This window comes from Lentzea alba (assembly GCF_047445655.1).
GTDB lineage: Bacteria > Actinomycetota > Actinomycetes > Mycobacteriales > Pseudonocardiaceae > Lentzea > Lentzea alba_A.
Window position 1 is genome coordinate 1 of sequence record NZ_JAJAEG010000028.1, and the last position, 57,077, is coordinate 57,077.

Genomic DNA, 57,077 nt, shown 5'->3' on the forward strand with positions numbered 1-57,077 from the left:
GGCCGGTGGGAAGAACTCGATCTCCTGGTAGAAGCCGAGTTCCTGCGGCACGCTGTGCAGGCGGCCGGCTTCGACGTCCGCGCTGCGGAACGAGAACCCGAGCTGCCCGAACGCGTTGAGCACGGCGTCCTGCGAGGGCAGCGGGCCGACCAGGACCGGGTCCAGGTCGCCCTTGTCCGGCGCGCCCGCGATCACGAGCTCGGTCCGCACGCCCACAGTCATCCGCGGCAGCGGCTGGCCACCGACCGCGGTGATCGGGGTTTCCCAGGGCAGCGGCAGCTGGAACGGGATGGCGACGAGCTGTCCGGTCGGGACGCGCACGCCCTGTTGCACGACGAGCCGGGAGAACTCGGAAACGCCGCCGTATTCGTGGTCGCCGTGCTCGACCTCGACGCGGGTGACGAGGGACAGCACGACCTGGCCGATCTCGGCGTCCGCGCTGCCGCCCTGGATGCGCACCTGACCGGTGACCACCTGGCCGGGCGCGGCGTGCGGTGAGTCCAGCACGGTGTCGACGGACGGTCCGCCGACACCGAACGCGCTGAGCATGCGCTTGAACATGGGCGAGCCCAGCCTCTACCGGCACCGGCCGCCGCCAGGTCTGAGGAATCGGGTTGACCCGCCAGTACAAGTACGCCAGATGATCCGCTTCAGCTGCGTCCCACCACTCCCGATCACGCGACGTGGACAGGAACGTCAACCACGCCGCCAGATCCCGTGCGTATCCGACCTGAGTATTCGCCGCGCTAGCCACCATGCCGACGCTCTGAAAGAAGTCGTTGAGCACCAGGTTGTACTCGAATGTCGGCGACAGCAGGTACGGCGTACCAGGAACAACCTTCTCCTGCCGCAGCCACGCCTCCCAGTCGCCAGGCAGCTCAGCGACGAACGGCAAAGGTGCCGCAGGAAACGACAATTCGGTCGGAGTCAACCGCACATGCCAACGCTTCGTGATCATCGAGCGTGATCATGTGGTCATGACCGGCTATGCACAAGCAGGCAGGAGCGCCACCCGACGGCCGGTCGTGTCGAACCTGTACGTGAGCTGACCATCCATTTGGGACGGTTCGAGAAGCTGCCGATCCATGAGGCGAGAACCTATCACTGCGTTCGCACATATGTTCGTCTAGACGCGTGCGGCGTCTGCTCCACCTCACGCTCCATGGCGAGCGGGTGCGGCTCGCCCGTGAGTGCGGACAGCGCGGTTGCGACCTCGATCTCGTTGGCGCGGACGTAGGTCGTCGTTGTGGTCGCGGAGTTGTTCGCCGGCGAGTGGCCCGCGTACGCCTGGGCGACCGCCAAGCCGAACCTGCGTTCAACGAAGGTGAGCGTCGTGTGGCGCAACCAATGCGTGCTGACCAGCTGGCGCGCCGCCCACTCGTGTTCTCTCCGCACGCGTGCCCACAGGCCGTCGTAGCGGCGCTTCGTCAGTGGCCTGCCATCTCGATAGCGGAGCAGCGGGCCTTGTGGATCCACGCTGCCGCGCACGAGGCCATGGTCGATCAGGTGCGCGATGAGGGTGGGCGATGCCGGCTGCCAGCGGAAGACCCCACCCTTCTCCTGCAGAAGAATCAAGCACTGTTCTGCGTCGATGTCGCAAGGGCGAAGAGCCAGCGCGGCGCCAGTGCGACAGGCTGTCTCCAAGTGAAGGCGGACGAGGAGCGCGTCGAGCGCTGGGTCGTTCCCCGTCGTGGACGCGACTTCCGCGACCTCTTCGACCCGCACGTTCTGCAGGCCTCGACGTGTCGATGGGATCCTGCGAGGCTTTGGAACGAGCTGTGCGGGGTTGCGTGCAAGTGCGATGTGGTCATCGGCGACCGCAAACTTGTAGAGGCAGCGCAGCGCGGCGACCATGTGCTCGCCGGCACTCCGGCCGCCACGACTGTTGCGCCGCACCACAGCCCGCGACTTCGTGGATTCGACCAACGCTGCGATTTCAGTAGCCGTAGGCTCATCGAGCGTTCGAGTCCCCCAGAGCGTCACCACTCGAGCCCAATAGATTCCGTAGAGGCGCCTGGTCCCATCGCTCACCGCGGTCGCGACAACGGGCACGAACTCGGCGAAGGTTGGCACGTGCTCGCCTGGAGCGTGCTGCTCGTCGAGAAGATCCTCGGGGGTCACGCCCAGCCGTTGGAGCACTGCGCGAGCTGCAGCTAGATCAGCTGCATCTGGGCGCTGCATGATCGAGTCCGACAGCAGGTGCGTGGTACGCGTTGAGAATTTTCCCCAACGCCGCGCAGTCGTAAGCCAAGAGCGCTGCCGACGTGGGAATGGAAACGAGCAGCAGTCTGTCGCCGGCGTTCAGGGAACGCCACCTCCGGATCGGGAGCGGCAGCTTGATGAAACCTCTGGGCGAGAGCAGGTCGGTTCCGTAGTGAACTGAGCGAACAACGATGATGTCGCCGTGTAGCGCGATGTCGATCCGGCCTTCTGGCTCCCAACTCAGCGTCCGAAGGATCCGGCGGTCGGTGAACCTGCCGTGGTCGTCGATCGCGGCCATTCCGAAGTGGATCGTGCCGTCCCGCGACAGCTCGCTGAGGTTGATCGAGGGGAGCGGCTCCGTCTTCAGGCACGCTGCCGTGAGGGAGTCCGGAACGACCGCGCCGATTATTGCCTCTGCGGTCGTAGGACCTGGTCGGTATCTACGGCGCTCCCTGCCGTCCTGTGTGCCAGTTGTCGCGGTCATGAGCTTCATGCAACCGCGCGTATGTGTGGATGCCCAGCGAACTGGCTTAAGACGTGCAACGCAGGGGAGTCGTTGCGTGACCTGCCGCTATTGCTGATCATGAGCGGCGTACAGGTGCGTGAGTATGGCGCGGAACGTCGGGTCAGCGATCTTCAGCTGTTGCACCCTCTTGTCGGTCTTTGAGTGGCACGCGGCGTGCACGATCAGATCGACCGCGTTCACCCCGTAGAGGCGGGCCAACTGGGCGACCATGATCGGCGTCGGGAGAGTGACGCCACATTCGTAGTTGGACAGGGTTGCCACCGATACCTGTACCGGCGCAACGGTTGCCACGTCTGTCAGACTCCAAGTGAGGTCGTTGTGCACGTCGCGCAGCGCCTTGCCGAGAGCAACCTTGTAAGGCTGCCGGGTCGAGAACCGGCCGAAGGCAGTTTCGATGTCGAGGCCGCGTTCCTCTGTGAGTTCCCTCAGTTCGGCATCGTCGGCCAACTGCAGGGTGGTCCGCGCGCGAACGCGCATTTCCCGTGGCAGCAGGAAGTAGTCCTCTGCCGGAAATGCCTTGAGGTCAGTCCGGCGGGTCAGCATGCCGCCCTTGATGAAGCGCTGCAACTGGTTGGCGAGATCCGCGTTTGAGAGCCTGGTCAGCTCGCGGAGTCGTACTGCCGTGAGCTCAAGGCCGACGCGTTCGAGGAACGCTGTCAACACCAGTCCGCCTTTGCGGTTCCAGGACAGTCGGCGGTCCTTGGAGACCTTGTCGACCAACTTCACGATCTACCCGTGTCCTCGAGACTTGGCGCAGCCTCGTGCGAGGACTCCGCGGAACGCAACGCCTCACCGAACCAAGCAGCGTGGCGCTCCAGCTTCCGCGCCGCCGAGTCGACCAGAACGACCAGCACTTCGAACGCGCCAGCGCCGCCCAGGAGCGATGCAGCGCGCTGGATCGCAACAGCATCCCGTGCTGCGTGTGCGGACACGAAGGCGGACGCGACCTTGACGTTCTCGTGCCACGCTGCGCGATCGTCGGCGTCCACGTCCTCCGGGATGGCGAACGAGATCGGGAACGCGATGGGCGAGACGAGTTGATCCTGTGGGACGCCGTCGAGCAAAACCCTTGCCAAGATGCTCGCTGCGGAGACAGCAATCCGCGGGTCCGCGTGGGTGACGACAGACTGGAGCGTGCGTTCGACCAGTTCGGGTTCCGACTGCAGGTGGTGAGCGAGTGCGCGCAGGCCCCAGGAGGCTCCGAGTCCGCTGTCTGGGTCTTGTCGAAGTCGAGCCTCATCTTGAGCGATCTGCTCGACACCGCACGGGACGTATCCGATGTCGGCTGGTTCGCGATCACGCTCCACGGAGGGCGTCCTCGTAGGAGCGGCTCGTGAGGGGAGCGATCACTTCCTTGATCTGCGCGGATTCAGTCACGGGCTGCATGCCCTCGCGAGGCCACGGCAGGATCTGCTCCTCCTCTCGCCAGGCGAGGTCACACACCCCGCACATCGGCCAGCACCGTTCGGATTCTGGCCACTTGTCGGACTTGGTGGTGACCTCGGTGCCGCACAACGTGCTTCCCAGGTCGCCTTCGGCGAGTGAACTCGGTAGCGCGTGGCGCGCCCCGTCATGCGGTTGCCATTTGTAACTGCGAGTCATGCCCGATCACTTCCCGCGGACGTAAGCGCGATCTGCGCGCGATGTCGGTAGTGATCCACCCAAATTGCCGCGCCGCTCAGAATCCAGCCCACGAATCTGCCGCCGATCTAGCAGGGATCTATCACCTAGCGCTTCTACCTGCACAAACGCGGGGATGCCCCGATTGGGTGAAGCTGGACATCTTTGGACTGGTCCGCTGTTTTGCGCACCCTCCAAGCTAGGCTCGTGGTGAACTATGCGGCGCATTCACATCAGGGGGATCGATGGCCACGCCGAGGGAGGCGTTCGCGAAGCGCCGCAAGGTTGTGGGTTTCTCACAGGAGCGGCTTGCTCTGCACCTTGGCGTCACCACCGGAACTGTCGGGCGATGGGAACGGGGCGAGGCGACTCCTGAACCGCCAACGCAGCGACGGCTCGTGCGAGCGCTCGAACTCACAAGTCTCCGTGAGTTGCTGGAGCTTCTCCATCCGCAGAAGTCGTTGCTCACAGCGGCGGACGAACGTGCCGAGATGCGGTCGATCGGCAGTCGATCAGGCCAGCCGCGACGTGATCCTCGTGGGTCCATCCAGATCGGACACAGCCTTGATCGGGTGCACGGAGTCATCCCGCTTGTGCGGCGGGCACTCGATGCATTCGATCTTCCTGACGACGGGCCCACTCGTACGCTCGTTGAGATCAGCGCAGACGTGGCTCGGGTCAACGAGCACCGTCTTGAAGCCAGGTACGGCGCTCTTGCCGACGCCCTGCCGGACCTCCTCGCAGAGCTGGCGCGTGCAGGGCAGCTCGCTATGGAAGGCCTGCAGCAGCAACAGGTCGCGTTGCTTCGTGCTCTCGCACTTCGCGCTGCGGACGGGATAGCGTTCAAGTTCGGATACCTTGATCTCTCAGCCCGCCTCATCGATCTCATGCGGCAGTCCGCGGCTCAGGCGAACGACCCGCTGCTCGTGGCAGCCGCCGAGTACGTCCGCACAGAGACGTTCTTCGCCAGCGGTGACCTGAGCACCGCTGCTCGAGCACTCGTCAAGGCTGCCAGTGAGTCGTCTTTGTCCAATCTGGACGATGAACACGTTGCTGCCGCCTATGGATCCCTTCACATGCGAGCCGCCGTGGTGGCCGGTCGGATCGGTGATCCTCGTGCGGCCCGAGACCATCTGAGTGAGGCCAACGAGGCGGCCAAGAGGGTTCCGGAAGGCGTCTACCGCGGCACTGCCTTTGGCCCGCAGTCGATTCGCATCCACGAACTTGCGGTGGCTACTGAGCTGCGCGACCCGGTGGGCATCGAGCGGGCAGCCACGTGGCATCCGTCGGGGGAGTTGCCCGCGGAGCGCCGTTCGCACTACTACATCGAGCTGAGTAACGCGCAGCACGAGCTGGGCCACCATGAAGAGGCCTATGTCTGCATCGAGATGGCGCGCGACGCAGCTCCTCAACACACGCGAGAACATCCTCAGGTCAAGGGCACGCTCGCTTCGCTGCTCCAGCACCGTCCTGGAAACAGCAGGGTGGTTGAGCTCGCAGCTTGGGCTGGAGCACGGGCGATCTGACGGGTCTAGTCAGCGAGCAGCGCAGGAAGCTCGTCGAGTGAGTCGATGACCCAGTCGGCATCCCGTTCCACCAACGGATCGTTGGCCCAGAGGTATCCCCAAGGACCGCGGCGGATCAGCGCCGTGCGCAGTCCCACCGCCTTCGCGGCCACGACGTCGTTGTCCCGATGATCTCCCACGTACACGATCTCCTCCGCGGGCGCAGCAGCAGCTTCAACAACGCGATCGAAGAAGGCATTCGATGGCTTGGCAACGCCCCATTCCCCGGACGTCGAGACGAAGTCTGCCGGCAGGGCAAGAGCGCGCAGCAGTTCGCCTGCACGGGTGGTCTGGTTCCCGGCAACCCCAACCTTGAGTCCAAGGCCGCGCAGCGCAGCGAGGCTTGACCTGACATCGGGGTAGAGGTCCCGCTCGTCGATCTGTTCGCCCAGCCCGGCGTCTTCGCGCAACTGCCGTTCGTGCGCGACGTCAAAGCCTGGCCGGAAGTACTCGAAGGTCTCCGCGTTGTCTCTTCCAGAGACGGTTACCGCGCCAAGAACGGTCGAGAACGTGTGCCGCGGCACGCCGATCCAGTCGGCCCATGCGCCCCACTCGCGCGAATCGTCCAACAGCGTTTCCCCGACGTCGAAGACGACAGCAGTGACCATGCACTTACTCATACGCCATCGGGATGAGCTGAGCGAGCGCTCCGCCCAGTTGCGCGTCTACGCGACCGCGCCTGTGCGGGCCGCGAAGGCCTCCAAGCCTGGCAGAGCGCGCGCTGTCGGATGCCGCAGCAGGCTGATGGTGATCTGCTGGATCGGCTTGCGGTATCTGACTTCGTCAGGGGAGGCCTGTTCGGCAGCCAGCAGTGCGCGGAGGGATTGCTCGGGTTTGTTCCACTCGTGGAAGGCGTGGGCGATGTCGGACCAGTAGCGAGCGCGCCGTTCGGCCACCGGGATAGCGGCCGGGTTGATCCGCCTTGCGGCTTCGATCGCGGCGCCGTAGTCGCCGAGGGCGCGGGCGACGCTGATCCGGTACAGACCAACGCCGGTGGGGCCGAAGGCGGTGAACCGGTGGTTGCCGTCTGAGCCGAGCCTGGCGGCTGCCTCGACTGCTTCTGCCGCCAGAGCGAGGGCGGTGTCGCGGTCACCGTCGACGGCTGCGGTGTAGGCAGCGGTGGACAGCAGAGATCCATACACCGACAGGTGCTCTGGGCCGCGGTGCAGATCAGGCTGCAAGGTCTCGATGGAGTCGGAGATCAGGCTCTGTGCGGCGTCGGCGTGCCCGGTACGACGTAGCACGATCGCCCATGCGCGGTGTGCGGTGGCTTGGGTGAGGATGTCGTCCGTGTCGTGGGCCGTTTGCACCGCGCGGTCTGCTGTGATCAGTGCGGACTGCGTGCGGTTGAGTTTGACCATGAGCTCGGAGGCGAGCGTGTAGAGGTCGGCCATCAGACTGTTGGCGTCGGCGGGATTCTCGGCTTCCGCGCGGGTGGCCGTCGCGGTCGACAAGACGGCGGGCAGCCTGGAGGCGGATTCGGTGTAGTGGCCGAGCTGGAACACCGAGCGCACTTCGGCTACTTGTCTCCGCAGTTCGGCGACCTCCACAGGGATGGCGCCCGTTGAGGGTGGAGCGAGCAGCGCGCGCTCAAGCGCGTCCACCGGGTCGTTCTTGGCCCAGGACGGAGTTCCGGCACCGAGTACCGCGGTGCCGGCCAGACTGGTCAGTCCCGCGAGCAGCGTGCGACGACGCATGGGGTCGGTCTCCTCGTCCGGCGCCAGGATGACGTTGACCCTAGCGACGGGACGCGGCGCGTGCACGGACCGTGATCGTGTGTCGGTGAGACCGAGCAGGTGCGGCGGGATCTTCAGCGCCTTGGCCAGGCACCGCAGGACCTGAACGTCACGCAGTGGCTGCTTGCCACGCTCCATCCGCGACAGCGTGGAAATGGAGTAGCCGCACTTCTCCGCGAGATCGGCCAGCGTGAGCGGGGTGGCGCGACGGACGGCACGCACTATCGCGCCGAGATCACCGGAATCGACAGCGACTCGGACCTCCTGGGAGTCCCAGATCGCGCGAGTCGGATCCATCGCCTGCACTCCTCACTCAGAGCAGGGTGTTTCAGCGTATCCAAACGATCACGGTGCGTGCCAGCTGATTTGCACACCCTGCAAACGGTCGGCCGGGTCCAGCAACTTCGCTGGTCAGCGAGGTGGAGTAGGCCGTGTTCTGGGTGCTGCCGCGGCAGCCCACCGTCCTGCCGCAGGAAGAGGGACGACGATGAGCACCCCAAAAACGTCGGAGCCGAACTTCTCTGCCGTTGGTCGAGAGATGACTGCTTGCGAGCTCGACCGCGCTGGCCTGCTGCACGCGGACAGCAACGTCGTGATCAGCCGATACGCGATGTTCATTCCGGTTGATGAGCTGGGCACGCCGCGTCCGGTCGTGGTCCGCTCTGGTGCGGTGATCGAGCCGTTCGCCGTGGTTCACGGCGGCACGACCATCGGCGAGCAGTCTCGCGTTGAGGAGCACACTGTCATCGGAAAGCCCGAACTCGGCTACGCCGTCGGGAAGATCCGTCCTGGTGTCGGTGGCGGCACAGTGATCGGTGCGGGAGGGACGGTTCGCTCGGGCGCGGTTGTCTATGCCGAGGTCGGAATCGGCGTGAACACACTGGTCGGGCACCACGCGCTGCTCCGCACAGCGGTGCAGGTCGGCGCGGAGACGCAACTCGGTCACCACCTCACCGTGGAACGCGAGACACGCATCGGCCGCGACGTGCGCTGCTCACCTGGCTCGCACATCACCAGTTCGACCGTGCTAGCTGATCGGGTGTTCCTGGGCGCCGGCGTCCGCACGATCAACGACAGGACGCTGACCTGGCGTGATCCGGACCGTGAGCCCACACTCGCTGCACCGAGGTTTGACACCGGGGCCAAGGTCGGCAGCGGCTGCGTCGTGCTGGCAGGTGTGGTGATCGGTGAGCGCGCACTGGTCGGGGCCGGCTCCTTGGTCACTCACGATGTCCCACCGGGAGTGCTGGCCTACGGCCATCCGGCCCGCGTGCAGGGAGAGGTCCGGTGAAACCGGCCATGCCTGACGGTGCACCCGCAGCGACCGAGGCGATCAAGACCTGGCTGCAGCCGCTGCAGCCTGTCCTCGACCCCGGTGGCAGGATCGACTGGACCCGGCTCACGAGTGTCGCGGAGAGGTTGGACCGAGCCCTGAGGCGCTATCCGGTGGGGCCGGACCTCCCTGCGGGCACGGAGAGGAGCGGCCGTCTGCGGATGATTCGGCAGGACCTCGCCCGGCACGTCGACACGACCGGGGAACCGGACGTGTTTCAGGTGCTGACGCAGTTCATGTGCGGCTACTGCGATATCGACCTGCGTGACACCACTGGACTCGGCCACGGCAGGCTCATCGCCCGCCACGGCAGTCCGCAGACCAAGCGCCGGTGGATCCCGCGGCTGCTGGCGGGCGACCTGGCCGGGATCGCGGTCACCGAGCCCCATGGCGGATCCCGTCCGGCGGAAGCCAGGACCTGCGCCGTCGCCGGATCGGACGGAACGTGGACGGTGACTGGCCGGAAGACCTGGATCAGCCGCCTGACCGAAGCCGCGGTGTTCCTGCTGTTCTTCCGAGCCCCGGATGGCCAGCTCGTCGCCGCCGCAGTCGACGCGAGCGAACCGGGCATGGTCCGTCAGCCGATTCCGCCGACCGGGCTGGCCGGCTGGACGTGGGGCGTCCTGGACCTCGACGCGGTGAAGGTGCAGCCAGAGGAGGTTCTGCACGGGCAAGGGATGGGGCTGCTGCGCGAGCACTTCGCCGAGTATCGACCGCTGGTCACCGCCACCGCGCTCGGAGGCGCGGCCGCAGTCTTCGACACAGTGACCGCCCGGCTTTCCGAGCGGAAAACCATCGGCGACGTGCACCGACTGCGTGACTCAGCGCTGATCACTCTCGGCCGCACGCACGTCCAGCTCGCGACCGCGCTATTGGGCGCCGTCATGGCCTCCCAGCTGGCTGAAGGCGGACACGTTGACGCGGAACTGTGGGGTGCCGCGACGAAAGCTCATGGCATCGACACCGCCAACTCCGCCACCGCGGAACTCGCGCTGTTGCTTGGCGCGTCCGGGTTCCGCGCCGACTGCCAGACCGCCAAAACCCGCCGGGACCTGAGTGGGCTGCTCTTCGCCGACGGCATCCACGACAGCCTCTACCGGACAGCGGGCAAGCAGCACACGGCCACTAAGGACACCGCTGGTGGCATCACCGCTGTTCCGGCGCCACGGGACCAACTGAACTCGGTCGCGCTGACCGGCTAACCAGAGTGGTACGGCAGTAAACCGGGCTACGCGACGCGCTGTCCCTGTTCGCACAACGCGGTGGCGCCTTGCTCGGCAGCCTGCAAGGCGACTGCCAGACGGTCAGCCAGCAGCGGCTTCACCTTGCTCCGGGCTTCGTCCAAGCTTCGGAAGCTCGCGGAGAGGATCTCGCCATCCGTGAACACCATGCCGACCAGATCGGTTTCGTCGAGCACACCGCCGTCGAAGACGAACACCACACCCTCAGGACGGGAGTCCTGTGGTCGCACGTAGTCCACCACGAGCAGTCGGCCTAGCGGCCGTTCCCACCCCAACTCCTCGGCGAGCTCACGAGTCGCTGTCGCCCACGGCGACTCGTCCGCATCCACTGCGCCGCCCGGAATCTCCCAGTTCGGCTTGTAGGACGGCTCGAGCAACAGCACCCTGCCCACCCTGTCGCGAAACAGCACTCCGGCGGCCATGCGCTTGCGAGCCAAGCTAGCCACGTACTGCTCGACAGGCAGCACCTTGTCCGCAGACTCCGATGTGGTCACCCGCGGCACCCTAGCCAGTTCTCCCCCTGCGCATTGAATCGGGGCGACTACCCGATCGTGGAAGCTTCGGCCATCAGAGCGTCTTTGCAGGTAAAGGCCTACGGATGTGGGAACTCCGCTAGATCGATGCGAGATTCGCGGGCTGGTGCGAATCGGTGCAGGCGAGGTTGGCTGTGGCTGTCTGACAGGACAGACCTTCAGCTACAGCAAGGAAAAGGCGCGCGCGATGCCGAAACGATTTTCCACTGTACGAGGCCGTGAGCTCGGCAATGGGCTTCGAACGGCCATCGCACGTACAGACTTCAGCTCCTCGCTTGCGCTCGCGGAGCGGCTCGACTGGGACCCGGCCAAGCTTTCGGGGCTGCTCAACGGCAAGGGGGGCACCAGTGCTGTCGAGCTGGGCCTGTTGCTGGGTATCTGCGGGGTGGAGCCCGCTGAATGTGATCACCTCCTGTCGCTGCTCCCGCTGGCACATGTCAAGAGCTGGTTGCAAGTGCACGGAACTTGTCCGCCGGTTCACCACCGCACCCTCGTGGAGAACATCGCCGCGGCCAAGACGTTGGTCAGCTGGCGAGGGCTTGCGTTGCCGGAAATGCTGCAGACACCTGCGTACATGCGTGCGGCGATGTAAGCTTCGCCCAACATTCCCCGGGATGAAGTGGAAGCGCGTGTCGGGGCGCGGCTGAAGATGCAGGAACAGCTCCGCCGCAGCCAACTGACCTGCACGTTCTACCTCCACGAACTAGCGCTCTCCTTGCCTGTTGGTGGACCTGACGTGCGCCGGGAGCAACTTCATCACCTGTTGCGCAGGGCGGTCCGTTCGAACATCGTCATCCGGATCATGCCGACGAAGATCGGTGCGCACGTCGGCATGGACATGCCGTTCACCCGCTTGACCTTCGCGAAGTACGAACCCGTTGTGTGCGTGGAGTGCGAGAACTCCACTGCATTCATCGAGGACGAGGTCTCGCTAGATGGCTACGCAACGACCGTACGTGCGCTGAGCGAGTCCAGTTTGGATTCGGAGGAGTCGAGGGCCCTGATCGCTCGCCTCGGGGAGGCGCCGTGGCCACTCGAAGAGGCAGTCTGACGTCAGTTCAGAAGGTTTCGACGAGCTTCCTCAGTGGTGCGGCGAGGTCCGGGTGGTCGCCCTTGTCGATTCGGTGCAGCAGCCGGGCAGCGACGTAGAGCAGGGCGAGCTGTCCAGCGTCGGTGTCGAGCACGTGGGCGAAGGTGCTCCACACTCGATCAGCGGTCTCTGGCACGAGAAGGCTGTAGCAGAACAGTGTGGCCGCGTCTGTCCCAACTGGACCGCGGCCCCATGACTCCCAGTCCAGCAAGCTGAAGTCTGGTCCCATCAGGTTCGCCCAGTGCAGGTCGCCGTGCACGGTTTCCCATTGGCGGACGACGGGGTTCACCGAGTTCCCGAAGTGCTGCTGGATCCTGCCGGTGACCAGAGCCTGATCGGCATTGATGCGGTCGGTAGGTGTCGCCGCGACCGCCTGGATCGTTCTGCGGAGTTGCGTCCACCACTCATCGGGAAGGTCGTCGGCGTGGTTCAACGTGTCGGTGGGGGAGCAGGGTGAACCTGGAGCCAAGGTCATCAACTCGGCACGCTGCTGCCGCCATTCCTCCCACTCGTAGACGTCGAGAACCTGCGGCTTGGACAGCGTGGCGAACACATTGGCGGCGAGGTTGCCGGTCCAGAAGTCGCCGCCGGTCCACTGTTTGTCCTCGGACGCCACTCGAAGCCAGAGCTGCCGGTCAGCTGCTTGCACGCGTGCGCTGATCGACCTATCGAACCAGCCGAGCCGAGCTTGTCCTACAACGGTGAGCCCGAAGTGGTCTGCTGCGTGGCTGAGGTTTTCGTGCATCCACTGCCGGAACTGCGCGTCGGCCTCGCTGAGGTCGATGTTCCGTGCTCGGACGCTGCTGCCGAGCGCCGGCGGATGGTCAAGCTGTTTGGACACGGGATCCTCTCGCCTTGGTTGCGACTTCCTTCGTATCGCTTGGAAAGACTCCAAGGGAGGGCTCGCAAGGTGGATTCCCCCAACGGGGTCTGCGTCGCGCGACTGGACGGGGAACCCGTTGAGGAGTCACCAACCACTAAACGTCACCCACAGTGCGTGCCGGCGCCAAGCGAACCGCCGTCCAAACCTGTATCTACAGTTGCTTCAGTGTTGACTAAGTTCAATCCCGACTGGGTGTTGGCTCGTACGGCACAGTTGCGGCACACGCCATCGCAGAGAACTGAGTCACCGTGGCTAGTTGCGGTCTGCCTATAGCAAGGCGAAGCGGGGTAAGACTTTTGCTCACTGGAAGAGTTGGGTTCTGAACTTTGCCAATTTTCCGGCGATTGGAACCGGTCGCGGGACGGGTGGGTTCGAGTCATGTGCACGCTAATGCTCGGAATGGTTGACGCTTCGGTACTTCGGAATATCCTCAGGAATGAAGTATCAATGAACCCGCTGGGTGTGCGGCTTGGCTGGGTGAAGGAAATTCCGTTGGATGGAAGAAGGCGTGCCCGCTATGGGTGATGAGGGTGTGTCGGGTCCTGTGACCTGCAGTATCCCGTTGATGGTTGTGCGACCACGGTCCGCGCTGCCGATCTGCTGGGCGTCGTAGCTCGGGCGTTATTCGATTCAGGGTCGCCATGTCCAATGGAACCTGCTCGAAGGGGGGAATGATGGTTGTTGTCGGTCGAGAGTTGTCGGCGTGTAACGCTTTGGGCGGCTCTGCGAGCGCGCTACGTGATCCAGCGTCTGGTTGCGTCGGTGCCGAGTCATGGGCCGGTGCGGCACGGCAGAATCCGCTGTCGGGTTTCGCGGGGTCGAAACCGTTCGCGGCAGGATCGTTTCGCCCACAGCGGTGTGCTCCGCCAGCAGGTACCGAAACCAACCCGGCCGCCAGCGGCTCCTCGACACCGGCGAGTTCCATTGCGCCCCCAAGGAAATCGCCGATGCCACTCGTCGGGACGGCCTGCACGCCGAGCGAACCCGAGGGCGTCCAGGTCCTCGAGAACGAGCTCGCGCTGGTCGCCCGGCGAGCGTGGCGGAGACTGCAGGCCGCCGATGTCGACGCGGCAGTCGATGCGGGCATGCTCGCGGCCGCCATCAAAGCCGTAGACGGCGTTCGTCGCCCTGCATTCGGCGAAGCGGCACACGCCGCGGCAGCCGATGTGGCAGCCGCTGCCGCTGTGATCCAACGTCAGGGCTTGCCGCCAGGTGCGGCTGCCCCGGTTGACTGGAACGGATTTGGCTTGGTGATTCCGGTGTTGGCCGGATCGCCAGGCGCCGGCGCGTCGGTGTTCACCGCCTTGATGGCCGATGCGCTGCAGCTCGCACATCGGAACGTGCTTCTGATCGATCCGGCTGACCCGCCGCGGTCGGGATTGGCCATCGCCGCGCGCTCGGACGGCCCGTGGTTGACCAAGCCGCACCCACAAGTCCACATTCGCTTCTCCTGGCGTGCGCATGCGCTGGTGGCACGCCTGGAATCGGCTCTGCCGGTCATTGCTCCGGGCATGGTGCCGCCACCGCGGTTCTGGCTTCCGCAGGGCCCGCGCCCGGAGATCACCGTCGTCGACCTCGGTCACGATCCTTGGCGGGTGGCGGCGCACCCGCTGCTCGGCGCTGGGGCGTGGTTGCGTCGAGGCACTCCCGCGCCGTTGCCGGTGCTGGTGGTGCGACCGAGTCGTCCTTCGCTGTTGCACGCCGAGCAGGTGCTTGCTCGCCTCGAGCGTTGGGTGGTCACCGGCGCGGTGAGCCCGCCTGTCCAACTGGTCGTGATGGGCGCCAAACGCTGGCCCGCGGGTGTCGCTGGAGCTGCGGGTCGTCGGGTGTGTGCGTTGCTCGAAAGCGCGGTGTTCGTGCCGCATGACCCCGAACTCGCCGCGTCGGGTGTTACCGGGGCGGTCACACCTCTTCGGTTGCGGCAGGCGATCACGCCGTTGCTCAGCCGATGGGGACTTCTCCCGCAGGCCGCTCGTGGGTGGCAGGGCATGAAGGGACGGCCATGATCACGTACGTCACGGTGGTGTTGGCCGACATCCCGAACCCGACACCGGTCGCCCCGCCTGGCAGCGAGGTGATCGTCGAGGTTGTCGGCAATGCGAAGTGGGGCGCCGGTATGGCTCTGGTGCTGGGGTTCTTCGCCGGCCTGATCGTGTGGGCGGGCGGTCGCTGGGTGGATCACCACCGAGCTGGCCGGATCGGCCTGGTGATGATGTTGTGCGCCATCGCCGGTGGGCTGCTCTACGGGATCGGTTGGCAGATCATCGACCACTTCGCGAGCGTCAAGTGATGGCCGCGAAGCCGCCGGGCACAGGCCGCCGCGCACGAGCTGGGCTCAGGTTGGGCAGCATCGCCATTGTCGCAGTCGTGCTGCTGGGTGCCGTTGCGGCGGTCGTGGTCGCGCACCACGCCACGGACCCGCACAGCGCATCTACGAGCTCTCCGACATCGACTTCGGAGACCGTGACGAGAAATGGCACTGCGGCCCAGGACGAGAACGTGCTGGCGGCAGCACCCATGTTGCAGCTGCCTGCCCAGGCGGCGCAGCCGCAGGCCATGACGACAGGTTCTGCCGGACCCGCTATTGCTGTCGCAGCGCCGACGATCACCAACGGCCGTTGGATACCCGGCGGCTTTCCCGAGACGCCGGAAGGTGCGCTCGGACAGCTGAAGGCGCTCAACGAGACAGCGCTGGCCTCCGCCGACCCGCAGGTTTACGCCCTTGGTTATCGCGAGCTCTCCGAACCCGGTGCGCCGGACCCCGGCTCGACAGGGCTGACGTCATTGCTGCGTTCCATGCGGGCGCGTGCGCAACTGCCCGCGGCAGGCTCGGTCACTGGTCTGACCGCGAGCTACCTCGTCACCCATGGCCAGGTGAAAGGCGCGGTCACGGCCAGCCACTACGTGGTGGTGTGCGTGCTGGGGCAATTCTCGGTCGGGTTCAACGGCGAAGCCGTGGCGGCGGGAGTTGGCGACTGCCAGGCAATGCGCTGGTCCGGCACCGGGTGGCGCATCGCTGCCGGCGCGCTGGCAGCGGCGGCTCCCTGCGCGTGGCCCGGTAGCGCGGACATGGTGAAGGCCGGCTATCGGGAGCTGAGTTAGAGATGTGGCCCTTCGACGACATCGGCAACGCGCTCGGCGGACCGGTCCGGGACATGATCGTCACCGGGTTCGAGGCCGCGATGCTGGCTCTGTGGCGGGCATCCCTGTTCGTCCTGCAGGCGGCGTTCGGCCTGGCGGACAAGTTCTCGGTGTTCACGGTGGACGCGCGTAGCGGACCGGTTTCGATCTTGTGGCCGATGATGCTGTGGATCAGCGGTGTCCTCGCGCTCGGTTTGTTCTTCTGGCAACTGACCGCCACGACGTTGCGGGGCGGCCGGGGTTTTCTACGGCTGGTGGGAGGACCCGTGCAGTACGGCGTTGCGCTCGCCCTGACCGTTGGAATCGTCGCGGCGTTCTTGGCCGGGGTCGACGGGCTCACCTCCGGGATCCTGAAGTACGGACTGCGGGCGGAGAACTTCACCGACGCACTCAACGCGACCGGGTTCCTCGACGCGGCCGGCGACGGAGTGAACGCCACCGTGCTCGGCATCGCAGCTTTGATCGGAGTGATCCCGGCCGGAATCGGCTACGTGCTGGAGATGCTGTTCCGCGAAGCGGCTGTTTACGTCATGGTCGCGACCGTGCCGGTCTCGGCGGCTGGGCTGCTGTCCGGCATCACCGCCTCGTGGTTCTGGCGGACGTGCCGGTGGCTGATGGTGTGCGTCGCGATGAAGGCCGTGCTGGCGATGACCCTGGTGCTGGGAATCGCGATCTCCGGTGGATCGCAGGGGCTGTCCGGACTGCTCGCGGGCGTTGGAGTGCTGATCATCTCGTTGTGCTGCCCGTTCGTCCTGTTCCGGCTATTCGCCTTCGTGGACCCCAACAGCGATGCCGGCGCTGCGTTCCGCGATGCCCTGTCCGGAGCAGGTGTCGACTCCTACGGCGAGAACAATCCGGCAGCTCTGGCAGCGTCCGGTGCACGCGGCGGAGGGGGCGGTGGCGGTTCCCAGGAAGACGCGAACACCGGCCGGTTCGACGAAGCCGCCGCTGAGTACGCCGAGCAGGAGATGGACGAGACTGGCGTCGGACAGTCGTCAAGCAGCCACTCTGCCTCGCAGAACTCTAACCAGGACAACAAGAGCGCCACGTCCGGTGACGACTCGAGCGGCGCCGGATCGGACGAGCCGAATCCCGACGATGACGACCACGAGTCCGTGCCACCTGCCGCCAATACCGGATCGGTCGTCTCGTCGAGCCCCAACACCGGCCCTTCGGGTCACTACGGAGCCGAAGGCGAAGGCGGCGGCGAAGCTGCTGCAGGAGCTGAGGAAGCGGCGGTGATCGTATGACCACGCCCCGAATCTACAGAGGACTTGACCGTCGTGAGCACGCCGGTTGGATCATGGGTCTGACCCCACTGCAGGCACTTGTCTGCATCGCTCTGGGGGCGCCGGTGTTGTGGGCGATCAGCGCTGGTCGGTTTGCAGACGCGGGGATTCTCTTGTTGGTCTGCGGAACGATCGCCGCGCTCGTGGTGGTTCCGGTGCGTGGCCGTCCCGCGATGCGTTGGCTGGTGCACCTTGTGCTCTTCGAGGTCGGCATCATCACCGGCTGGTCGCGCTGGCAGTCGAAGGCCGCCGCCGGTATGCCAGTCGACCCGAATGAGCCTGACCTGCCAGGTGCGCTCCAGCGCGTGAGCTTTCCGGACGGCCCGCAGTTTCGGGACGTCGGTCGTGTCTGTTTGATACACGACACTGTTGAGGGCCGGTGGGGTGCGGCCGCCAGGCTGACCCACTCCGGTGTCGGAATGTTGTCCGATGAGCAGTGTGAGCGGCTGGCAAATCGGCTTGGCACCCTGCTGCTGTCGCTGGGCCACCGCGATGTCGTAGATCGGTTGAGCCTGCTGGTCCGCACCGTGCCGGACGACGGAACTGAGTACGAGGTGTGGCGCGGCGATCATGAGATCCGCGACGCGCCTGCGTTGGCCCGTCAGGCCAACGCCGAGTTGGACCACATCATCGGCAACGTCTCGGTCAGGCACGAGCTGTTCGTCGTGGTGTCCGGCTCGGAGGACAAGCTCCGCAAGCCGGCCGCTGCTGCCGGCGGCGGTGTCGCCGGTCGCGCGCAGGCGCTCTATCGGGTACTGGACGGTCTGGAGGACCCGCTCAAGGCGCTCGGAGCTCGCACTGTCCAATGGCTGGACGGGCCGGGCATGGCCGAAGCCCTTCGTACCGGGTTCAACCCAGCCGCACGGGCATTGCTGGCCGCGGCAAACGAACGTGGCACCCGCGGTCGGGGGTTGGAGAAGGCGGCGGCCGGGCCGACCGCCACACCTGTTCCATCCGCACGTTCCTACACCCACGACGGCTTCACCACCGTCGCCTACACCGCGTTGATGCCTGAAGCGGGCACCGTGTTCGGCAGCCTCGGTCCGTTGCTCGCTGTTCGTTCGGCAGGGGAGCGGCGAACCTTGGCCATTCACTATGAGGTTCTTGATGCGCGCCGTGCGCAGCGGGCCGTTCGCGGCAACAGGTTTCGCACGAACGTGATGACAGATATGAAGCGGCGCAAGGGTTTCAACGCCTCCGCCATGGAGGAGCGCGATGCTCGCGGTGCCCTCGTGCAGGAGCGTGCTGTCGCTGCTGGTCACTCGGTTGTGCGGTTTGCCCTGGCGGCGTCAGTCACCGTGCCGAGCAGCTGGAACGTCGAGGACCACGCTGCGCGATTGGAGAACGACGCGAGCGGTCGATTCCGGTTGCTCAGGTTGGAACTGGCGCAGGACTCCGCATTCGTCGCAGCCGTGCTCCCGGTCGGGATCGGGTTGCCGCGGCAGCGAGGAGGTCTGTTGTGAGCCGTAGACGTGCTGGTGAGCGCAGCGTGGCTCAGCTGCTCGGTACTTTCGGTGCGCTGCCGGATACGACACGTGCGCCACAGCAGCCGAGGACAGCCCGAGATCGGGTGAACCGGCCGATCGCACCGCGGCGAGGTCGGGCGCGCCCAGGTGAAGGTTGGTCGCCTGTCGAGGCGCCACTTGCGGTCTACCAGGCTGCCACCAGCGAAATCGGTGGCTTGTTCCCTCTGCTGGCCGCCGCGGGTGTGCCTGCGGTGGGGGCGCGGATGGGATACGACACGTTGTCGGGTGGTGCGTTCTACGTCCACCCCGTCGAATGGGTCCTACGTGGACTGTCGACCAACCCGAACCTCATCATGTTCGGTGAACCCGGTCGCGGTAAGTCGAGCACGATCGCGGCGTTCCTGCTGCGGATGATGATGTTCGGGTTCCGCAGCTTGATCGCCGGAGACGTCAAGGGGGAGTACAGCCCGCTGGTCCGTGCAATGGGCAACACGCCGATCGCGCTCGGTCGAGGGAGCCCTGCTCGACTCAACGCGCTGGACCTTGGGCCACTGCGCAGCCGTTGGAACAGTTGGTCGGTTTCCCGTCAACGCGAAGAACTAGCCGGTGTCCTCGGCCGCTGGGTCAAGCTGTTGGTGGCGCTGGCCGATGCGCAGGGCTACGAGCCCACCGTGACCGACGAGGCTGTGCTTTCAGCGGTCCTGCGGGGACTGGTGGGTATCGGGGACGGCTACACCGAGCTGCGGCCCATCACCATCCCCGACGTGCAGCGGGTGCTGGCAGACCCGGACAACGTGCTGTGTGAGACCACCCGGTTCGCTGACCGCCGTCAGTTCCTCGACGCGCTCCGGCCGATGACTGACGCGCTGGGCAATCTCATCTCCGGCCCGCTGGCCGGCCTGTTCGATGAGGAAACCAACATCCGGCTCGACTGGGACGCGCCAGTGCAGTCGATGGACCTGTCGTTGTTGCGCTCCCGTGGCGACCAAGCGATCGCAGTCGCGCTGACCTGCCTCGGGTCGTGGTCGAGCATGGCGACGGATCTGCAGGCCGACGGCGACATCCGCATCGTGGTGCGCGACGAGATGTGGAGGCAGATGCGGCTCGGGCTGCGCGCCGTGCAGGCTGCCGACTCAGAACTGCGGCTGTCCCGTATCGAGAAGAGCATCCAGGTCCTGATCGCACACAAGCCGAGTGACCTCATGTCGGTCGGCGCGGCAGGCTCGCAGGAAGTCGCCATAGCCCGAGACCTAATCGCCCTGTGCTCGACTCGCGTGCTGCTAGGTCAGTCCACACGAGTCGCCGATGAGCTCGCCGAAGCCTTGGGGCTGTCGGAACGCGAGCAAGAGGTCATCACGGGTTGGGCGATGGATCGCCAGGGCCGCGCGCTGTGGAAGGTGGAGAACGCGCCCGGTTACAAGGTCCAGACGGTGTTGTCGGGCGCGGAGCGGCTGGTCTTCGACACAAACGCACAGCTGCGTCAGGCCGGGTAGGTCACCTTGGCAGCGCCCCGAGCGTGTTCAGCACCGGTGCTCGGCGGGTTCGTTGCTGCCGTCTATGTAGTAGTCGTGATCCCGGCGCTCCTTGTGGGCGCCGTCCTGCTCTCGATGACCAGCGTGTTCGCTGCGGCCGCCTCGTGCTCACCATCCGGCCTGTCCGCCGGGTACGGGCCTGGCGGCGTAACCCAGCAGGTTGGTGACCACCCGTTCACCGCGGAGCAGTTGACCAACGCGCAGATCATCGTGGCCGTCGCCGTCGGCAGAAAGCTGCCCAAGCGCGCGGCCGTGCTGGCCTTGGCCACCGCTATGGTCGAGTCCGAACTGCGCAACGTCGCTTACGGCGACCGCGACAGCCTCGGATTGTTCCAACAGCGCCCCAGCATGGGCTGGGGCAGCCCGTCGCAGCTGCTCGACCCGGTTTACGCGGCCGGCAAGTTTTACGACGCGTTGCTCGCGGTGCCAGGCTGGCATACCAAACCCCCCGGTGAGGCTGAGCAGGCTGTGCAGCGCTCCGAATTCCCAGAGCGATACGGACCTCGCGAACCGGCGGCTGCCGCGCTCACCGCGAAGTACTGGAGCGGTCCGGACAACCCCGTGCCCTCGTCGGGCGCTGATGTTGTGCTGCTTGTCGAACTCGCTTTCGGCGGTTGCCCGGACAAGGGTGCTGGCGAACTCGGCGAGGTCGACCCCAAGAAGCTCCCGGCTGACTTCGCTCTACCGACTCAGCAGCAGCAACGAGCCGCCGTGACCTACGTGCTAGCCAAGCTTGGCCGCCCATACGTATGGGGCGCCACTGGCCCAGACTCCTTCGACTGCTCGGGGCTGATGATGGCGGCCTGGGCACATGCCGGTGTCAAGATCTCCCGAACCACCTACACCCAGATGTACGACGGTGTCGCAGTTGGCTCCCTTGCCAAAGTGCAGCCCGGCGACATGTTGTTCATCCCCGGCTCTGACGGCACCGCGGCGCGCCCCGGACATGTCGGCATGTACATCGGCCACGGGTACGTGGTCGATGCCTACGACACCGACCACGGCGTAATCCTGACCAACCTCAAGTCCTGGGAATCCAAGATCGTTGCCATCCGCAGGGTCGTCGGCGGGCAAGTCGGCGAGGACCCGCGATCATGAAGACCGCAGTGTCGCCTACCGGTGACCGTGACCTGGCGTTGATTGGCCTGATCGCGGCCGTGTTCAGCGCACTTGCTGCTGTCGCCAGCACCACCCTGATGCTCGGCGTCGCGCTGAGCACGGTGTTGCTTGGCGGGCCCTGGAAGCTACCTGGCTTCGACACGTGGTTCACCGCGGCGCTCGGCGTCGTCGCGCAGCCAGGACAACCTGCGGTCGGCCTTGGCGAGCCGTGGGCCAGCGCTCTTTCTTCGCACACCGGTTTGTACTGGACCGTCACGATCATGCTGCTGGTCGTCCTCAGCGGACTGATGCTGGCCGCGGCGTTGTCCGCCTGGCGGCGGTTCGGCCCCACTGCAGCAGGGCACGCGAAACGCGAGGATGTCAGGGAAGAACTGTCGTTGGCTGCAGGCCGTCGCACCGCTGCATGGACTCGGCCGAGCCTCTCTCGTGCGCAGGTACGGCAGGCACCGCTGGAGGAAGTAGCGGTGCCGTTGCATCTCACGCAGTGGCGTGAGCCGATGTGCACACCGCTCGAGAATCCCACCGGCACTCTTGCCCCGACCCAGTCCGGCAAGAGCCGTCAGGACCTGGTGCACAAGGTGATCGCGGCGCCCGGTGCGTTGCTGTGCTCGACTACGAAGCCCTATTTGTTGGAGTTCACCGCTCTGCTCCGGGTCGGCCGCCGTCCTGCTGCGCCGGTGAAGTTGATCGACCTGACCGGCACGGTGGCGTGGCCGGCTCGAGTGCACTGGTGGCCAATGCAAGGATGCGACGACACCACTGTGGCGTACCGCCGTTCGCACACGATGGTCGAGGCCGCCTCTGTCGGCCTGGCCGGGGTGGGTGGCAACGACAAGGTTTTCCGCGACCGAGCGAAAGTGGTGCTGCAGGCCTACTTCCTGGCCGCTGCGACCCACGGTCGCGGCGTCGACGACTTGGTGCGGTGGGCGATCAGCAAGCCTGTTGACCAGGAACCGGTCCGGCTGCTTCAGCAGGCTGGCCTGCACGAGTACGCCCGGAACCTGCGTTCGGAGATCGGCTTGGTCGCCGAGACATCCGATGCGGTGTGGCTGAGCGTGCGGCGGGTGATCGAGCCGTTCATGGACCCGCAGATCCGAGAGCTGTGCACTCCTGCTCCTGGCCAGGACTTCGATGTGCGGGAGTTCCTGGCACAGCAAGGCTCGTTGTACCTGATCGCCGGCCAGCACCAGTCCGCGCAGGCCGCGCCGATTCTCACTGCGCTGGTCGAGCATTGGCTGACGACGGCACAGGAAATGGCGCTGCACTCTCCGAACCGCCGCCTCGACCCACCAGCCTCCGCGATCCTCGACGAGATCACGAACGCGACTCCCGTACCGCAGATCCCGGATATCATCTCCGACTCCGCCGGCCGTGGCGTGCTCATCCACTGGGGCGCTCAAACCGTGGCAGCACTGGAAGATGCGTTCGGTACCCAGCGAACCCGTCAGCTGTTGGACAACACCACGACCTTGTCGGTCTGGGGCGGGATCAAGGACCGGACCACCTTGGAGTGGGTTTCCTTGCTGACGGGGCATCACGATCGTCGTCGGTACCAGCAGCAAAGCGACGGCCTTCTTGGCCATGCCCGCACCTCGGTCGGGCTGGAGACGGTGCCCACCTACCGACCAGGCGACGTTCGTCGCGTGCGCCGCGGTCGCGTCCTGGTGATCCACCGCCACCTTGCCCCGATCCTGGCCCGTACCGTCGATGTGCGGAAACGACCCGATTGGAAGATGATCTGCAGCCACGTTCAGGCTGTGCGCGACGGGCAGGTCGAGCTCGGTTCGGACGGGCTCGCTGTCGGAGCAGGGCCGAGGACCGGCCAGTTCGGCGGATTCGCGGCATGAGCGGCGAGGCAGAGCGGTCGGGTGCCGATGTGGGAGACCGGGATGCTCAGATCTCGGCGCTGACTGATCTCGTCGAGGCGCTGACGCGGAAGCTGCGGCGCCTCGAAGACAGGGTCAACCAGTTGGTTGCGCGACCCGGACCGGAGTCCAGTGCGGACGAGGATGCTGCGGCCGAGCCAGCCCCGTGGGTGTGGTTCAGCCCGCCTGCAGCTGCCGAGAGCGACCCTGCTGGAGACGGAGATCCGCGGAACACCGTCGACAACTTCGTGGCTTGGTACAACGTCACGTTCGTTGGCGTTGACGGGAGTCGTGCTCGGCCGATTCCTCAGTGCTGGAGCCAGCATCCCGGACTGGCGATGGAGGTGGCGACGCTTGCTTACAGCTGGCGTGCGGCCAACGTCGGCCCGAATGCCACCGAACGCGATGCGCAGCACTGGCTGCACCAGTGGCGCCCCGGCTTCGCTGACCGACTCGCCCGTGAGTGGGGGAGTCCGGACTGCCTTGATGGGGACCACCGCGACGACGGACGTGCCCGCGCCGATCGGCACGAGATCGCCGAGCAGCACGCTTGAGAGCTGCTTCGGGTCTTGACGCCGCGGAGCGTGAACCACTTGGCTGTGCCAGCGAGTTTCGGCACCGCTTCTCTGCAGATTGCAGCACTGAGGCCGTCATCACGAGCTTGATCAACTTCGTAGAATTCTGACGCCACAACATCTTCGTGACCGAAGTTTGGCGTCGCTCGCCAACCGTTGACCGCGTCACTCCGCCCCTCGATCCGCATTCAGGATGTCCACTACGTCGTCGACGTACACCAGAGCGAGTGCGGCGTGCTCTGCAAGAACGCGAGCCGTCTTGCGAGCCAGAGGCAACACGGAGCGCTGTCCATCCGTCTCGATGTCCGCTTCGACAGCCACGGACAGACTGACCGTGCCACCCGCCGCCAGGTGGCGGACGAGTTCATCGTGGAGCCGCTGACTCGTTCGCTGCGTCGGCCCAGGATTGCGGTAGTTGCCGACGCGGCGCCGAAGGTTGTTGGTCTCACCGACATAGATCCGAGGCCTCCCCGCCGAGTTCGCGAAGGTCAAACGATAGATCGCGGCGACACGAGGCAAGCGCGGGAACACCAGCTTGTCGTCGGACAGTCCAACCTCGCCGCCGACACGCCATACACAACGCACGCGCACGTCCAGAGCGGGAGCGTCGTCGTCGATGGGCAGCTCAATCGCTGTAACGTCCGGCTGGCTCTCACCTGCTGCTGCCATCGGAGCGTCATGTCGAACGAACCGCACGTGACGGCGTTCCAGGGAGACGAGGTCGACCCGCCAACCGGCGTGGTGCCACGCCGCCTGCTGGGATCGCACACCGTTGGCCCACCACGTCCGGTGGTCGTATGCCGAGGCCGGCAGACCACCGACAAGGTCAGCAATCTCGGCAAACGACAGCTCAACACCCCGCAGACCGTCGCTTGCCGCGGCAGCAAGGCGTCCCGTCAGGGGTGCATACTTGCCCGCCAATCGTGCTCCCATCACAGCGATCACAGCCTGGATGGTTGGCAGTGTCCCCGGCAGGACCGAGAAATGTGCGCAGGCACGCCATCACCTGGGGGCTGGGGGCCACCTGGACCTGAGCCATCGACGACGGCCGAGCGGTAGGGACCGAGGAGGCTAATCGAGTGGTGTCAACATTCGCGGACACGCCGCAGTCAGTGATCATGGCAACGACATGCTTGGCGGAGAAGTGCTTTCCGATTTCGTCGACGGAACCAACCAGTTCAGTGATCTCGCTCGTCCCGCTGCCGGCGAATGGTTTCGCCGGCAGCGCGGGCTGCGTCGTGCAAGACGTCTCGAGTTGGTGTGTCGACGGCCAGATGATCGGCGATCGTGTCGGTGACCCGACCAAGGGTGTCTTCCAAGGCGCTGTTCGCGAGGTGGTCGGCGACGCCGATGCAGACTCTGACCAGCCATGCGACGAGTAGGTCCGGTTCGTGTGCATGAACGTTCTCGAGGATGGGCAGGCAGTCGGCGAGTGCGCTGTTGTAGTCGGACCAGAAGCCACCGCGCTGCACATAAGTAGCCGCCGCACCGAGAGACCAGTTCTCGTCGCGAGCAAGGCCAAGCAGCTCCTCGGCGGTCAGGGTCAGATCGACGACGTGGGCGCGGGCCAACGTCTGCACGTCGACGCGCAGCGAGTCCTCGGCCAGGTTCGCCTCGATCAGCACGTGCAGCAGGGCGAGGGTGCTGAACGCGGGTATTTCACGCTCTACAGCCAGTTCGCGAACAACGACATCATCGCTCCACAACGGTTTGCCCGTCTGAGCAGCCGTTTCGAGCGAGCTGACCCAAACTTCTCGATCGCCGAAACCACCCCGGTCGGGGAAGACCTCGCGAGCAGGAGTGTCCACAGCGACAAGATCACGAGCTGCACGGTCGACATCGGCAATCCGAGCGATGAACTCGCTGGCTTGCTGCCCGGAATGCTCGGTTACCGTCAAAGCGCTCTGGTCGGGATCGAATCCTATCCAGCTCACGCTGTCGGGATCGCGGCGAAGTTCGGCACCGGTTGCCTGGATGTCGTGTAGCACGTTGCGCGGCACGACGAGTTCGGCGAACGCAGCTCGCAGTGAGGGCCATCGGTCAGTGAGCAACGTGGCAGTGGTCAACGCGCTGGTCTCCACCACGACCGACTGGTTGAGGGAGTTCGTTGCGGCGGCGATTTCCCAATCGAAGCGGTCGGGATCCAGGGTCATCGCGACTATTGGACCGCAGGCGCGTTGGATCAGCGCTTGGGTATACCGCTGGCCGCGGGATGCGACCACCAATCCGAGGGGCAGCCGTGCCTGCCTAACGAGGTTCAGCAACAGCCGATCCTGCTCAGCACGCGGCGCCAATTGGGCCCGCATCATCTCGGCGAAGCTCAGTCCGTCGATGTTGATCGTCCGGATCGGACCGTCGGGATGACGGGTTGTGTAGTCGAGGAGGGTTTCCTGAAATCTCTGCTGGCCAGCTTCGTCAAGATCGGGCAAGATCGGGCGCCCGTCTGGGGCGTGCCGACCACCCGCGTGCATCAACGTGGCAAGGATCTGCGCACAGACCTCGGAATCGTCAGGCCAGCGGGTCAGGCTCTCCAGCGCCGTGGCGATGTCGGCTTCGGTGAACCCGAACTGCGCATGCAGGCCCATCCACGCACCCAGCGCGCCGCGATGGATGATGGGCGGATTGAGTTGCTGCAAGCGTGCCCATGCATCGTCGAGACGACCTTGGTTGATGGTTGCGCCGATCAGCACCCACTGAAGATCGGCCTCTTGTGGATGCTCGCCAAGCGCCGCTCGACTCTGCGTTTCGACGTTCATCCAGTCCCCGCGCATCGAGTAGAACCCGATCAACCCGCGACGCAGCGCCAGCCGTCGCTCAGCCGGGAGATCGGGGCGAGACAGGAGCTGGACAGCCGACTCCGCAGCGGCGTCAGGCTTGTGGCTTCGCAGCAGCAGGTTCAACCGCATCGCGTCCAGCGCGACGTCGCCGAAGCGAGCGACTCCCCGAGCACATTCCTGCAGCGCCTGATCGTATTGGCCGTCGTTCTCCAACACCTCGACCAATAGCTCCACCGCAGCGGCCGACGTAGCGACGTGACGGCGCAACTGCATGACTGCGGTTTGAACGTTGCCGCGGCCGGCTTCGCAGCGGGCGCCCAGGAGATCGGCTGTGACCGGATCGATGATTCCGGATTCGCGCGCCTGATCGAGTTCGGGAAACGGCCAGGCACCCAAGGTCGCCATCAGGTAGATGCCGCGCAAGCGCAAGTCGTGCTGCTCGATGGTCGGTAGTGCCTCTCGCCACAATTCGATCTGGTCGTCGCGTGGAAGATCAGGGTCGGCGGTCAGCGCGCGTAGACCTGCGGCGATCGGCTTTCCCTCAACTCGGTCAACGAACTCGGTCGCCTTGTCTCGTTGGCCCAGGGTGAGGGCCGCGATGGTGCCCAGGTAGGCGACATTTCCTTCGCTTGCTTCGTGTTCGCTCGCATGTCCCTGGGGCGAGGGCGTGGCTAGGTTGATCATGGTTGCGTATGCGCCGACAAGGTAGTGCTTGCGCAGCAGCACCGTGAGCGCCTGCTCGCTGGGGCCCGACCAGCGGCGTCGCTGCTGCCATGCGGTCGTGGCCAGCTCCTCGGCGCGGCGCAGATCCTCCGCCGGCACAGCGGCAGAGCCATCTGTCACGCGCCACAAAAGCGCCTCCGCCATCCGCAATTGCAGACCGCTGTTGTCCGGACCTGCGGCCAGTGCCTGCTCGGCGTAGGACACCACTCCGCTGATGTCACGGCGGTGTCCTGCATCCTCGCCGAGAATCTGCAGGCACATCTCTTCGCTGGCCAGGTCGTGTGGTGACGCAGCCCGGAGGGCTTCCGGAACCGGGATCTGGCTGGTTTCGCTCAAGCGCCTAACGTGCCAACGGACGGCATCGAGGAGCAGAGGTGATCCACCAGCGGTCTCAGCTTTCCTCAGCAGGTCAGCTGCCCTGGTCATGTCTCCGGTACCGGCGGTGAAAACCGCGGCGAGGGCGTATAGCCGCCCTGCGATTGCTTCGACCTGCCCGGCGGCCAGTGTGAACGCCTGAGCTGCCAGGTCGGGGTGGCCGTGTTCCACCGAGTACGCGCCCAGGATCGCTTCGAACTGCCCACCGCCCCGCACCAACCAGCTTGGCTGGCTGGCCAGGATTGTCTCGACCGCCAATCGCGGTTCACAACGCCCGCGCGCCAACGCGACGGCGAGCCGCAGCGCTCCGCGCGCCTCGCTAGCCGCAACGCGACGAATGGCGTCCGCCACCGACGGCGGCAAGTGCGGCATCGTCTCGTCCAGCGGGTCTTCCGTCGCGCCAACTGCTGCAAAGGCAATGGCGGCGATAGCGTCTTTGGAGTCTGGGGTGATCGTCTGATCGCGTGGGATGACGATCGTCCAGTCGTTCGGCGTGTAGTTGATTCGTTCCGCAGTGACGTGCTGCCAGTACAAGGTTTCTGTGTCCGGATCACAGAAAATGATCAGGACGGGGAGGGTATGTCCCAACCAGTAGCGCAGGTGACGTTCGTTCCCCTTCGCGCGATACCGCCACCCCTCGGAAGTCGGCTCGAAGTAGGATCGCCCGGTCTTGATCTGCAGGGCCACAGGGCGCCCCGACGGCACGCCGTCCGTCTTGGGTTCCACGTGTGCGTCGATGCCGTAGTCACGGATGGGCTGGTCGCGAAATACCCATCCCCACTTGGTGAAGGCAATAAGGGTAAGGCCAAGTCCAAGCTGTTCGGTGTCGGCGCTGTCCGTCATGCCAACCCACACTGGTGTCGATGACGCTTGGTGACGTTGCTGCTCACGGCTTCCGTCCAACACGTCGAGCCCGCGCTCGGTCGGCAGATGAGCTCCGGTTCAGCGCGCCGCGTGCTCCAGGCGCAGGCTGCTTGTCGCATTGCACTGCCGTCCAACTTCTGAGACTTCCAAGGCATCGGTCGTAGCAGGCTACGTGACCACTCCGGCGCTACTGGGTAACGCGCCCGGCATGCCGGGTCTGTTTCGGCCTTGGCGTCGTCCATGATGTCGCGGGTGGTTCAGGTTCATGGGCGTGATGCGGTCGATGCAGGGCGCCGTGCAGGATGCGCAGCGCCCATGGGAGTTCACCCGTGTCGCCGAGCGTGGGGCCGTCATGGTCGTTAGCCTGGCTCAGCTGGGATGATCGAGTGTGTGGGGCGGGTATGAATGCTGCGCGGGATGCCGAGGTCGCATCGTCGTATGCCTCGGTGGGCGCGTTGTTCGGCGTTGACTTGATCAGTTACGAACTGTTGCCCGGGTTCACTGGCGACGGCGTGTACAAGGTCAGCGACGGCCACGCCGACTACGTGTTGAAGGAAGTGGTCGATGAACCAGGGCTAGCGTTTCAGCTGGCCTGGCTGCGCGACCTCGCCAGCAACCCTGACATTCGCACGCCAACTCCGCTGGGCCGCGCCGAGGGTGGCGTGGTGCCTGTGTCCCTGGGGGATCGGAAATGGATCCTGTCGAAGTGGGTTGCAGGCCGTATCAGTGCCTTGGAGACCGACCAGCTCATGGCGGCTTACGGGCGTGTTCTGTCGGCATTGCACCGTACTGAGCTATCGGACTCGACCACGCGCGTGACGACGGCGGCGCGCCGCTATGACTCCGTCTACTTCGACAAGGCTGCGGGCACACTGACTGAAGCGCTAGGAGATGCACTGGCGCGCGCGGACTTGGAGTTGTTGTGGCGGGCGATGTTGGTCAGTGAGGAAGTGCTCGAAAGCCTGGAGAAGATCCAAGGCGAGATCGGAGCGGTGCACGCCGGTATCCATGAAGACCACCTCATGGTCGACGAACAGGGCGGGTCGGTCGGGGTAGTGGACTTCGCGCGCTGCGGCCTTGGTGTCCGCGCGCTTGACGTGGCGATGGTCGCTCACTATCTGCCCGATGAACGGCACGACGAGCTCAGGTCGCAGTACGCCGCCCGGGGTGGCACCGCCGCAGGACTGGACGGATACGAATGGCCCAGCCTGCTCCTGCTCACCGCGGTCGACAACCTCGCGACGCTCAGTCTGTCGCGCCACACGCGCGAACAACTTCTTTCCGGCCTTCCTGACCTTCTGGACTGCGCGCAGCGCCCTGTCGTGACGAGAGTGCGTGGCTAGCCGAAACCGTTCGCCTTCGCGCCTTGTGCGCTCGTGGAACGCACTTGCGGACGCGCCCAGCTCGGAGACGGCGTGTGCAGGGGAGCAGCGCTCGCCTCAATAGTCCATCCCAGAGCTGAGATCGTGTCGCTCGTCGACCTCTTCTACATCGTCGTAGCGGTGTAGCTCCTCAGCGGTGTGCGCGGGATGTGCGTCATCTCGACTGGCCGCGAGCGCCTCGGCGTCCTCGCGGAGATCTTCAGCTCGCTCGATCACGTCGTCGCGCAGAGCCGCGATCCGGCGTTTGTTCGACGAGAACTGATCTTCAGGTGTGGTCACGACGGGCCTCCACTGTTCGTTGAGTTTGTTCCAGGCTCGGCTACGGGAGTCGTCCCTGCGGGGCTGTGGCCCAAGCGGGACGTCTGGGTTGTTGGTCGTGATGCGGTATGCCTCGCGGTATGCCGCAGCGCTTGCGGCCAACTCGTCCCACCGGGATGCGGCGGTCGAGTCGATGGGACGCGGACCGAGACCGCTAGACCAACGCGGCTGCGACTCAGCGACGTCCTGGCGCAGCTGGGCTGCGCGCTCGGTGATCGCCCGTGCGAGCTGGTCGAGGTGCTTTGCCAGCTCGGGACGGTCGGTGAGCGCAGCTGGATCCGCGGCGTCGAGCCAGGGGAGTGGGCCGCGGGGCCGCTCCTGTTCGCCTGGCGCGGCGGCACGTTGGATGCGCTGTTCGACCCGTCGGTAGAGCACGGCGGCCGGATCACGTGCGCCATCGAGGCCGGAGAGGCTGTCGCTGTCAGGGACTGCCTGCTCGATGGTCCGACCCCAGCTGTGCGCCAGGTGTAGGAGCCAGCGCAGCGCAGGTTCGGCGTCTTGCCCGAGCGCGGAGGGGGCGCGAGCGGCGAGGACGTGAGTGATCTGGGTTTCGAGGTGCTGTTCGTCGGCGGCTCGTGCACTCCGTTCGTAGCGGCGCACGAGGTCGTGCAGGTCCTCGAAGGGGTGTGAAGAGGCGATTTCGTCAGCGGCGATCGCGGCTAGCAGGTCGTCCGGGTCGATCGCGTCACGCAACCTGTCCAAGGTGCTGGTGCGGTTGGTCTTGGTGCTGTCGGGGTGTGAGGTGTCGCTTGTGGACGGCGGCGTCCACCGGACGATCAGGTCTTGCCACGCACGTGCGCGTGGACCGTCGCCTTCGGGCTCTGCGCCTAGTGGGCGAAGGGGTTCGTTGGTAGTGACGTTGTAGGTGTTCCGGTAGGCCGCGCCCAGCCCCGCCAGCTCGTCCCACAGTTCGGCAGCAGCGGGATCATGGTGGGGGCGCGGTCCCAATCCGGCGGCCCATGCCGGCTCGTCAGTGATGACCAGCGTTCGCAACTCCTCGACACGTGCGCCCATCACCTGGTTCAGGTCCCGCAGAAAGTCGAGCAGCTCTGGGGTTTCGCGGAGTTGCTGGTGGTTCGGATGTGCGAGCCATGGCAGCACAGAGCGCCATCCGCCGCCCTCACGGCGCTGTTCAAGGAGTGCGGCCTGCAGGGAATCGGCCGCGAACTGATGGTCGGGCAAGGGGTCAGCTGTTGGGCGTGCGGCAAGCCAACGGGCGGCTTCGGCCATGGCCGTGTCAGCGTCGAGGCCCTCGGAGGCTGCTGCGGCTGCAAGGTGCCACACCGGTTCCCATGTGGTGTCCTCGACTGCGGCGGTAGGCGCGTGCTGCTCGATGACGGCGCGCCAACGGTTCGTGGCGGCCAAGGTCGGCGCGGAGACGCGCGCGGGCGGGTCGCTGTCCAGCAGTCGTTGCTTTACACGCCACTGGAGCACAGCAGCTGGATCCTCGACGTCCTCGGTGTCGAGCGGGCCCGCCGAGAGAGCGGACGCGAGCAATGGTCCGGACTGCCAGCCGAGGGCTTCGGCTGTGCGGAGGGTTTGTCGCAGCGCCGGGATGGCCGGACGGTCGAACAGCTCGGGAACCTGGTCGGTGAGCACCGCCTCAACCTGTTCGTCGACGCCCAGCAGCGCGACGTAGTCGTGACGGCCGACCAACGTGCTCAACGACTCGGCCGCCGCTAGGGCGTTGCGCAGCTCTTCGTTGGCGGCAGTCTCGGCCGATGAACGGGTGAGGGCGGCCTCGAGCACGCCGCGTGCGGTCCGTTCGAGTGGCGTCTCCTGGTGCGAGTCGATGGTGTGCTGGTGGGTTTCGACGTAGATGCGGTTGTCGTTCACGGCGCGAGTGGCGAGGGTGTAGAGCTGTTCACGAGAGATGCCGTGGGTGGCGATCGCATGCGCGGAACCGCGGCTTGTCATTCCCTGGACGCGGTTGATCGTGGCCGCGTAGCCCAGCTCGACCTCCTCGGTGACGTAGCTGGAGGGCACCACCACGGTGCCGCGGCTGACCTGGTGCCGCAGTTTCAGCGCACCGTCGCGACGTACCTTGACGACGTCCCACGTGTCGCCGTTCTTGATGAAGTCCTTGCCGCCGAACAACGTCCGGAGCCGGTCGTTGCGACGGGTGACTACCCAGTCGCCGGCGCTGGCGTGGGTACCGTCGTGAAGTTGTGCAGCCCGACCCTTGCCGCTCACATCTCCGCGGAGCATGCGCAGCGCTCGGGCTTCAAGGTTGAGCGCGGTGACGTCGTCGTTGGTCGGGACGATCAGCAGAGACTGGTGGCCGGCGTCGAGGTCGTTGCGCCAGGCACGGTGGGCGGCGTCTCGGATCGTTTCGCGGCTGCCGTCAGAGATCCAGCCCTGGTCGAAGTAGTAGTCGAGGCCCGCGGGATCAGCGTCATGGAGTGCGAGCGATGCGGCCCGCTGGCCGGGATCGCGGAATCTCACGACCTCCTTGAGCCGCACGGCGCCGTGGACGTGTGCGAACCAGCGGACCGCGCCACCGGCTTCCACTGCTGCGAGCTGCTTGTCGTCGCCGACCAGCCTGACATCGGCTCCGCGGCGCAAAGCGAAGGCGACGACGTCATGCAATGTGTGCGTGCCCGCCATCGAGACCTCATCGATGATCAGCACGTCGCCGCGGCGGAACGGGAAGGCTTTCTCTGCAACGCCTATCTTCTGAGCGAAGGTGACCTGGTGCAGGGTGTGTGGGCGGGCGTCGATCGCGTCGGCGAGCACGTGCGCGGCCCGTGCGCTCGGCCCGAACGCGTACACCCGGCCACCTTCCGCGCGCACGGCGTTGGCGTAGACCCGCATCGCAGTGGTCTTGCCGGCTCCGGCTGGGGCGTACAGCAATTGCACTCGGCGTCCGGATTTCGCGAACGAGGTGACGGCGGCTCGCTGGCCGCGGTTGAGCGAACCTCCTCCGGAAATCGCGTTGGCAACAGTCTCTGGAAGAAGACGACGGCCGTCGGTGAGGGCACCCCAGGTGGCTAGGGCGGACTCCTCGCGCAAGGTTCGGCCGGTCGTGAACCGCTGGCTATTGTGCTCGACGAAGACCGACTCGCCGGAACGTCGCCGCAGAGCGTTCGGTTCGGCTACCAGCGAAGGTGCCTCCAGCGACACCAGGTCCGGCGATTGCAGCACCGTGCGCACGACATCGGCGATCAACTGGTCGCGGCCTCTGTCCGCGACACGCAGGTGCGCGGTCTGGCGATGTGCTTCGGCTTCGATGTTCCAGGTGTTGAAGTGACCACGCTGGTCGGAGACAACTGTGAGCGTTGCCTTGGCGAGCTCGTGCAGGTTGAAGTCCGCGATGTTGTCGGCGTGGCCGCCGAACACTCGTTGCCCCAGCGCATCGATCACCTGCTCGGGGACCATTTTCTCGGCCTGGAGACGCCAGCGGTGGAGGTGTTCGGCCAGTGACCGCGGCGCCTGCTTGCTGCTTCGGGTGCCGTACTGGGCACGCTTGGAGATCTCGAGAACCTCTTTGGGAGAAGGCTCTCGGCCGTGCTGCCGACGGAATTCGACGATTCGACGGGCGCGGTCCTGCTCGACCTGGGCCGCGCGCTGCGAGAAACCGGTCAACAGGGCGGCGGGCACTCCGTCCAGCTCCCACGTCGGCCGCTTCGCGTCGATGCCACCGGAGGGCCGTTCGGTCCACGAGGCACCGTGTTCGCGGCAGAGGTCGCGAACACGGCTGTTGTAGTACTCCGACAACGTGACCGCAGCGGCGAGGACGGTGCGTCCGTCCAATGAGGTCCAGCGTCCATCCGGGCCCTGCACCTTCGTGCTGATGAGCACATGGGTGTGCAGATGCGGGTCGGCCGCGCGTGAGTCCCAGTGCTCGAAGATTGCTGCGGTGATCCCCTTCACGTCGTGCTGCGTGTAGCCACCAGCACCCTTGCGGGTGTACGCGACGGTGTTCTCGAAGTAGGCAAGGGTTTCGCGCACCGCCTGGCGATGAAGACTCACGAGGAGCTCGCGGGTGCGCTCGTCGGCGAGCGCCCAGGCGACGCTGACGGATTTCGAAGGCGCGCAAACGAGCTCTACGCCGCTGACGGCCGACTTCATGGCCTTCTTCTGCGCGGCGAGCCACTTGGTCAGCTCGTCCTCTGAAGGCAGCTGGCCTTCGTGTTCCTCGGCGTAAGCCTGTGACAGGACGAGGCGACGAAGGTCCGCGCGTGTGGCGTCATCGATCGGAGCGCCTGGCGGCAGGTTGTTGTCGAGGTTGTGCCGCTTGTAGGCCTCGATGACTTTGCCGCGCAACCGATCCGCACCGTCGTACTGAGGGAACCGGTAGCCGAGTTTGGTGGCGGACAAGGCTTCCGCCTCGGTGTGACCGAGGGCGATCATCTCCGCCTGGATGCGGTCTGCGTCCGGGTGGCGGCCTTCGCCGAACAGCGCGTTCATCTGTGCGGCCGTGACTTCGCCGTGCATGTTCAGAACGGCTGCGCCACGCCCGAACCATTCGCCAGGTGGGTAGCCGTGCGCCAAGTAGTAGTCCGACAGTGACTCGCCGGCCTCCAGACCGCGGTCCGCACAAGCCACCGAGCCGGTGAGGTACTGGTGCCCACCGGGCGAGAGCTTGCGCACGCCGATCACAACCACCAGCTCAAACTCGGTCGTGAAAGGACGTCCAGCACGCGCGCCAATAGCGTGCAAAACTCGGTGGTTTATCGATTCAGAACCGTGGAGCACTCACAGTGCAAGAGGTGCTGTGTGCCGGCGGGCTGAGGGACGGAGGTTGGGGAGCGGCGGGCGGCGGGTGAGGGCGGCTCGGAGGGGAGGGCGGGCAGGCCTGGACGGGGGCAAGAAGAGAGGCTGGGCTGCTGAGGCACGGGGGAGGTGCACACGCGAAAGCCCCCGGCGGAAACCGGGGGCTTCGGGAACGCGCTCGTGCGTTGGGACCTCTACGCGGCGGCCAGTTCGTCCAGCTCGGCGGCCAGCTCTCGGCACGCGGCGCACTGGCCGTCGTCGGCGACAGGTGCGTTGGTGTCGTTAGGTTCGCGCTGGACTCCGCACGTCACACAGTCGCTGAGTTCGGCGGTATCCTGCCGTGCTTCGGCGGGCGGTTCGGCTGAAAGGTAAGCGCGTGCGTAGTCCGTGATGATCTCGCGCACGGCATCCGTAGGGGCGTGGCGCCAGTCGGAGCGCAGCAGTGCCCGCGCGACAACGTCGCCGTGCTTCGTCCAGACGAACGAGCAACGGGCCGTCACAAGGTCTGCAAGGCTGTGGCCAACCACCAACTCCGGGAGACCTGCGCAACCCACCACACGGCATTCGCCACACAGCATGTCGTCACCATGTCCGGCTTGGACGCGCGCTGCGTTCAGGTCATAGCGTCCTCGGCAGATCCCGCACGCGAGGCACGCGAACGGCACCTCATTGGCGTACAACGCCGCGCGGTCGTAGTCGAACCCTGAGGCGTAGACCTGCTCGGCGGCCGCACGGTCATGGCGGTCCGGCACCTGATCCCCGTCCGCAACTCCGGCGCTGTCGACGCGGTAGCGAGCGAACCCGGCGGCGTCGGCCTGTTCCTGACGGGAACGAGCTTTGCGGCGCAGCTCGTTCCGCTGCTCGGTCTTCAGATCGCGCGGCGCTTCGTGCTTGTTGGTGCTGTTCCAATGCGGCGCGCGCTGGGAGCTCCGTTCAACGGTCCGGCGCGTTTCACCCGGCTCGGGCAAGCATGCCGCGACGATCGCACGGTCTTCCTGGCTCGGGGCGGTCTCCAACAGGTGGTTGATGAACGCAAGGGCGGTGTGCGGGCGCTCGTCCAGCTCGTTGGCGATGCGCGCGATCACCCACAGCGTCCGCGTGGGCGCGACCTTGAGCAACTTCCGCCCGAGCTTGCGGGCTGCGCGGATGTTGCCTGACCTGACCAGCTCGGCAAGCTCGGAAATGGTCTCTGGAACAGAAATAGCTGCAGACATGGATTACCCCACTACTGATTTTGTGCTTCACCGGGTCTGGCGTTCCCGGCGCTTCTTTCTTGCAATTCTGATCCTAGTGACCGAATAGGGTGCTTCGCAAGAAATTGAAGTAGCACGATGGGGTGTATCTGCATATTCACTGGCGCGCGATTTGCAAGATATCCGCTGGTCAATGCCTTGGGTGCGGCAGTTCAATTGTTGAAATGCCGCCCATTCCTCCCCGCTCCCCCTGTCCCTGCCGGTCCTTGTGGTGTGACGGCCGGGTCAAGGTGGGTCCCGAAAAAGATTTTGACGGAGCCTGCGGAGGCAAAATGTTTTTGGGGTGCCTTGATGCGGCTGGCACGGCATAAGATGATTGAGGGCAGGGGGGCTCAGGTGACCACTCAGCGCAGGCAGGTTGAGGCGCAGCTGGGCGGCTTGGAGAGTTCGGAGTCGCGTCAAGGCGGCCTGGCGCGAGGCGGTCGTGTCGCCTGCGGCGGCTCGCCTTTGCACATTCGGCGGTCACAGACCGCTAGACTCTGCGATGCCGGTTTGGGTCTTACTGAGTCCTGTGCGCCGGCAACTTGTCGTCGCAGTTTCTGGCGAGATCCGCGTTGTGCGGTGAGCCCCTCGTGGGCTTATGCGACGACACACGAAGGCGTGCTGGTCCATCGGGCCGGCACGCCTTCGCTGTTCGATGGCTCGGTCTGTCGCCGTGTTCCCGTGGGCGTCGGCGAAACAACCGATCTGGGCAGGTTTTCGTTGACGTTCTTCTCACCGTGTCGTTCGCTTGGAACTAGGGACGGATCGGGAGGGAGAAGGGCATGGCTGCATCTGGAGCCGGAGGCAGGCGTCGGGCACGCCGGTCGACCATGGTCAGCAGGCGACTGGCTGCAGCGCGCGAGCGGCACGTAGAGCAGCTTGCACAGCAGCGCGAGAACGAGCGGAATGTCGACTCTGCTCTCGAGGTGTACTTCTTGGCCGACGAGAAGATCGCTGAGGCGGAGCAGGAGTGTGAACGACGTACGGCTCCTCATGAGCTGGCGATCGCACGACTTCACGAACGGCGCGATGTCGTGGTTGAGCAGCACCGGGCCGAGCAGGGCCGCGCAGCGCTGGCCGCCGCCGAGGCAGACCGAACAGTCGAGCAGATCGCCACACTGTTCGGAGTGGACGAGAAGACGGCTCGGCGACTGATCGCGGCAGGCAGGGACGAGCGGAAGTCCACCGTCGAAGCCAGCGAGCCTCCTGTCCTGACAGACCTGGCACCCGACCCGGCTGACCCGGCCGTAGCGGCGACGCTCGCCTAGCGCGCTCGTTCGCTGGCCCTCCGTCGGGGGGAGTGGCTGGAACGACGACGGAACCACTGAATCCAGAGGACGACCGTGGTCACCCAGCCGATGGCCATCAGGCCGACCGCGATGGGGGCGAGATCTCCGAGTTCTCCGACGGCGACCGCCAGCGGTAGGAGCACCGCTCCGGCCGCAGCACCCCACAGAATGCGCCGGGTCGCGACAGCCGGCAGGAACCAAGCACGCGTCAGCCGTGCGATGCCCATGGTGAGCACCGCGCCGATCACGATCAGGAACGGCAGCCCAGTCGTCCAAGGGCTACCTGGTGCGAACACCTTGCCGGTCAGTACGGCGATCAAACCGGAGGCCGCGGCTCCGACGTAGGCGCCGACTCCGCCAGCGCCGATGAGACGCATGAACACGACCAGCGCGGTGACCCTCATGCGATTTGAGGGTAGAGCACGTCGGCGGTGCGGTCCGCGGAACCGGTGATGGAGAGGACGAGCGGTCGTGCTGACTTCGTGTGCTGAGGCGGGTTCTCTTCCTCGGCCTTGTCCCACGATCGGGTGAGAAGTCGACCTGGAACATGTTGGCGTGCCGAGCCTCCGATCGCTTGTCTGCTTCTGCACGACAGACCTCTTTCGTCGGGGCGCACCTCCAAGCTCGTCCACAGTGGAGGAGCCCATCCTCGACCTCTGTGGTGGATAGCCGGACAACCCTGGCCAGGCGTGGCGATGCGGGGTCTCGCGCACGCCTGGCCGAGGGCGAGCGGGCAGCTGTGCTGTGGGGTGGCAGCACGCGCCTCAGCTCGGCCGGAGAGCATTGAGGTTCATCGGATGCAGGACCGAGCGGCCGACCTTGGCCGGACGCAACCCGCTTGGGGCGCGGCGGATGCGTCCGGCCAAGGGGGATCGGGCTGCAACGTCCTAGGTGGATGGACGCGCGCCACTGATCGGCCGGAGAGAACTGGTGAAGGACGGCGAGGTGGCGGTGGCGGGCGCCCTCATCGGCCACCGCAGCCGGAGCGGGCCCGGACGCTGTGCATCCGGGCCCGCTCGGTGTAGAGGTCAGAACGCGGGCTCGCCGACGAAGCCATGAGCGCTGGCGTGCGGTGCCTCGTTCCACGGGTCCTGAGCCGGCACGGGGGCGTGCTGAACGGGCCGGCCGCCATCTCCACGGCTGACCTTGTTGACCTTCGCGGTCGCGTAGCGCAGCGAGGGGCCGATTTCGTCGACCTCCAGCTCCACCACCGTGCGCTTCTCGCCTTCCTTCGTCTCGAAGGAACGCTGGCGCAGGCGCCCGGTGACGAGCACTCGCGAACCGCGGGTGAGCGACTCGGCCACGTTCTCGGCGACCTGCCGCCACACGTTGCACCGCAGGAACAGCGCTTCGCCGTCCTTCCACTCGCCCGACTGCTTGTCGAACGTGCGGGGCGTAGACGCGACCGTGAAGGACGCCACCGCGGCACCGCTCTGGATGAAGTGGAACTCCGGGTCCGCGGTGAGGTTGCCGACGACGGTGATGGTGGTCTCTCCAGCCATGACGAGAACTCCTTGTCAGATTCGGTGATCGGATCCCGACCTCCCCGGTTCTCGAATCCGCCCACCCGCTGGCAATACTTCGAGTGGGTTCGCCCGAGGGGGCTGTCGATCTGCGTCTCGGAGCTCAGGTCGTGGAAGGCCCCGCAGGGGGCGGCGGGGGTTCCGGCCCGTGCTTTTCGGGCCGGGTTCATCGGCGCGGACCTGGAACGAGCTGATAGCGTCGGCGCAGATCGACAGGTCCCTCGGGTGGACCTTGCTCACCCTCGCTCCTCAACTTGCCCCGTGCTTTTGGTCGGCCGTGTGCCGGGCAGTGGATTCCTGTGTGCGTCAGTTCAGGTGTCGCTCGGGCGTGAGGCAGTCTGCGAGGTGGCGGGACAGCCAGCGTCGCGAGGCATGAGGCTCGCCCGCTTCATCGAGCAGCCCGGCCATGACGTTGATCTCGATGCAGGAGAAGACGTCGGCTAGTGCCGCGGCGAGCGTTGGGTTGCTGAAGACCTGTGACCACACCTGGAGTGGGTCGTAGAGCAGCATCGGAGAGCTGGTCACGACGTGATCCTCATTCTGCGGTTGAAGCCGACTCCGATCGTGGGAGGAGGCGGAGGTTCGGTTGGGAGCGTTGCGGATCAGCGGCCGAGCTCGTCCAAGTAGTAGGACTGGCTATCGGCAGCAAGCTCGGCGTGGTCGATGCCCAGGGCATCGGCCAGGTGCAACAGGTCTGCGCAGAGATCGGTCACCACGACGGTGAGCTCCTCGTTGTCGAACTGGCCGGAGCACGCGGCGTGGGCGATCACGCCGGCCGCCGCGAACACCGCACGGTCGCTGTTCAGGATCGGGAGAAGCGCCCGGAGATCGCCGAGGGTGGTCACCGCAGAGAGCAACGAACGATCCGGGGACTCGCCGCGTGAATAGTCCTGCGTCGGGGGATTGACGCCGGTTTCGGGAGTGGAGTTGGAAGGCTCGGACATGCTGCTCTCCCTGGCCATGAGGCTCGTTTCCGGAGGCGATCACGTGCGGCGCAGGACCAACCGGCATGGGTCGTCGGGTGTGGTGACATGGCTGAGCACGTGGAAGACCAACGGCGGACCGCTACGACCGACTTCGATCGCGAGCTCGTCGACCGTGAGGCCGGTGTCGTGCAGGGTGTCGTTGCGAGCGTCGGCGAGCCACCGTTGTGTGAGGCGATCGCCCGGCCGCAGCAAGTTCAGGACGGTCGACCAAGACAGGTCCGACTGGAACAGCCGGGCTCGACACACCGTGGTGACGGCTGCATGCTCGTTCCACTCGACGTCGAAGGGCCGCTCTAGCTGGAACCCGACGATCTCGACGCCGCACGCGATGGTGCGGTTGTCTAGCTCCTCGCAGGTCTTGGTGGCTCGTGCGACTGCAGTGCCGGCTCGGGCATCGAACAGGAAGGTGACCGCGTCGGATGACATGAGCGCAGAGATGTCCTCGGCGGTGAGCGCTGCAGCTTTGGGAAACTCCATCGGACAGATCCCTTCTGACGGGTCGTCGCGAGAACTGACGTGAACTGCCACCAGGCAAGGTGGAGAACGAGTGCTGGGAGCTGGCGACCGAAAACGTGCGGTGCATCAGTTCTCGAACAACGCGCTGTAGGCGTCGAATGCCGTTGACACGTCGTTGATGGCGTTCTTGATCTTGCTACTGCGGTGGGTCGACTGGGTCAGCCTCTCGACGGCCTGCCGCAGCGCGGCGAAGGTGGCCGTGTGTTGTTCGGCAACCACATAGCGAAGGGAGTCCGCGCTGCGGATCTGCGCGCAATGCAGATGCAGAACATCGCGTTGTGCCGCTAGAGCTTCCTCGTCTTGGACGACATGCACTGCAGGCGCACCTTCGTTGAAGACGTGGGCGCAGTCATAGCAGGTGTCGATACTGAGCGCGGGTTCGATCGCTGTGATCAGCAGGCCGCCTGGCAGACGCGCTCCCACGTGAATCTCTTTGGTCACGACGTACGCGTTCGTGCTGCCTGGTCGTACGACGGCAACTCGTACAGCTAGAGATTCTGACTTGACTGGTGTCATCAGGGAGACCTCAGCGATGATCTGGCCGTCAAGGCCGTACTTGCTGCCGACCTCCTCGAAACAGCTGCGGCAGACCACGCCGGTGCTGCACTCGGCACCTTTGCCAGTGGCTCGGCAACAAGGTGTGAGAGGTACGAGGTACTCCGTGTGGTCGTCGCGGAGCATCGGCGTCGGCCGGTCGCAGAGCGGCACCAGCAGATCTCCGTCCGAGTCGATGCCCCGCACGCGGGCGGCGAGAAACGACGGGACGAGATGGCGGAAGCCGTTGGTGAAGGTGAGTTCGACGGTCGCAGGATCCAACGTGTACACGGGTTGGTCCTTTCCGTGCGTGGTAGCGAGAAGGCCCCGAGCCGCCGGGATGGCAACTCGGGGCCTGACAGGGGTGACATGGACTGCTAGGCCGCCTCGTCGAGGCCGGCGGTGTCGTCGACGAGGTGCGGCCACTTCTCGTTGTCCAGCTCGGGGTTGAGGACCAACTGCTCCACGTGGGAGCCGCGATAGCCGAGCGTCTTCAGCGCTTCGAAGTAGAAGCGGACGTCCTCGATCTGCTGGCGCCAGGTGGTGTTGGCGCCTCTGACGGTGTAGCCGTGGTTGAAGTACTCCTCGCAAGCACCGAGGAGCTGGGCGAGTTGGATGATCGTGATCTGGTCCTCGCCGACGGTCTGCTTGCGCAGCTCCTTCACGATCGGATGCTCGGCGTTGCTGGTCCCGGTCGGGTCCGCGAGACCGAGGAGTTCGCACGCGTAGCGGTGCGACGGCGAAGCCTCCTTCATGACTTGGGTCGCCTGCACGGTCGCGCGCGTGAGCAGATGCCGAACCTTGGGAGCCAGATCGAACTTGGGAGCCCGCTTGCCCTGATCCTTCGACGTCCTCACACCGACGCCCTTGACTGCCCGCGCGGCTGCTGGCTTAGATGCGGCTTTGCCGTTGTGGCTTGTGGCGACCTTGCCGCTCCGCCACGGCTTGAAGTACTCCTTGAGCCAATCCCTCCGGACTGGCTCAGCGGCCTCCCAGAGGTCGTTGTTGCACTTCGCACGCTTGACCTCCAAGGCTTTCCACGATGCGCTGCGACTCGGCTCCTCTGGTAGAGCGCGGTCCAGAACGTGGCCGTGGGAGATGTAGTCGGTGCAGACGAAGCGGATGTCGGCCTCATTTCCGTCCAGTTCGTCGTCGACGTAGGCGGCGTGGCCGGGGCAGTTCTCGTGCTCCTCGCTGGTGAACGCGTGGTCGCTGTCGGCGTCGTGGAAGAGGCGCTCCAGCTCGACAACGTTGTCACCTTCGCGGTCGACGAGTAGCACGCCCGCGTCGCGCAGCTTCTCCTTTGCGGAGGAGATCACGACCGATGCGATGGTGCGATGTCCGTGGGAGGCGAAGTCGACGCAGTACTCGGTCGCCCGCACGTCGAGCTGGTAGGTGACCCAGAGGTGGACCGCACGGCCAGGGCACTCAGCGTGCTGGGCGGGGTCGATCGGCGCTGCGTCAGCTGCAGCGCAAAGCTTCTCGAGTTCCTCGATGGTGTCGGGGAGCTGGTCGTCCTCGTCGAGGATCGCGTAGCCCTTGTCGGTGAACTCGCGGATGGCTTCGTCGCGGACGGCCTGTTCGTTCGCCTTGCGCTCCCTCGCGTTGCGCGCCTGCTTGAGTTCCCAGGCGAAGGTGCCAGGCCTGGAGCGCAGGACCTCGACGAGCAGCGCGTGCAGCGCTTCGTCGTCCTCGAACTCGGCGAGCTCGGACAGAATGAGCAGGTCGACCTCCGGCAGCTCGGCGACGGCCGCACGGGTCCGCGTAGTGGCAGCCACAGCCAGACCGGCCTCCACCTGATCGGGCTCCCGCGGCAGGACCTTGGCGATCGCGCCGGCGTCCATGCCGAGTCCTTCGAGCTTCAGGTAGAGAGCGACCTCCTCGTCCTGGGTGTAGCTCTGGCGGTTCATGTTCTCGATGGCCTGGGCGACTGTCAGGTCCAGCGGAGTGGTGCCGGGAGCGTGGACCAGGACGTCGATGAGCAGATCGGGCTTCTTGTCCTCCTTCACGGCTACTGCGGCGGCATGGCGGTGGTGGCCGACGAGCACGGTGAGGCCTTCCGGCTCGTCAGCGACGGTGATCATCGAGATTCGCGTGTCCAGTCCGAACTGTTCGACGGCGGACACCAGGTCAGATCGCTCCTCGCGCACATCCCGCGTCCGACGGGAGTTCTGGTTCGTGCGCAGTGTCCGCGGATCGACGCCGTGCATGACGTACGGATAGCGGCGAGCCTGATCGGCGGCGGTCAGGGTGACGACCTGTTCGGGGCTCGTGTTGCTCTTGATGCGGAGCTTCCTCATGGCGACGGCCTCTCTTCAGAGTTGACGGCATGGCAAAGCCCCGGCGCGAATGTGTGATGCGCCGGGGCGAAGGTGGATTTCTGGAGCGGAAGCGACGGGCTTGCTCAGTGCGAGAAGATGCGCCGCTCGGAGTCGCGAATAGCGGTGATGACTGTTTCTCGCCAGGTCAGAGCCCAGCGGGGGCAGTTGTTGCAGATACCGGCGTGCTGGCAGCCAGGCAGCCGCAATCGGGTGCGCCGAGCCTGATCACTCCACGCCATGCTGTCCGCGGATGCGAAGTGGTGTGCGTTGGCACGGAGTGCAGTGGTCTTCAACCCGAAGCCGTGCAGCCGATAGCCGCGGCGGGCGAACCGCTCGGCGATCACGCCGATGGGCTGGACTGAACCGCGGCGACAGATCGACCCGAGTCCTACTCGTCGCTGCACGGCGAGGTTGATCCCGGCTTTGCGGTACATGGCGTCGTGCTGCTCGTACTCCTCCAGAGTCCAGCCTTGTAGCACAGGCATCCAGGGCACCGCGGGGAACTCGAGCGCCAGGTACAGATAGGACTCCAGCGTGCATTCCTGGTGATCGAGGGTCGTCGTGCCCGCACAGTCGAGAACTTCGGGTTCGGCCGGTCTGTCGAGCGGAGCCACGAAGTCCGGGATCCCGATCTCGTCCATCAATCGGTAGACCATGCCGCCGTACTGGTCCTCGTCCCACCGCCACGTGCCGTGGTCCCGGATCTCGGTGTAGGCGCCGCTGTCGATGATGTAAGGCACGCCGGCGACGGGCACCCCGCGGCCGCCAGGAACATAGGAGGCCAGCGTGTGCGCGGATACGCACAGAGGTACCGGGCTGTAGGCCAGCCACCATGGACGGTGCGTCCCGAGGTAGAAAGTCGTCCGGCGTGCTGGATCTCGCGCGATCCGGGACCGCGTCCAAGGCGCCGGAGTGAGATCCCGCATCGCTGGCCACTGGGCGCGAGGCCGTGGCGGACGCGTGATCACCGAGCACCGTCCGTTCTACAGCGGCGGCTTCGGGGTGTCGCCAGACCTGCAATCGCCGAACCAGGCGTGGCGGCACATTCCGAGGAGATCGGCGTGTCGTCGGCGCCAGTCGGGCATCCAGAGGCGCAGTCGTTGCCGCCACTGCGGACCATGAGCGCGCCCGGTGGGCTGAGTGGCGTGGGCCAGCTCGTGGACGAACACGTACTCGACAAGCGGCATCGGGAGGGCGAACGCCGTCCAGTGCATCGTTACGAGGTGCTTGTCCGGGCCTTCGTAGATGCCCCAGCGCTTTCGGCCGAGGTTGCGCACGGCGTAGGAGAGTCCAGATATCCCACCGTCTACTTCGTACGGACGGCCTTGCTGTTGCATCCAGGCGAGGCCGCCATCGCGATAGAGCCCCGCGATCGCACGACGAGCGACGTCGGGACGTTGAGGCTTCGCATAGAGGATGCCGTCCTTGGCGATTGCGGGAAGCTTGCCGATGTCGCCGGGTGGTGTCGTGACGAGGCGGAGCAGGTAGCGGTGACCGAGAAGGTCGAAGGGTTCGCCGTCGACGAGTGCTTTGGCGGGATACCTGGGAGCGCAGAGCTCGAAGCGTTCGCGCTGCTGATTGATCCAGGAGCGACGATCACTGACGAACTTCACCACTCGCTCGATGGTGGCCGCGGTCGGTACCAGGACGGCGACAGCACCATTTGACCTGATCTTGATCGTGATCAGGCGGCTCTGCGGACAGAGCACCACTGTCGTGCGCCACTCGCTGGGTAGTCCGAGCGAGCCCAGTGCAGCGAGAAGGTGGCCGGCGTTGGTCATTGCAGACCGTCCTCGTAGGCGATGTGTTCGACAGACGTGGCGAGAGTCGCCGCGCCGGTTCGAAGCAGCTCGTGGACGCCTTGGGAGCTGGCGGAATAGATCGACCCAGGTACGCCGTAGGAGCGTCGGCCGAGCTCGTTGGCGACGCCCACCACCGCGAACGATCCGCTTCTCCTTCCCGCTTCTACGACAACCGTCGCGCCGGTCAGCGCCGCAAGCAGACGGCAACGCGCGTGGAATCGGTGACGTGCCGGCGTAGCCCCGAACGGATACTCGCTGACCAGCAACCCGCCATCGTCGATCACTGCTCGGTACAGGCTGGTGTGCGGGCGTGGATGAGCCAGGCCGACTCCGTTGGCGAGCACGACAACCGCCCGGCCTCCAGCCGCAAGGGCTCCGCGGATCGCCGCGCTGCCGATTCCGTAGGAACCGCAGCTGACGACGGTCACGGCTTCACGTGCGAATCCGTTGCCGAACTCTTCGGCGACGGACTGACCGTAGGCCGACGCAGCGCGTGAGCCGGTCACCGTCACGGCTCGCTTCGTGATGTCGGCCAACGATCCATTTCCCTTGAGCCACAACGCGAGCGGCGCTCCGCAGGCTGTGAGCCCGCTGAAGCGGCCGAACGGCCAGCCGTCGTGTTCCGGCGTGAGAAGACGCGCCTCGCCGCGCTCGATGGCGTCCAGGTCGTCGTCGATCTCGATGTCGGACCGACGGATCTCGCCGAGAACTGCCGCTGGTGCAGTTCCCTCCCGGATCTGAACGACAGCTTCCACCGGACCGTGAACAGCGACGTATTGCTGCAGTGCCGGTGCTGGAGGTTCTGAGACGCGCAACAAGTAGAGACGAGCGCGAAGCTCTGCATCTGAGGACATGATCGGCTCCTTGTCAGCGGCCTGATCGCGAGGGTGAAGCGACAGAAACTTCCTAGAGGGGAAGAAGATCCGGCAGTTGACCGTGTGACACGCATTGGGCGACAAGGCGTCCGATGACCGCCTCCCAGTCGTTGCGCTGGTCGCCGTGACGAACCTCGACGACAACGGTGCGCGCACGCTCCTTGCGAAGAGCAGGGCACGCGGCTGCCGAGAAGGCAAAGCACCGCTTGTGCATCGCGCCGCCCTCAGCAACGACACCTTCGAAAACCGCAACCCACGCTCGTGATCGCCGGTCCAACGACTCACCGCAGACCTGACAAAGCCAGTGCCGCAGCGCCTCGCGGACACGTGCCCCGTTGAGTGCTGCCCAGGCGACTCGGTCACCGATGACCGGTGTGACCCAGGGGACCTTGCGGCCTTCCATCTCTGGGCGGGGCCAGCCCGCGTCAGGTTGGAGGTGTTGGATGACGACATCGCCTGCGCTGTCTCCGTTGAAGGGGCAGGTGCCGCGAACGCAGTAGACGTACCGGAGGTCCTCCTCCGGACGAAGCTGCAGGTCGCCGCCGCATTCAGGGCATGACGGAAACACTGGGATGGCAGCCCACTGTTGTGTACACATTGGACCTTCCTTCGGGCTTCACGTGAGAGAGACATCAGGGCTGGGTCGTCATCCCCACTTGCTGTGCTCGCGCGTCCACTTGGCTTCGACCTTGGGCGCGAGCTCCTCACGCAGGTCGTCTTCGGTGCGGCCGTGCTTTGCCGACAGCGCGGCGAGGATGAGTCGTGCGTCTTCCTGGTGCTCGGCGATGCTGGCGCGGTGGAAGACCACGTTCTGCCGCGTCAAGTACCTGGCGTAGCTCAGCAAGTCGGCGTACGAGCGTCGGGCGGTGAACTCGGTCTCGATCAGTCCACAGTGCTTGGTGCGCAAAGGAGTTCCATCAGGGGAGGAGATTGCCTTCGCAGCTTTTGCACGTGCCCGTTGCTCTCGCCCGGCGCTCTGTGCGAGCTGCTCAGAGGTCTTGATTCGACTAGGTTGATTTCGGACCTCGACCGGTGCGCTCGGGTAGCACTCGGTGCAGGCGGCCTTGCCGGCCAGATCGACGATCTCCACCTCGTCGCGTCCGGACAGATGCGTGAGCCACGCGAACTTCGTGGTGGGGAAGCAGGTTCGACAGGCGGCGGTGCGATGCACGTGCCCGCCGGTGTTGAGCACGAGCCAGGCGCGCGTCCAACCACCGCGCCGTGTGAACTCCTGCTCAAAGGGCATTGCCGCGGCTTCGCACGCGTCGGCAGCAGAACACGCCTGCTCGATCTGGACTACCAATTCGTCCGCCAGATCGACTTCGCCGCGTTCGATGCGATCTCGACGACGCTTCCTGAGCGCCACGAGGATCTGCTCCGCCTTGGTGAGTTCCACGTTCAGGCGGGCGAGTTCGGCATCGATCTCGTTCGGAGAAGCCTTCGCCAGGTTGTTGATGGGCATGGTTGTTCGCCTCGACCTTCGTGAGGGGTGCGGAACCGCCAGCTCGAGCTGGAGGCGCCTGGAACGGGAAGCGTCAGCGGTATTCGCCGGTGACCTGGACCAGATGGGCCATGTCGACCACGGGGCCGGCCCAGTAGCGGACGTGAGCGGGCTCATCGCCGATTCCCCAGGCGTAGAGCCTGAAGTCGGGATCGCTCGGGCTCGCCCACTCGGAGGTGTTGCCGAGACCGCCGGGTGTCCGCACCCCGTACTCGTCGCATCGGTCGACCTCGATCTCGAACCAAGGGCCGGCGCGGAGATGCTCGAACACTCGGCTGTAGGGCGCGTCGAACGGAGTGATGTGGGCCTGCTGGCATGCAGCCACCCACTCGGCCAACGCTGACGCGGACAAGGAGCGAGAAGAGGTGATCACCGCATGTACGGCGTCGACGTCTGGCAGGCGGCCATGATCGCTGCTGTCCGCGTAGGCGATCGTCGTCGGACTGGTGAACCACAACGTGATCCATTGGGGTCCGCGGTGCCAGCCGCGGGTGAAGCCTCGGACGCCGTCGCCGATCTCTGAGATCGGGATCGGTGGCAGCGCTCCCTGGAGGCCCTGATCAGGTCGAGGCGTCCAGTTGTGGGACCGGAGATCGTCGTCGACGGTCCGGTACAGCATGTCGGTGGTCCAGGCGCCGGTGTAGCCGTGCGCGGCTCTGCTCAGCGTCTGTGCCAACCCGTTCATGCGACCTGTGACGTTGCGCAGACGTTGCAGGGGAACGGGTTCCGAGCTCAAGGCGTTGTCAGCCAGGTCGGCAACCTGGCATCGAAGTTCCGCCGAGAGCGCGGCCAACTCCAGGAGGCTGGCGGCTTGCGCTCGGTTGACCATCTCGAACGAGTCGGCGCGAGCCCGTTCCCTCGCGAGTTCTGCACGCGCCGACTCGGCGGCTTGTCGGTCCTGCGACATAGTGCTGCTCCTCCCTTTCGCTCCATCGGTGCCGCGAGGTTCAAATTTCCTGGTGGGGTGTGAGGTTCGAGCGCTACGCGGCGGACAGATAGCCAGTGCCTGGAAAAACGGCCAGCTCGGGTAGGTGGATTTCCCTGAAGGCTTTCCATGCCTCTTCGGAATTGGCGCGGGCTCGATTTCGCGCCTTGTCGAGCGGGTTGAGACCGCGCTGCAGCTCGGTTTCCTGATTCAGTCGTTGCCGGACGAGCCAGGTAACGGCCTGGACCTGATGCGCTGCGACAAGGCGGCCAGAACTGGCGGTCGTCAGGTCCGCAGCAGACCGGTACTGATCGACGACGTGGTCGTAGTGCCGACGGCTGATCGAACCGTCGCGGCGCTTGGCCCCCTTGAGGGGTGCCGAGCCGTACTCCTCGGTGGTGACCGGGTGTCCGATCGCGACGGAGATGGCGTGCCGGTCCACCACGACGTGCGGATCTTCCGGATCCTTGTCGCCGCCGTGCTCGATGAGGTGGGCGAAGTCGCGGATCTTCGGACCGGTGAGGAGGTCCTCGTATCGCTCACCGGCCAGCAGTCGGTCGGCAGCACGCTTCTGCTGGGCAGACGCGAACGCTCCAGAGCCGGGACCGCCGATCCCCTTCCGCTCCCGGAGCACGCGTGCTGCGGTGAGGATGTTTTCGATCCAGCCCTGCTGAGGTGAATAGATGGCCAACATGCCTGCACCAAGATGGGCATTGCCGTGTGCAATGGTTACGGCAACATGATTGGCGTCCCGGTACCAATGCATGCCCCGCTCGATTTCCTCGGACGATGCGAGCTCGTAGTGCTGCACAATGTTTTCGGGACTAACTGGGTGCGTCTGGAACCACGGATGGTCGCAAGCGGGAGTCATGTTGTCAGTTCCTCGTGTTCGATTCATGAAAACTGACGGGCCTGGTTGAGTGCGCACGACAAAGGCCGGCCGCGCTCCGTCAGGAACGCGGCCGGCCTTATGTAGACGTGCCGATGCGTCGAACTAGTCGATGTGGACGAGGCGTCGGCAGTGTTTGGCGGCGTGGATGACGCCGGACTCGTCCCGTCCGGTCGGGCGCCACCGTTCGAACCGGACGGTGCGCTGCCTCTTCGTGGTGCACTGGCACCACTCGTCGGAGTGGATCACGTCGCTGCGATCGCCGATGAGCATGAAGCGCCTGCCAGGCTTGCCAAACAGGAACAGATCGTCGCTGAACGGCACGGCGAAGTAGTAGACGTCCGGATCAGGCAGCTCGCGGGTCAGTTGTTCAGCCCTGCGAATCCTGGTCTCGTTCTCGAGCGCGGTCAGAGGCGAGCGACCGAGCAGTGGCGTCCAGTCGACACCGTCGAACATCTGCCAGTACGCGGACTCGTCATCGAGACCGTATGCCGGATGGTTGGACAGCTTGGCTGCCAGTCGTTCGCGAGCGTCCTGGCGCAGGACGATTCGTCGGCAGACGAGTGGGTCGCCTCGTTCAGGCCCCCAGAGCGCCGCGCGGCGAGGGAGGTAGCTCCGGACGGGAAGTTGGTTGCCTCGGAGGGCATTGGCCACGATGCCGGCGGTCTCGGCCTCGTAGATGATCTCTTCGAGAAGGACGTGCAGGACGTCGGCGAACATGGGTTCGTTGTCTTGTTGGCATTGCTGCAGAAACTGCTTGAGCTCGCGGTCTCCGAACGACGTGTCGTCGTGGGCGGTGAACTCGGTGTCGTCGCCGCAACCTCTGTTGGTGATGCGACCGACCACGCCGAGCTCCGGGTGTACGAGTTCGGCGCTGAAGGCGACGCCGCGGTCGTGTTCCGCCGTGGCCAGTCCGCTGATCGAGAACGAGTAGGGCGCGCGGATGCCGGTGTGCACCCAGTGCACTTCCAGGTCCGGTTCCGGCACGTTAACCATGACGAAGCTCCTTGTGGCGGAAGAAGATCTGGTTCAACTCCCGCCACGCACGCGCTCATTCACCGCACAGCGCGGTGTTGTCCCGCGTGCGGCGGGCGCACACGAAATGCACTGGCGCGCCGAGAAGGGCAAGCCCCTCTTTTGGGCTTGAGCTTCTCGGTGGGACGGTGCATCGTGTGGGTCGCCCGCCGCACGCGGGACAACACCGGGAATCTGCCTCAACCGCCCCGTAGACCTGCTACCAGTGCCACTGATGCCGAAGCCGGGTCTGATGGACTGGAAGCCAACTTAAGTACTCACTCGACCGCGTGATTTGGCGACCTCGTCGCGAGCGCTTTGGAGAAGCTCCAAGCGCGGATCCGGTAGTGGAGTTAGCCTGCCTGAGCAGGCCAATCTTCGACCGGGGGACGGAGCGATGGCGGCCGACTGGTTGTTGGTCGAGACCTTCGGGGGTTCTCGGTGCGAGCCGACGGTGCTCGCTGTTGGAAGCAACCCGAAGAACATGGTTCCGCTTCGTTCCGTGCTCGGCCGAGGGCCGTTCCTCGCCGACGTACTCGGCGTCACTGCTCGCATAGTTGAAGGGCGCCAGTCAGTTGAGGCCCGGACGACCACGGGCAAACGCCGCGTGATCGGGCACCCGTTGCTCGCCTACGGCGGCCTGGTCCACGGGGTGTACCTGTGGGTGGGGCCGTTGGACGAGGATCCGCCGCCCCGCGATCCTGCTGGTGCCTGGCACATCAACCTCACGTTGCACGTCAGCAGCAGGTCTGACGACCTGCTGCGGTTGTACGGGACTAGATCGGACAGGTGGCGAAACGAGCACGACCTGGCCGAGCTGTTCGCCTACCAGCGGCTCACGACGAACGCCGACGAGGCCAAGGCGCTGGCGCTCATCGTCAGGGCGACTGCGGGTGCGGAGCACCTGGCCACGTGGACCGTGAACCGGGACGACGGTGTTCGGCGTGCAGTGCACTTCGCGTGCCGTTGCATTGAGGTGAAAACTCCTGGCGGCAGGGTTGAGCTGATCGTCCGGGGAATCACCCATGACATCGGACCTGCGGAAAGCGTGCCGACCGCGCCGCCTCCCACGCCGGTTCTGCTCGCTCAGCAGATCGTCGCGGCGGAGGCAACGCCCGGACGATGGCGGGCGATCGCAGACCTGCGCACCATGAGGCTGTTGAAGTGGCTCGACAACCCCATGCCCGGACTCGCGTGGACGCTCGACTCACCACACCACCCCGCGATTCACCGCGAGGACCTGCGCAGCGCGGTCGGCTTGTCGAAGGAACTGGCGTCGAGCGGGCGGGCGGGCGGCGTTCTGCGGTTCCGCAGGGAGGACGGAGAGTGGATGAAAGTAGCGGTATCCGCTGCGCTCATCGCTCTGGATCAACACACCACCGCTGCGCTCGTCACCCTGACTCTCTCCGATCATGGGAAGGTCGACTGAGTTGTTCGCCGCGGGGAAGGTGCTGGATCGTGAGCTGCTTCGAGGGCAAGGTCGCGGTGATCACCGGCGCTGCGGCAGGGATCGGCCGAGCTCTGGCCGTCGAGCTCGCGCGACGTGGGGCTCGGCTCTCGCTGCTTGATCACGACGCTGATGGTCTTGAGGAAGTCACTCACCGCTGTGAAGCGATCGGCGCACAGGTGCTGGCCCAGGTGGTCGACGTGACGGACTGGAGCGATGTGCAGGCAGCTGCGGCCGCGACAACCTCAGCGCTGGGTGGCGTCGACTCGGTGTTCGCGGCCGCCGGGATCATTCACCGCGGCCGTCTGCTCGACTCCGACGTCGCGGACATCGAGCGCGTCATGTCGGTGAACTGGCGGGGGCTGATGTACACGGTCAAGGCACATCTTCCAGCCGTTGTCAGCTCGCGGGCTGGCCGGATCGTGACGTTCTCAAGCGCCTTCGGCCTACTGGCGACACCGAGGTACAGCGCGTACAACTCGTCGAAGTTCGCCGTCCGCGGGTTCAGCGAGTCGCTGCGCCAGGAGCTCACATCCACCCAGGTGTCGGTGACGTGTGTCTTCCCTGGGGGAGTGCGGACCTCGATCGTCCGCAACGGCCTCTTCGCGGCTGGCGAGCACCGTGACGCGGTGATCCGGGGCTTCGAGAAGCGCGTTGCCCGCACCGATCCCGAAGAAGCTGCGGCGATCGTCCTAAAAGGAGCTGAACGCCGTCGGGCGCGGGTGTTTGTGGGGAACGACGCCAGGCTGGTCGCGATCCTCGCCCGCCTTGCCGGCGGCCACTACCAGGACGCGGTGCCCGCGGTAGGACGGTTCCTCGGGCGAGTGCGGCGTCAGCTCCGCCGGCCATGACCCACATCGGTGACATCGTTTGACGTGATCGGGACCACTGCTTACGCTGGACCAATCGGACTATTCCGATTGGGTTGGCTTTGTCGCTATCGGGCTGATCCCTGAAACGCAGTCGTGAGGCAGCTTTGCGCTGGCCTCGAACGCGATCGGGGATCGACATGTCTCGGCGAACTTCAGCTTCCAGCAACCACCTTCTGGCACCTCGCGGCGCACTCTCGCGCTCGTCGGCGTGGATCCCGTCTGTCGGAAGTCCATCTGTGCACGGGCCTGTGATGGCCATGTTGCTGTCGTACTGGTACCTGGGCGTGGTCACGGGGCCGCCGCTGGTGGTCTCCCGCTTCTCGATCGCGTCAACATCCGTTAACTCAAGGCACGTCGGACGGTTGAACCGACGTGTCGCGATGAAGTCATGCCAAAGGGGAGGACAGAAATGAACGCAGAGCTGGAGAAGTCGCCGCAGGTCAGCGCTCCTGAGCGGTTCGCGTGCATTCTGAGGCAGTTCACCGAGGGGCAGCCATCGAAGAGGCTGTCTGACCTGAGCGCCGGCGCCGGATTGCCGATCAGCACCACACACCGGTTGCTGAAAGGCTTGGTCGACAACAAGGTGCTGGTGCGTGACGAGGACGGGCGTTATCAGGTGGGACCGCTGATGCGCGCGATCGCCGATCAGCTCGAACACGCGGATGTGGCGAGCTGACGGCACAGACCTCGTCGGCGGACCATCAGCTCGTCGACGCACTTGAGGCGCACGGTCGTATGCGGATCTCGCCGGCCGTGCGCTTCGCCGTCGCCAGGCTCTTCGTGCCACGCTCGACGGAAGGCTCGCGCTCATGGTGAGCGCGAGCCTTCCTGGGATCGGTTGATGCGCACCGACTGGACGCTAGGTGCGCATCAACATATCGACTATGCGATGCAGGTGGGCTGGTACCAGTCGACGAATTGCAGGGAGACCCAGCCTCGGACGCCAGTGCGGAGGTTCGTGGTCAGCATCCAGGCGTCGTCCTTGTAGTCATCTGGCCATTTCGGCCAGCTGTAGTGGTCGAAGCGCATGGACTGACCAAGGATTGGCAGGCCGCCCGGCGTCGCTCGGATGTTGACCCAGTCGCCCGTCGAGAACGGGTAGCCCGTGCAGTCCTTTGTGGAGGCGGTGGGCTGTGGCATGGGCTCGTTGGTCGCGGCTTGGGCGTTGACGACGCCGATGCCGACCATGGTTGCCACAATGGCAAGCACGCTCGTGAATCGGCTGATGGACATGCGAATCATAGTTGGCCTCTCCTGATTTCAATCAGTGGAAGCGTGCGCGCCTAGGCTTTATGGCCGGATTGCGCCTTCGCTCTGTGAACTAAGAGAAGCTCGCTTGCGGGTTGGCGTCAACGAATGGTGCGATTATTGGTTAATGCTGGTCCTGGCGGGTTCTTTGCGCGACAGATTGCAGGTTCGGAAACCCTTGCCGGCAATCTGTGCGGTCTGTGATTGGCTATGTCAGCGCGAGGAACGGTCGATCATGCAGCACTCCTGAGTTCATGGTGCATGGCCTCGTACAGGGCGGCGGTGCGGTCGAAGGCGGACTGAATCTCCAGTGGCTCGACGTGCAATGCTCGCGAGAGGCGGCGGGTGATCGTCCTGGGTATCTGGCCCGTGTGGAGATACCGGTCGATGGTGTCGGTGGCGAGGCCCAGGAACGCGGACAGCAGTGGCGGGCTTTCGTCGGCGGTGCCAAGGCGGCCCGTGCGCTCCCAGAACTGCAGACGACCGAGGTTGGTGGCGCTGCGCACGGCCAACTCGGCGGTGGTGAGTGCGTGGTTCATGCGCAGATCGGCAAGCGAGGGATCGCCGCTGGGTGGGTAGAGCAGGTCTGAAGGTCGGACCTGCAGAACCTGTGCGGAGGCGCGCAGGTTCCGTGCGGACGGTGTGCTCACGCCGGTTTCCCACCGCACAACGGTTTGCTGCGACAGGTTGGTCTGACGGCCGAGGCTCTGGCGGCTCATCCGTGCCTTGCGCACGGCGTGGAACGCCTCGGGGTTGAACCGAGGGCATTCGTCGATAGCTCTCCTAGACATTGCTTGCGCCCCTTCGGTTTCAGGCCGTGCGGCTTGGCGAGGAGGTGAGCGGGGACCTGGGAGGCGGGGGCTGGCTGGATCGACGCACGGAGGCGGCGCTGGCTTGCGCTAGTGCTTCCAGCAGTGCGTCGGAGATGCCTGGCGCGGCGGCGAAGACTGGGTTGCCCAGTTGTGCGCCTGGTCCTGTGCGGCCTGGCCAATGGACGGTCGCGCCTGCTTCGTGCGCGATGAGAAGGCCGGCGGCGGAAGCCCTCAGGCCTACGTCGTGCTCGACGTAGGCCGTCAGCCATCCTGCGGCGACATGGCAGAGCTCCAGCGCGGGAGCGCCGCCGCATCGCAGGTCGGCCACCTGAGGCAGAAGCCTCGCCATCAGTTCGGCTTGATCCGCGCGGATCGCCGCAGCCGCGGAGAATCCGGTGCTGATCAGCGCATCTTCCAAGAGCTGCGTCGATCCAACGCGGATCTCGAGCCAGTCGGTGGAGATAGCAGGGTCGCGCAGTTGAGCGCCCTGTCCCAGGCCTGCCAACCAGAGCCGACGGCTGTGCGGTTCGGCAACCGCGCCCGCCAGGACGACGTCGTCGAGCGCGGCTGCGACGGAGACCGCGTAGCTGGGCAGTCCGCTGACGTAGTTGTCGACACCGTTGAGCGGGTCGATGATCCACGTGATTTGGCCGGACGCGGCTGGCTTCTCGTCGAGTACTGCGTCTCCGGGGCGATGCAGCGCGATCAGGTCGCGAGTGAGGTGTTCCGAAGACATGCTGGCTGGCACGAGCAGGCCGCTCGCGGTGTGGCGGGCGCCTCGGTACGGCCCGCCGGCAGTGCGCAGGCGGTCGGCCCAGATCTCTCGGGCTGCATGCGCGGCAAGGTGTCCAGCGAATGCGGTAAGCCGCTCGACGCGTGTGAACACGATTAAGTCCCCCTTTGGTGCGGACCGGCGAGCGAATGCGCCAAGGCATGGACTCGCACAGGTTTTCGTCATGCACGTGGGGGGAGGAGAGGTGACCTCAGGCTACACCAATAGTGCCGCCGAATTGCAATTCTTTCAGTCAATAGAATTTGGCTTACCGTCGACTGGAAATCGAGTTTCCGGGCGTCGGAAGAATTGCTGCTGACTGGACATGGCGCGTAGGTCGAGCAGGTCTGTGCCTCTGGCGTGGGAGCTGTCTGTCTTTGCACGTCTTGGCCGCCAGATCGACGACAGATCCATGCGTTCGTGTGAACATCGATAGGTGCAGCAGATGGAAAGTGGGGCCTGAGCCACGTCGCGCTAGGCCGCCCCCAGGCAGGTGGGATTTCGAGACTGTTGGGTGGCAGTGGTCTGAAGTTCTGCTGTGTGGAAATTTGGATTCGTTTGGGCGTAGGAGTTTGAATGTTGCACCGACGCAGGCTTACCCCTGATCTCTTGGGTGGTCGCAAATGGGACCTTGCGCGCATCCTGGCTCTGACGGTCGCGGCTGGGGTCTTTCTGACTGCGTGCACGTGTGTTGAGAGGGCCCGTCCAGGGCGAGGTCTGTCTCCTCCTGCCCGAACAGCGTTGGCCACCACCGCTTCAACCCGAGTCATGAAGGTAGAGACCTTCGCCGCCGCGGTCGTCGGGCAGATGACAGGCGGCGACAACAAGGGCACAGGCCTCGTGAACGGCGAAGATGTGCTCCTCGAGAGCATCAAGCGACCTCAGGGCGGAGGGATCCGTGGGATCGACGCGACGAGCGGTGTCGAGCGAATCCAGCTGACAGACCAGCCTCGCCGCACGATGTCGGGGGTCGCTGTCAGCGTGCGCCCAGGACGACCGGGGATCGTGTGGCAGCTGACCCTGAAGGACAAGGTCGCGATCGCCAGAGACCAGTCCACTTTGGCCGAACAGCGTCAGGTGCCCTACCGCGGCGAGGGCTGGGGGTTGTGCGACGACGGAACCCAGTTGGTGCAAAGCGAAGGGACGATGCGGCTCGTGTTGCGAGACGCAGACACCTTCGCCGAGAAGGGGGTGATCGAGGTGGCCGGCGGGTGGTGGTCGAGCAGGCGCCTTGGCGAACTGGAGTGCGTGCGCGACGGTGAAAGGCGTCAAGTGTGGGCGAACCTCGCGGATACCAGCTGGCTGCTGCGAGTTGACCTTGAAGCGGGTGCGGTCACGGCGGTTGCTGACCTTGCTCCAGCTATGGCGGGATCAACAGCCGCGGACCGAAACGTGGTCAGTGGTATCGCGTCGGTTCCCGGTGTGCCCAACGAATTGTGGCTGTCGGGCAGCGGTTGGCCTCGGCCGGTGAAGATCCGGCTGGCGGCAAGGCCTTAGTCTGGCACAGCCGGCGAGCTGAAAGCCTCGTTCAGCGGATGTAGGCACGCTGCGCCTGTCTCGGTGATGAAGCCGTAGTGCTGTTCCTCGTCCTCGGTCATCGCGATGATGTCCATCGGTGGAACGGAAATCTCCCACCAGCCCATCT

53 protein-coding genes (1 of these 53 running past the window's edge) are annotated in these 57,077 nt (G+C 65.5%); 21 read left to right on the forward strand and 32 right to left on the reverse strand.

The genetic code is table 11. The annotated features are described in order from the left end of the window. The 6 genes from LFM09_RS36625 to LFM09_RS36650 form a co-directional block, all read right to left on the reverse strand. Positions 1 to 561, reverse strand: a 561-nt coding sequence (locus LFM09_RS36625) for a sporulation protein (protein ID WP_414101194.1), incomplete at its 3' end; no start/stop codon positions are given. A gap of 540 nt (positions 562 to 1,101) precedes the next feature. Then, positions 1,102 to 1,854, reverse strand: a complete 753-nt coding sequence (locus LFM09_RS36630) for a tyrosine-type recombinase/integrase (protein WP_414101195.1) — start codon at positions 1,852 to 1,854, stop codon at positions 1,102 to 1,104. A 304-nt stretch (positions 1,855 to 2,158) separates the two neighbouring features. Continuing rightward, positions 2,159 to 2,695: a hypothetical protein gene (locus tag LFM09_RS36635; RefSeq protein ID WP_414101196.1), complete on the reverse strand. Its 537-nt coding sequence runs from the start codon at positions 2,693 to 2,695 to the stop codon at positions 2,159 to 2,161. Between the two features lie 78 nt (positions 2,696 to 2,773). After that, positions 2,774 to 3,454 carry a helix-turn-helix domain-containing protein gene (locus tag LFM09_RS36640; RefSeq protein ID WP_414101197.1) on the reverse strand — a complete coding sequence of 227 codons (681 nt, stop codon included), beginning with the start codon at positions 3,452 to 3,454 and terminating at the stop codon, positions 2,774 to 2,776. Beyond that, positions 3,451 to 4,035, reverse strand: a complete 585-nt coding sequence (locus LFM09_RS36645) for a hypothetical protein (protein WP_414101198.1) — start codon at positions 4,033 to 4,035, stop codon at positions 3,451 to 3,453. Before LFM09_RS36645 ends, LFM09_RS36640 begins: the two co-directional genes overlap by 4 nt. After that, positions 4,025 to 4,330: a zinc finger protein gene (locus tag LFM09_RS36650; RefSeq protein ID WP_414101200.1), complete on the reverse strand. Its 306-nt coding sequence runs from the start codon at positions 4,328 to 4,330 to the stop codon at positions 4,025 to 4,027. Before LFM09_RS36650 ends, LFM09_RS36645 begins: the two co-directional genes overlap by 11 nt. Before the next feature lie 263 nt (positions 4,331 to 4,593). On the opposite strand from LFM09_RS36650, the gene LFM09_RS36655 reads away from it, so the two are divergent. Continuing rightward, a complete protein-coding gene (locus tag LFM09_RS36655) occupies positions 4,594 to 5,874 on the forward strand; it encodes a helix-turn-helix domain-containing protein (protein ID WP_414101201.1) in 1,281 nt (426 codons plus the stop codon). Between the two features lie 5 nt (positions 5,875 to 5,879). On the opposite strand, the gene LFM09_RS36660 is transcribed toward LFM09_RS36655, so the two are convergent. Further along, positions 5,880 to 6,521 carry an HAD family hydrolase gene (locus LFM09_RS36660; RefSeq protein ID WP_414101202.1) on the reverse strand — a complete coding sequence of 214 codons (642 nt, stop codon included), beginning with the start codon at positions 6,519 to 6,521 and terminating at the stop codon, positions 5,880 to 5,882. Between the two features lie 57 nt (positions 6,522 to 6,578). Continuing rightward, positions 6,579 to 7,946, reverse strand: a complete 1,368-nt coding sequence (locus LFM09_RS36665; protein ID WP_414101203.1) for a helix-turn-helix domain-containing protein — start codon at positions 7,944 to 7,946, stop codon at positions 6,579 to 6,581. 241 nt (positions 7,947 to 8,187) lie between these two features. Between LFM09_RS36665 and LFM09_RS36670 the strand changes: the two genes are divergently transcribed. Then, complete coding sequence (locus tag LFM09_RS36670; RefSeq protein WP_414101204.1) at positions 8,188 to 8,940, forward strand: hypothetical protein; 753 nt, start codon at positions 8,188 to 8,190, stop codon at positions 8,938 to 8,940. Next, complete coding sequence (locus LFM09_RS36675; RefSeq protein WP_414101205.1) at positions 8,937 to 10,184, forward strand: acyl-CoA dehydrogenase family protein; 1,248 nt, start codon at positions 8,937 to 8,939, stop codon at positions 10,182 to 10,184. The genes LFM09_RS36670 and LFM09_RS36675 overlap by 4 nt, the downstream gene beginning before the upstream one ends. A 26-nt stretch (positions 10,185 to 10,210) precedes the next feature. Here LFM09_RS36675 and LFM09_RS36680 read toward each other — a convergent pair whose 3' ends face one another. Beyond that, positions 10,211 to 10,717: an NUDIX domain-containing protein gene (locus LFM09_RS36680; RefSeq protein WP_414101206.1), complete on the reverse strand. Its 507-nt coding sequence runs from the start codon at positions 10,715 to 10,717 to the stop codon at positions 10,211 to 10,213. 145 nt (positions 10,718 to 10,862) lie between these two features. On the opposite strand from LFM09_RS36680, the gene LFM09_RS36685 reads away from it, so the two are divergent. Together LFM09_RS36685 and LFM09_RS36690 are read left to right on the forward strand one after the other, a co-directional pair. Further along, positions 10,863 to 11,348: a hypothetical protein gene (locus LFM09_RS36685; RefSeq protein WP_414101207.1), complete on the forward strand. Its 486-nt coding sequence runs from the start codon at positions 10,863 to 10,865 to the stop codon at positions 11,346 to 11,348. A 12-nt stretch (positions 11,349 to 11,360) separates the two neighbouring features. Next, positions 11,361 to 11,807: a DUF5753 domain-containing protein gene (locus LFM09_RS36690; RefSeq protein WP_414101322.1), complete on the forward strand. Its 447-nt coding sequence runs from the start codon at positions 11,361 to 11,363 to the stop codon at positions 11,805 to 11,807. Between the two features lie 7 nt (positions 11,808 to 11,814). On the opposite strand, the gene LFM09_RS36695 is transcribed toward LFM09_RS36690, so the two are convergent. Beyond that, complete coding sequence (locus LFM09_RS36695) at positions 11,815 to 12,687, reverse strand: aminoglycoside phosphotransferase (RefSeq protein WP_414101208.1); 873 nt, start codon at positions 12,685 to 12,687, stop codon at positions 11,815 to 11,817. Positions 12,688 to 13,676: 989 nt separating this feature from the next. Here LFM09_RS36695 and LFM09_RS36700 point away from each other — a divergent pair. The 9 genes from LFM09_RS36700 to LFM09_RS36740 all read left to right on the forward strand — a co-directional run bounded on the left by LFM09_RS36700 (position 13,677) and on the right by LFM09_RS36740 (position 23,695). Beyond that, positions 13,677 to 14,735: a hypothetical protein gene (locus LFM09_RS36700; RefSeq protein WP_414101209.1), complete on the forward strand. Its 1,059-nt coding sequence runs from the start codon at positions 13,677 to 13,679 to the stop codon at positions 14,733 to 14,735. Further along, positions 14,732 to 15,019: a hypothetical protein gene (locus LFM09_RS36705; RefSeq protein ID WP_414101210.1), complete on the forward strand. Its 288-nt coding sequence runs from the start codon at positions 14,732 to 14,734 to the stop codon at positions 15,017 to 15,019. Before LFM09_RS36700 ends, LFM09_RS36705 begins: the two co-directional genes overlap by 4 nt. After that, the gene (locus tag LFM09_RS36710) at positions 15,019 to 15,831 is read left to right on the forward strand and encodes a hypothetical protein (protein WP_414101211.1); all 813 of its coding nucleotides are present in this window, start codon (positions 15,019 to 15,021) and stop codon (positions 15,829 to 15,831) included. Before LFM09_RS36705 ends, LFM09_RS36710 begins: the two co-directional genes overlap by 1 nt. A 2-nt stretch (positions 15,832 to 15,833) precedes the next feature. Beyond that, on the forward strand, positions 15,834 to 17,120 hold the full coding sequence (locus LFM09_RS36715) for a hypothetical protein (RefSeq protein WP_414101212.1): 1,287 nt from the start codon (positions 15,834 to 15,836) through the stop codon (positions 17,118 to 17,120). Beyond that, a complete protein-coding gene (locus tag LFM09_RS36720) occupies positions 17,117 to 18,622 on the forward strand; it encodes an SCO6880 family protein (protein ID WP_414101213.1) in 1,506 nt (501 codons plus the stop codon). Before LFM09_RS36715 ends, LFM09_RS36720 begins: the two co-directional genes overlap by 4 nt. 413 nt (positions 18,623 to 19,035) lie before the next feature. After that, positions 19,036 to 20,118, forward strand: a complete 1,083-nt coding sequence (locus LFM09_RS36725) for an ATP-binding protein (RefSeq protein ID WP_414101214.1) — start codon at positions 19,036 to 19,038, stop codon at positions 20,116 to 20,118. A 75-nt stretch (positions 20,119 to 20,193) separates the two neighbouring features. Beyond that, positions 20,194 to 21,255 (forward strand): C40 family peptidase, encoded by a 1,062-nt coding sequence (locus tag LFM09_RS36730; protein WP_414101215.1) that lies wholly within the window; start codon positions 20,194 to 20,196, stop codon positions 21,253 to 21,255. Next, a complete protein-coding gene (locus LFM09_RS36735) occupies positions 21,252 to 23,123 on the forward strand; it encodes a type IV secretory system conjugative DNA transfer family protein (protein ID WP_414101216.1) in 1,872 nt (623 codons plus the stop codon). The genes LFM09_RS36730 and LFM09_RS36735 overlap by 4 nt, the downstream gene beginning before the upstream one ends. Next, positions 23,120 to 23,695, forward strand: a complete 576-nt coding sequence (locus LFM09_RS36740; RefSeq protein WP_030466880.1) for a hypothetical protein — start codon at positions 23,120 to 23,122, stop codon at positions 23,693 to 23,695. Before LFM09_RS36735 ends, LFM09_RS36740 begins: the two co-directional genes overlap by 4 nt. A gap of 186 nt (positions 23,696 to 23,881) precedes the next feature. On the opposite strand, the gene LFM09_RS36745 is transcribed toward LFM09_RS36740, so the two are convergent. Continuing rightward, positions 23,882 to 24,661: a hypothetical protein gene (locus LFM09_RS36745; protein WP_414101217.1), complete on the reverse strand. Its 780-nt coding sequence runs from the start codon at positions 24,659 to 24,661 to the stop codon at positions 23,882 to 23,884. Between the two features lie 233 nt (positions 24,662 to 24,894). Then, positions 24,895 to 28,434, reverse strand: a complete 3,540-nt coding sequence (locus LFM09_RS36750) for a DUF4365 domain-containing protein (RefSeq protein ID WP_414101218.1) — start codon at positions 28,432 to 28,434, stop codon at positions 24,895 to 24,897. Positions 28,435 to 28,856: 422 nt separating this feature from the next. Between LFM09_RS36750 and LFM09_RS36755 the strand changes: the two genes are divergently transcribed. Then, the gene (locus LFM09_RS36755) at positions 28,857 to 29,798 is read left to right on the forward strand and encodes an aminoglycoside phosphotransferase family protein (protein ID WP_414101219.1); all 942 of its coding nucleotides are present in this window, start codon (positions 28,857 to 28,859) and stop codon (positions 29,796 to 29,798) included. A gap of 96 nt (positions 29,799 to 29,894) precedes the next feature. On the opposite strand, the gene mobF is transcribed toward LFM09_RS36755, so the two are convergent. Both mobF and LFM09_RS36765 read right to left on the reverse strand, forming a co-directional pair. Continuing rightward, complete coding sequence (mobF, locus tag LFM09_RS36760) at positions 29,895 to 34,763, reverse strand: MobF family relaxase (protein WP_414101220.1); 4,869 nt, start codon at positions 34,761 to 34,763, stop codon at positions 29,895 to 29,897. 302 nt (positions 34,764 to 35,065) lie between these two features. Further along, entirely contained in the window at positions 35,066 to 36,085 is a 1,020-nt protein-coding gene (locus tag LFM09_RS36765) for a hypothetical protein (protein ID WP_156093739.1), read from the reverse strand. A gap of 803 nt (positions 36,086 to 36,888) precedes the next feature. On the opposite strand from LFM09_RS36765, the gene LFM09_RS36770 reads away from it, so the two are divergent. Continuing rightward, entirely contained in the window at positions 36,889 to 37,374 is a 486-nt protein-coding gene (locus LFM09_RS36770) for a hypothetical protein (protein ID WP_414101221.1), read from the forward strand. Here the strand turns inward: LFM09_RS36770 and LFM09_RS36775 are convergent. From LFM09_RS36775 to LFM09_RS36820, 10 genes are all read right to left on the reverse strand, one after another. Next, on the reverse strand, positions 37,371 to 37,799 hold the full coding sequence (locus LFM09_RS36775; RefSeq protein ID WP_030466887.1) for a hypothetical protein: 429 nt from the start codon (positions 37,797 to 37,799) through the stop codon (positions 37,371 to 37,373). The genes LFM09_RS36770 and LFM09_RS36775 overlap by 4 nt on opposite strands. Positions 37,800 to 38,423: 624 nt before the next feature. After that, positions 38,424 to 38,897 (reverse strand): single-stranded DNA-binding protein, encoded by a 474-nt coding sequence (locus LFM09_RS36780; protein WP_414101222.1) that lies wholly within the window; start codon positions 38,895 to 38,897, stop codon positions 38,424 to 38,426. Between the two features lie 327 nt (positions 38,898 to 39,224). After that, entirely contained in the window at positions 39,225 to 39,443 is a 219-nt protein-coding gene (locus LFM09_RS36785; protein ID WP_030466889.1) for a hypothetical protein, read from the reverse strand. 77 nt (positions 39,444 to 39,520) lie between these two features. After that, a complete protein-coding gene (locus LFM09_RS36790; RefSeq protein ID WP_414101223.1) occupies positions 39,521 to 39,862 on the reverse strand; it encodes a hypothetical protein in 342 nt (113 codons plus the stop codon). 39 nt (positions 39,863 to 39,901) lie between these two features. Further along, positions 39,902 to 40,381 carry a hypothetical protein gene (locus LFM09_RS36795; RefSeq protein WP_414101224.1) on the reverse strand — a complete coding sequence of 160 codons (480 nt, stop codon included), beginning with the start codon at positions 40,379 to 40,381 and terminating at the stop codon, positions 39,902 to 39,904. 105 nt (positions 40,382 to 40,486) lie between these two features. Further along, entirely contained in the window at positions 40,487 to 41,245 is a 759-nt protein-coding gene (locus LFM09_RS36800) for a hypothetical protein (RefSeq protein ID WP_414101225.1), read from the reverse strand. 86 nt (positions 41,246 to 41,331) lie between these two features. Beyond that, positions 41,332 to 43,254, reverse strand: a complete 1,923-nt coding sequence (locus LFM09_RS36805; protein WP_414101226.1) for a hypothetical protein — start codon at positions 43,252 to 43,254, stop codon at positions 41,332 to 41,334. A 104-nt stretch (positions 43,255 to 43,358) separates the two neighbouring features. Further along, on the reverse strand, positions 43,359 to 44,015 hold the full coding sequence (locus LFM09_RS36810) for a hypothetical protein (RefSeq protein WP_414101227.1): 657 nt from the start codon (positions 44,013 to 44,015) through the stop codon (positions 43,359 to 43,361). 243 nt (positions 44,016 to 44,258) lie between these two features. Beyond that, positions 44,259 to 45,056, reverse strand: coding sequence for a M48 family metallopeptidase (locus tag LFM09_RS36815; RefSeq protein ID WP_414101228.1), 798 nt, complete (start codon positions 45,054 to 45,056; stop codon positions 44,259 to 44,261). Continuing rightward, positions 45,053 to 45,832, reverse strand: a complete 780-nt coding sequence (locus LFM09_RS36820) for a DNA-processing protein DprA (protein WP_414101229.1) — start codon at positions 45,830 to 45,832, stop codon at positions 45,053 to 45,055. The genes LFM09_RS36815 and LFM09_RS36820 overlap by 4 nt, the downstream gene beginning before the upstream one ends. Positions 45,833 to 46,076: 244 nt before the next feature. On the opposite strand from LFM09_RS36820, the gene LFM09_RS36825 reads away from it, so the two are divergent. Further along, positions 46,077 to 46,217 carry a hypothetical protein gene (locus LFM09_RS36825; RefSeq protein ID WP_158102890.1) on the forward strand — a complete coding sequence of 47 codons (141 nt, stop codon included), beginning with the start codon at positions 46,077 to 46,079 and terminating at the stop codon, positions 46,215 to 46,217. Positions 46,218 to 46,598: 381 nt separating this feature from the next. Here LFM09_RS36825 and LFM09_RS36830 read toward each other — a convergent pair whose 3' ends face one another. From LFM09_RS36830 to LFM09_RS36845, 4 genes are all read right to left on the reverse strand, one after another. Beyond that, positions 46,599 to 47,414: a hypothetical protein gene (locus tag LFM09_RS36830; protein ID WP_414101230.1), complete on the reverse strand. Its 816-nt coding sequence runs from the start codon at positions 47,412 to 47,414 to the stop codon at positions 46,599 to 46,601. 73 nt (positions 47,415 to 47,487) lie between these two features. Then, on the reverse strand, positions 47,488 to 48,360 hold the full coding sequence (locus LFM09_RS36835; RefSeq protein WP_414101231.1) for a hypothetical protein: 873 nt from the start codon (positions 48,358 to 48,360) through the stop codon (positions 47,488 to 47,490). A 73-nt stretch (positions 48,361 to 48,433) separates the two neighbouring features. Then, positions 48,434 to 49,189, reverse strand: a complete 756-nt coding sequence (locus tag LFM09_RS36840) for a hypothetical protein (protein WP_414101232.1) — start codon at positions 49,187 to 49,189, stop codon at positions 48,434 to 48,436. A 183-nt stretch (positions 49,190 to 49,372) separates the two neighbouring features. Next, a complete protein-coding gene (locus LFM09_RS36845) occupies positions 49,373 to 50,263 on the reverse strand; it encodes a hypothetical protein (RefSeq protein WP_414101233.1) in 891 nt (296 codons plus the stop codon). Between the two features lie 415 nt (positions 50,264 to 50,678). Here LFM09_RS36845 and LFM09_RS36850 point away from each other — a divergent pair, with 415 nt between their 5' ends. The 3 genes from LFM09_RS36850 (at position 50,679) to LFM09_RS36860 (ending at position 53,276) form a co-directional block, all read left to right on the forward strand. Next, a complete protein-coding gene (locus LFM09_RS36850; protein WP_414101234.1) occupies positions 50,679 to 51,710 on the forward strand; it encodes a GAF domain-containing protein in 1,032 nt (343 codons plus the stop codon). 29 nt (positions 51,711 to 51,739) lie between these two features. Continuing rightward, positions 51,740 to 52,579 (forward strand): SDR family NAD(P)-dependent oxidoreductase, encoded by an 840-nt coding sequence (locus tag LFM09_RS36855; RefSeq protein ID WP_414101235.1) that lies wholly within the window; start codon positions 51,740 to 51,742, stop codon positions 52,577 to 52,579. Between the two features lie 430 nt (positions 52,580 to 53,009). Continuing rightward, positions 53,010 to 53,276 carry a helix-turn-helix domain-containing protein gene (locus tag LFM09_RS36860; RefSeq protein ID WP_030465911.1) on the forward strand — a complete coding sequence of 89 codons (267 nt, stop codon included), beginning with the start codon at positions 53,010 to 53,012 and terminating at the stop codon, positions 53,274 to 53,276. 206 nt (positions 53,277 to 53,482) lie between these two features. Here LFM09_RS36860 and LFM09_RS36865 read toward each other — a convergent pair whose 3' ends face one another. The 3 genes from LFM09_RS36865 to LFM09_RS36875 all read right to left on the reverse strand — a co-directional run bounded on the left by LFM09_RS36865 (position 53,483) and on the right by LFM09_RS36875 (position 55,546). Beyond that, positions 53,483 to 53,833, reverse strand: coding sequence for a hypothetical protein (locus LFM09_RS36865; RefSeq protein ID WP_156093631.1), 351 nt, complete (start codon positions 53,831 to 53,833; stop codon positions 53,483 to 53,485). 248 nt (positions 53,834 to 54,081) lie between these two features. Beyond that, positions 54,082 to 54,582 (reverse strand): helix-turn-helix domain-containing protein, encoded by a 501-nt coding sequence (locus LFM09_RS36870; RefSeq protein WP_414101236.1) that lies wholly within the window; start codon positions 54,580 to 54,582, stop codon positions 54,082 to 54,084. 76 nt (positions 54,583 to 54,658) lie between these two features. After that, positions 54,659 to 55,546 (reverse strand): inositol monophosphatase family protein, encoded by an 888-nt coding sequence (locus tag LFM09_RS36875; RefSeq protein WP_414101237.1) that lies wholly within the window; start codon positions 55,544 to 55,546, stop codon positions 54,659 to 54,661. Between the two features lie 627 nt (positions 55,547 to 56,173). Here LFM09_RS36875 and LFM09_RS36880 point away from each other — a divergent pair. Next, the gene (locus tag LFM09_RS36880; protein ID WP_414101238.1) at positions 56,174 to 56,929 is read left to right on the forward strand and encodes a glutaminyl-peptide cyclotransferase; all 756 of its coding nucleotides are present in this window, start codon (positions 56,174 to 56,176) and stop codon (positions 56,927 to 56,929) included. On the opposite strand, the gene LFM09_RS36885 is transcribed toward LFM09_RS36880, so the two are convergent. Then, positions 56,926 to 57,077 carry the 3' end of a hypothetical protein gene (locus tag LFM09_RS36885; RefSeq protein ID WP_414101239.1) on the reverse strand. The gene runs 169 nt beyond the window's last position, so the window shows 152 of its 321 coding nt (coding positions 170-321); the start codon falls outside the window, past its right edge; the stop codon is at positions 56,926 to 56,928. The genes LFM09_RS36880 and LFM09_RS36885 overlap by 4 nt on opposite strands.

What these genes read in the sequence shown, in the direction of transcription:
- LFM09_RS36755 (WP_414101219.1), top strand. Translation starts at nt 28,857, where the DNA reads ATGAATGCTGCGCGGGATGCCGAGGTCGCATCGTCGTATGCCTCGGTG.
- LFM09_RS36795 (WP_414101224.1), bottom strand. Translation starts at nt 40,381, where the DNA reads ATGGAGTTTCCCAAAGCTGCAGCGCTCACCGCCGAGGACATCTCTGCG.
- LFM09_RS36740 (WP_030466880.1), top strand. Translation starts at nt 23,120, where the DNA reads ATGAGCGGCGAGGCAGAGCGGTCGGGTGCCGATGTGGGAGACCGGGAT.
- LFM09_RS36720 (WP_414101213.1), top strand. Translation starts at nt 17,117, where the DNA reads ATGACCACGCCCCGAATCTACAGAGGACTTGACCGTCGTGAGCACGCC.
- LFM09_RS36750 (WP_414101218.1), bottom strand. Translation starts at nt 28,434, where the DNA reads ATGACGGACAGCGCCGACACCGAACAGCTTGGACTTGGCCTTACCCTT.
- LFM09_RS36815 (WP_414101228.1), bottom strand. Translation starts at nt 45,056, where the DNA reads ATGACCAACGCCGGCCACCTTCTCGCTGCACTGGGCTCGCTCGGACTA.
- LFM09_RS36635 (WP_414101196.1), bottom strand. Translation starts at nt 2,695, where the DNA reads ATGAAGCTCATGACCGCGACAACTGGCACACAGGACGGCAGGGAGCGC.
- LFM09_RS36775 (WP_030466887.1), bottom strand. Translation starts at nt 37,799, where the DNA reads ATGAGGGTCACCGCGCTGGTCGTGTTCATGCGTCTCATCGGCGCTGGC.
- LFM09_RS36650 (WP_414101200.1), bottom strand. Translation starts at nt 4,330, where the DNA reads ATGACTCGCAGTTACAAATGGCAACCGCATGACGGGGCGCGCCACGCG.
- LFM09_RS36860 (WP_030465911.1), top strand. Translation starts at nt 53,010, where the DNA reads ATGAACGCAGAGCTGGAGAAGTCGCCGCAGGTCAGCGCTCCTGAGCGG.
- LFM09_RS36850 (WP_414101234.1), top strand. Translation starts at nt 50,679, where the DNA reads ATGGCGGCCGACTGGTTGTTGGTCGAGACCTTCGGGGGTTCTCGGTGC.
- LFM09_RS36790 (WP_414101223.1), bottom strand. Translation starts at nt 39,862, where the DNA reads ATGTCCGAGCCTTCCAACTCCACTCCCGAAACCGGCGTCAATCCCCCG.
- LFM09_RS36705 (WP_414101210.1), top strand. Translation starts at nt 14,732, where the DNA reads ATGATCACGTACGTCACGGTGGTGTTGGCCGACATCCCGAACCCGACA.
- LFM09_RS36835 (WP_414101231.1), bottom strand. Translation starts at nt 48,360, where the DNA reads ATGTCGCAGGACCGACAAGCCGCCGAGTCGGCGCGTGCAGAACTCGCG.
- LFM09_RS36670 (WP_414101204.1), top strand. Translation starts at nt 8,188, where the DNA reads ATGACTGCTTGCGAGCTCGACCGCGCTGGCCTGCTGCACGCGGACAGC.
- LFM09_RS36655 (WP_414101201.1), top strand. Translation starts at nt 4,594, where the DNA reads ATGGCCACGCCGAGGGAGGCGTTCGCGAAGCGCCGCAAGGTTGTGGGT.
- LFM09_RS36780 (WP_414101222.1), bottom strand. Translation starts at nt 38,897, where the DNA reads ATGGCTGGAGAGACCACCATCACCGTCGTCGGCAACCTCACCGCGGAC.
- LFM09_RS36665 (WP_414101203.1), bottom strand. Translation starts at nt 7,946, where the DNA reads ATGGATCCGACTCGCGCGATCTGGGACTCCCAGGAGGTCCGAGTCGCT.
- LFM09_RS36735 (WP_414101216.1), top strand. Translation starts at nt 21,252, where the DNA reads ATGAAGACCGCAGTGTCGCCTACCGGTGACCGTGACCTGGCGTTGATT.
- LFM09_RS36765 (WP_156093739.1), bottom strand. Translation starts at nt 36,085, where the DNA reads ATGTCTGCAGCTATTTCTGTTCCAGAGACCATTTCCGAGCTTGCCGAG.
- LFM09_RS36830 (WP_414101230.1), bottom strand. Translation starts at nt 47,414, where the DNA reads ATGCCCATCAACAACCTGGCGAAGGCTTCTCCGAACGAGATCGATGCC.
- LFM09_RS36660 (WP_414101202.1), bottom strand. Translation starts at nt 6,521, where the DNA reads ATGGTCACTGCTGTCGTCTTCGACGTCGGGGAAACGCTGTTGGACGAT.
- LFM09_RS36630 (WP_414101195.1), bottom strand. Translation starts at nt 1,854, where the DNA reads ATGGTCGCCGCGCTGCGCTGCCTCTACAAGTTTGCGGTCGCCGATGAC.
- LFM09_RS36845 (WP_414101233.1), bottom strand. Translation starts at nt 50,263, where the DNA reads ATGGTTAACGTGCCGGAACCGGACCTGGAAGTGCACTGGGTGCACACC.
- LFM09_RS36805 (WP_414101226.1), bottom strand. Translation starts at nt 43,254, where the DNA reads ATGAGGAAGCTCCGCATCAAGAGCAACACGAGCCCCGAACAGGTCGTC.
- LFM09_RS36865 (WP_156093631.1), bottom strand. Translation starts at nt 53,833, where the DNA reads ATGTCCATCAGCCGATTCACGAGCGTGCTTGCCATTGTGGCAACCATG.
- LFM09_RS36700 (WP_414101209.1), top strand. Translation starts at nt 13,677, where the DNA reads ATGCCACTCGTCGGGACGGCCTGCACGCCGAGCGAACCCGAGGGCGTC.
- LFM09_RS36770 (WP_414101221.1), top strand. Translation starts at nt 36,889, where the DNA reads ATGGCTGCATCTGGAGCCGGAGGCAGGCGTCGGGCACGCCGGTCGACC.
- LFM09_RS36710 (WP_414101211.1), top strand. Translation starts at nt 15,019, where the DNA reads ATGGCCGCGAAGCCGCCGGGCACAGGCCGCCGCGCACGAGCTGGGCTC.
- LFM09_RS36725 (WP_414101214.1), top strand. Translation starts at nt 19,036, where the DNA reads ATGATGATGTTCGGGTTCCGCAGCTTGATCGCCGGAGACGTCAAGGGG.
- LFM09_RS36715 (WP_414101212.1), top strand. Translation starts at nt 15,834, where the DNA reads ATGTGGCCCTTCGACGACATCGGCAACGCGCTCGGCGGACCGGTCCGG.